Origin of the sequence: Tannerella forsythia, assembly GCF_003860135.1 — a bacterium.
In the GTDB taxonomy this organism is placed as follows: Bacteria; Bacteroidota; Bacteroidia; order Bacteroidales; family Tannerellaceae; genus Tannerella; species Tannerella forsythia_A.
This window is the reverse complement of the sequence record NZ_RQYN01000028.1, coordinates 1-41335: the sequence shown is the minus strand read 5'-3', so window position 1 is coordinate 41335 and position 41335 is coordinate 1. Positions and strand designations below refer to the sequence as shown.

The 41335-nt window shown below is 48.9% G+C and carries 31 protein-coding genes and 1 pseudogene; 14 read left to right on the top strand and 18 right to left on the bottom strand.

The window, feature by feature from the left end; all coding sequences use genetic code 11:
- Positions 1-245: 245 nt before the first annotated feature.
- A complete protein-coding gene (locus tag EII41_RS08260) occupies positions 246-1520 on the bottom strand; it encodes a 6-bladed beta-propeller (protein ID WP_124790200.1) in 1275 nt (424 codons plus the stop codon).
- 239 nt (positions 1521-1759) lie between these two features.
- Between EII41_RS08260 and EII41_RS08250 the strand changes: the two genes are divergently transcribed.
- Positions 1760-1990 carry a hypothetical protein gene (locus EII41_RS08250; RefSeq protein ID WP_260425527.1) on the top strand — a complete coding sequence of 77 codons (231 nt, stop codon included), beginning with the start codon at positions 1760-1762 and terminating at the stop codon, positions 1988-1990.
- 352 nt (positions 1991-2342) lie between these two features.
- On the opposite strand, the gene EII41_RS08245 is transcribed toward EII41_RS08250, so the two are convergent.
- The 6 genes from EII41_RS08245 to EII41_RS08220 all read right to left on the bottom strand — a co-directional run bounded on the left by EII41_RS08245 (position 2343) and on the right by EII41_RS08220 (position 8964).
- On the bottom strand, positions 2343-3623 hold the full coding sequence (locus EII41_RS08245) for an O-acetylhomoserine aminocarboxypropyltransferase/cysteine synthase family protein (RefSeq protein WP_124790199.1): 1281 nt from the start codon (positions 3621-3623) through the stop codon (positions 2343-2345).
- Positions 3624-3680: 57 nt separating this feature from the next.
- Positions 3681-4967, bottom strand: coding sequence for an ABC transporter permease (locus EII41_RS08240; protein WP_124790198.1), 1287 nt, complete (start codon positions 4965-4967; stop codon positions 3681-3683).
- Positions 4964-5887 (bottom strand): ABC transporter ATP-binding protein, encoded by a 924-nt coding sequence (locus EII41_RS08235; RefSeq protein WP_124752711.1) that lies wholly within the window; start codon positions 5885-5887, stop codon positions 4964-4966. The genes EII41_RS08240 and EII41_RS08235 overlap by 4 nt, the downstream gene beginning before the upstream one ends.
- Before the next feature lie 5 nt (positions 5888-5892).
- On the bottom strand, positions 5893-7992 hold the full coding sequence (gene dnaG, locus EII41_RS08230; protein ID WP_124790197.1) for a DNA primase: 2100 nt from the start codon (positions 7990-7992) through the stop codon (positions 5893-5895).
- A 343-nt stretch (positions 7993-8335) separates the two neighbouring features.
- Positions 8336-8662: a hypothetical protein gene (locus EII41_RS08225; RefSeq protein WP_124752707.1), complete on the bottom strand. Its 327-nt coding sequence runs from the start codon at positions 8660-8662 to the stop codon at positions 8336-8338.
- Positions 8662-8964 (bottom strand): FtsB family cell division protein, encoded by a 303-nt coding sequence (locus tag EII41_RS08220; protein WP_124752705.1) that lies wholly within the window; start codon positions 8962-8964, stop codon positions 8662-8664. The genes EII41_RS08225 and EII41_RS08220 overlap by 1 nt, the downstream gene beginning before the upstream one ends.
- A 141-nt stretch (positions 8965-9105) precedes the next feature.
- Between EII41_RS08220 and EII41_RS14750 the strand changes: the two are divergent.
- Positions 9106-10844: pseudogene (locus EII41_RS14750) on the top strand (DNA polymerase III subunit gamma/tau).
- A 48-nt stretch (positions 10845-10892) separates the two neighbouring features.
- Here the strand turns inward: EII41_RS14750 and lon are convergent.
- The 8 genes from lon to EII41_RS08170 all read right to left on the bottom strand — a co-directional run bounded on the left by lon (position 10893) and on the right by EII41_RS08170 (position 25269).
- Entirely contained in the window at positions 10893-13361 is a 2469-nt protein-coding gene (gene lon, locus EII41_RS08205; protein ID WP_124790194.1) for an endopeptidase La, read from the bottom strand.
- 421 nt (positions 13362-13782) lie between these two features.
- Complete coding sequence (nifJ, locus tag EII41_RS08200) at positions 13783-17325, bottom strand: pyruvate:ferredoxin (flavodoxin) oxidoreductase (protein ID WP_124790193.1); 3543 nt, start codon at positions 17323-17325, stop codon at positions 13783-13785.
- Between the two features lie 39 nt (positions 17326-17364).
- Entirely contained in the window at positions 17365-18543 is a 1179-nt protein-coding gene (locus EII41_RS08195) for an ATP-binding protein (protein WP_124790192.1), read from the bottom strand.
- Positions 18544-18716: 173 nt separating this feature from the next.
- Positions 18717-19220 carry a hypothetical protein gene (locus tag EII41_RS08190; protein ID WP_124790191.1) on the bottom strand — a complete coding sequence of 168 codons (504 nt, stop codon included), beginning with the start codon at positions 19218-19220 and terminating at the stop codon, positions 18717-18719.
- Positions 19221-19310: 90 nt separating this feature from the next.
- A complete protein-coding gene (locus EII41_RS08185; protein WP_124790190.1) occupies positions 19311-20330 on the bottom strand; it encodes a branched-chain amino acid aminotransferase in 1020 nt (339 codons plus the stop codon).
- A 204-nt stretch (positions 20331-20534) separates the two neighbouring features.
- Positions 20535-21998, bottom strand: coding sequence for a flotillin family protein (locus EII41_RS08180; protein ID WP_124751896.1), 1464 nt, complete (start codon positions 21996-21998; stop codon positions 20535-20537).
- 33 nt (positions 21999-22031) lie between these two features.
- Positions 22032-22613 carry a hypothetical protein gene (locus EII41_RS08175; protein ID WP_124790189.1) on the bottom strand — a complete coding sequence of 194 codons (582 nt, stop codon included), beginning with the start codon at positions 22611-22613 and terminating at the stop codon, positions 22032-22034.
- Positions 22614-22704: 91 nt separating this feature from the next.
- Positions 22705-25269, bottom strand: a complete 2565-nt coding sequence (locus tag EII41_RS08170; protein WP_185711870.1) for a DUF5686 and carboxypeptidase-like regulatory domain-containing protein — start codon at positions 25267-25269, stop codon at positions 22705-22707.
- Between the two features lie 172 nt (positions 25270-25441).
- On the opposite strand from EII41_RS08170, the gene EII41_RS08165 reads away from it, so the two are divergent.
- The 9 genes from EII41_RS08165 (at position 25442) to EII41_RS08125 (ending at position 36475) form a co-directional block, all read left to right on the top strand.
- Positions 25442-27106, top strand: a complete 1665-nt coding sequence (locus tag EII41_RS08165; protein WP_124790188.1) for a putative transporter — start codon at positions 25442-25444, stop codon at positions 27104-27106.
- Between the two features lie 54 nt (positions 27107-27160).
- Positions 27161-27856, top strand: coding sequence for a sugar phosphate nucleotidyltransferase (locus EII41_RS08160; RefSeq protein WP_124790187.1), 696 nt, complete (start codon positions 27161-27163; stop codon positions 27854-27856).
- 39 nt (positions 27857-27895) lie between these two features.
- Positions 27896-28753, top strand: coding sequence for a hypothetical protein (locus tag EII41_RS08155; protein WP_124790186.1), 858 nt, complete (start codon positions 27896-27898; stop codon positions 28751-28753).
- Positions 28753-29673 carry a CDP-alcohol phosphatidyltransferase family protein gene (locus EII41_RS08150; RefSeq protein ID WP_124790201.1) on the top strand — a complete coding sequence of 307 codons (921 nt, stop codon included), beginning with the start codon at positions 28753-28755 and terminating at the stop codon, positions 29671-29673. Before EII41_RS08155 ends, EII41_RS08150 begins: the two co-directional genes overlap by 1 nt.
- On the top strand, positions 29670-30401 hold the full coding sequence (locus EII41_RS08145; protein ID WP_124790185.1) for an HAD family hydrolase: 732 nt from the start codon (positions 29670-29672) through the stop codon (positions 30399-30401). Before EII41_RS08150 ends, EII41_RS08145 begins: the two co-directional genes overlap by 4 nt.
- Before the next feature lie 41 nt (positions 30402-30442).
- Positions 30443-30886 carry a DUF6769 family protein gene (locus tag EII41_RS08140; protein WP_124751890.1) on the top strand — a complete coding sequence of 148 codons (444 nt, stop codon included), beginning with the start codon at positions 30443-30445 and terminating at the stop codon, positions 30884-30886.
- A gap of 75 nt (positions 30887-30961) precedes the next feature.
- Positions 30962-32200 carry an efflux RND transporter periplasmic adaptor subunit gene (locus EII41_RS08135; protein WP_124790184.1) on the top strand — a complete coding sequence of 413 codons (1239 nt, stop codon included), beginning with the start codon at positions 30962-30964 and terminating at the stop codon, positions 32198-32200.
- Between the two features lie 13 nt (positions 32201-32213).
- Positions 32214-35297 carry an efflux RND transporter permease subunit gene (locus EII41_RS08130; RefSeq protein WP_124790183.1) on the top strand — a complete coding sequence of 1028 codons (3084 nt, stop codon included), beginning with the start codon at positions 32214-32216 and terminating at the stop codon, positions 35295-35297.
- On the top strand, positions 35294-36475 hold the full coding sequence (locus EII41_RS08125; RefSeq protein ID WP_124790182.1) for a TolC family protein: 1182 nt from the start codon (positions 35294-35296) through the stop codon (positions 36473-36475). Before EII41_RS08130 ends, EII41_RS08125 begins: the two co-directional genes overlap by 4 nt.
- 278 nt (positions 36476-36753) lie before the next feature.
- On the opposite strand, the gene EII41_RS08120 is transcribed toward EII41_RS08125, so the two are convergent.
- Together EII41_RS08120 and EII41_RS08115 are read right to left on the bottom strand one after the other, a co-directional pair.
- On the bottom strand, positions 36754-37614 hold the full coding sequence (locus EII41_RS08120) for a sugar phosphate isomerase/epimerase family protein (RefSeq protein ID WP_124790181.1): 861 nt from the start codon (positions 37612-37614) through the stop codon (positions 36754-36756).
- Positions 37615-37642: 28 nt separating this feature from the next.
- Positions 37643-38881, bottom strand: a complete 1239-nt coding sequence (locus EII41_RS08115; RefSeq protein ID WP_260425528.1) for a DUF1080 domain-containing protein — start codon at positions 38879-38881, stop codon at positions 37643-37645.
- A gap of 117 nt (positions 38882-38998) precedes the next feature.
- Here EII41_RS08115 and EII41_RS08110 point away from each other — a divergent pair, with 117 nt between their 5' ends.
- Genes EII41_RS08110 through EII41_RS08100 form a run of 3 tightly spaced genes read left to right on the top strand, consistent with a single transcriptional unit; the run spans position 38999 to position 40872 of the window.
- Positions 38999-39526, top strand: coding sequence for a thioredoxin family protein (locus tag EII41_RS08110; protein ID WP_124790179.1), 528 nt, complete (start codon positions 38999-39001; stop codon positions 39524-39526).
- Positions 39519-40142, top strand: coding sequence for a bifunctional nuclease family protein (locus EII41_RS08105; protein ID WP_124751883.1), 624 nt, complete (start codon positions 39519-39521; stop codon positions 40140-40142). Before EII41_RS08110 ends, EII41_RS08105 begins: the two co-directional genes overlap by 8 nt.
- A gap of 31 nt (positions 40143-40173) precedes the next feature.
- On the top strand, positions 40174-40872 hold the full coding sequence (locus tag EII41_RS08100) for a 16S rRNA (uracil(1498)-N(3))-methyltransferase (RefSeq protein ID WP_124790178.1): 699 nt from the start codon (positions 40174-40176) through the stop codon (positions 40870-40872).
- 142 nt (positions 40873-41014) lie between these two features.
- On the opposite strand, the gene EII41_RS14745 is transcribed toward EII41_RS08100, so the two are convergent.
- Entirely contained in the window at positions 41015-41173 is a 159-nt protein-coding gene (locus tag EII41_RS14745) for a cysteine peptidase family C39 domain-containing protein (RefSeq protein WP_124790177.1), read from the bottom strand.
- Positions 41174-41335 lie beyond the last annotated feature (162 nt).

The following is a 41335-nucleotide window of genomic DNA, read 5'->3' as shown; positions in this document are numbered from 1 at the left end:
GCAAGAATATCCAATAATTATTCCATTTATTTTATTGACAAACAGTTTAATGAATATATTTTAAGGAGCAACTAGCTATCAACGCTCCGCCGCAGATCAAAAAAAATGATTTTTGGCGGAGTGTTTATTTCATTACATTCTGAAAAAAATCAAAAAACCATCTCTTTTTCAAGAGTTTAAGCAAAGTTTTTCAAGAAGAATTAAGTTCTAATCGATTTAAAAAGACTAAGGCGGATTATTCCCAATCATTTTTGTTTTAAATGCGCTATAATCAGTATGGGGTTATCGTCTTCGTGAATCTTATTCATAAGGTCTATTAAGTTCTCCTCTACATCTTGTCCTTTTGCTTGTTCTTCTTGTATAAATTCCTTTATCTGATACGGCCAAATTATATTTATCAACTTCTCATTACAAGCTCCCCACAAAGGAATAAAGTTCTTCAAACCACCCAAATCATTCTCTATATATTTAACAACATTTATGCTGCCATCCTCTTTACTGTATATACCCACCATCGGTTCACGCTGAGGAATGCCACGAAGTTTCCGAAATGCAATTAATTCATCAATTAACAAGAAAATATATAAGTTTGTTTCATATACGCCCATTATTCGGTATTTATGATCTACAAGTTCTACCATTCTGCATTTATCAAGAGCTCCTTTCTCCCAATATTTAAAAGCATCACCCAATAAATCCGTATATTCGTATAAGAGTTTGCGAGAGACTTTAATTCCATCATCTAATTTTATTACATATCTACATGTAAGGCCATTAGAGTTTACTGTGAAAACGGTATCGGTATAAAAATTATAAAATAACGTAGTATCACGGTAATATGATATACATTTATCATAAACTCCGGTGGTTGTATGTGCAATTTTAGAACTATTCCAAGGCATAATAAAGCGCTTTGAAACAATTTTGAAGTCTGTATCCAAAAAATAAAGTGTGTCCGGATAATTAAATAAAATCAAATTCTCCTGAGCTGAAGAAAGACATATCTTATTTGTCAAATGATTACCAAAAGGAAGATTAGGATCTTCTTTCGGAAGATACCACGAACGTTCTTTACCTGTGCATTCTCCTTTCTTATTGTATTGAATTATTTTCGATGCATCCGCATAGAAAAATCCATTATGATACAGTATTTTTGCTACTTTTGCATAAACATCTTCACATGGACCTTGTCCCACTTTCCCTATTTGCCCGATAAATTTTCCATTCCAATCAAAACAATAATTGGAGTAAAAAATATATTGCGGCTGAAAACTCATCAATTGCATGTCTCCCAATAAATTCAGCGAATTCGTTTCTAAAGGAATATAAGTAATACTGTCAACAAGTTCTGAAAGTTTCAATGATTCTTTTGGGTTTTTAATCGCATCAGTAGAATCTAAAACAAACCGATTCGGAGTTTCTTCATCGTTCGTTGAAATTCTTCTATAACAACATGTTATTATCAGTATCAGCAGAAAGAAAAACGATATTAATTTCAAATCTTTAATTTTCAACTTCATGATTTATTTCACCACAACAACACCAATAAATGCTAAAATTATTTTTCGCAAATTTAAATAAAATCCCCCGATCTTTTACACCGGCAAGATAAAAACACAAGGCCGGCGCTCTGTTTTCTGTCCGCTCCTGCGTATTCTCAGGCACAATTTTACGAGCTTGGAGGAAAAATTTAAAAAATAAATATGAATAGGAATCGAGCTGTCGACGGCTTTAATGTACACAAAGATAGCATTTTCGTTTGTATTATGGCCATGACGAAGCCATTACTTTAGAAAAAAACTATGGTGTGCTTACTCCGGACTTGCCTCAGATGCAAAATGACATAACAGATCATGGTGTCACCGAAGCAGCCATGGAGAGCACGGCCGTCTATTGGGTTCCGGTATGGAACGAACTCTGCGAATCGATGGAACTCAGATTGGTGAATCCCTATTTCATCAAGCAGCTTCCCGACAGGAAAGTGACGTAAAAGATAAATTGATTTTAAACTAACATTGTCTTTATACATTCAGGAAAACCAAACATGGAACAAGGCCGAATTGTTGTTGGGATTAAAATCTAAAGCGGACGTTAGGCCCTCATGTTTTTACATCTAAAGATCGGATCGTTCGTTTGGGCTGTAAGCAAGGCCAGGAGAGTGCAACAAGCACTTTCACGGTTCCCGTTTTAATCTGTTCTATTACGGAATCTTCTGAATTGAAAACGATGAGAGAGCCTCTTTCCTTTCCCTGAAAATACAATAATCAAAAAGACGGTGTATAAAAACGTTTCGTTTTACCACACCGTCTTTGTTATGCAATCACATTCCCGAAGCAGAGGAACTACACCTTTTCCAGCGCTTGTTCCACATCGGATAGAATGTCGTCGATATCTTCGATTCCGACCGAGAAACGTATCAGATCAGGAGCTACCCCGGCAGCAACCAACTGCTCATCGCTCAGCTGACGATGCGTATGACTGGCGGGATGCAGCACACACGAACGCGCATCGGCCACATGCGTCACGATAGACACAAGCTGCAAAGAATCCATGAAACGGATCGCATGATCACGTCCCCCTTTGAGACCAAACGTAAGCATCCCGCATGATCCGTCAGGCAAATATTTCTGCGCCAGCGTATGATATTTATTATCGGGTAGTCCGCAGTAATTCACCCATGCCACTTTCGGATGTCTGGCAAGGTATTCGGCTACGGTTTGCGCATTAGAGCAATGGCGAGGTATACGCAAGTGAAGCGTTTCGAGGCCAATATTCAGCAGGAAAGCATTCATCGGCGAAGCGGTCGATCCGAGGTCGCGCATCAACTGTACCGTTGCCTTAACGAGGTAAGCCACTTTTCCGAACTTTTCCGTATAAACAAGCCCGTGATACGAAGGATCAGGCATCGTCAAGCCGGGAAATTTTTCTTTGTGCGCATTCCAATCGAAATTACCACTGTCGACGATGGCTCCCCCAACAGCTGTCGCATGACCATCCATATATTTTGTTGTCGAGTGAACAACGATATCGGCTCCCCATTCGATGGGCCGACAATTGATCGGCGTAGCCAATGTATTATCGACAACCAACGGTACTCCATGGTTATGCGCTATCCGTGCAAAACGCTCGATGTCGAGTACGGCACCGGCCGGATTAGCCAAAGTTTCGCCAAAGACGGCCTTCGTATTCGGACGAAACGCTTTTTCAATCGCTTCGTCTGTAGCGTCCTGATCGATAAAGGTCACATCTACCCCCATCTTTTTCATCGTCACACCGAGAAGATTGAATGTTCCTCCGTAAATTTTGGAAGTACAAATGAGATGGCCGCCCGTTTCACAGATATTGAACAGCGCATAGAATACGGCCGCCTGTCCGGACGAAGTAAGCATGACAGCCATACCGCCTTCAAGCGAAGCGATTTTAGCGGCTACACTTTCGTTCGTCGGGTTTTGCAAACGGGTATAAAAAAATCCGGAAGCTTCGAGATCGAACAGTTTGCCCATCTCATCGCTCGTTTCATATTTGAATGTCGTACTTTGATAGATCGGTACTACACGAGGTTCGCCGTTTTTAGGCTGCCAGCCTCCCTGTACACAAACAGTACCTTGTTTTTGTTTATTCATCTTTGCTTTTATCATTTGTTATTCGGGGGACAAAGATAGAAAATTTAGATACATCTACTATTTAAACGATATCCACCGAATAATTTCTTTCAGATTCGGTTTCTTTCCGTACATCAAAATACCGATACGATAAATCTTGGCCGAGAACCACGTGAGACCGACTGCCGAGGCAAACAACAGAAAAACAGAAAGCAGCGTTTGCCAGAGCGGAATTTCGTAAGGGATGCGCATCATCATAACCACCGGCGATGTGAACGGGATCATGGAACACCAGAAAGCCAATGGGCCGTCAGGATTTTCAATACTGTAAATACCGGCGTATAACGCAAAGACGAGAATCAGAATAACAGGGGTCATAAACTGCTGAGCATCTTCGGGATGATCGATTACGGAACCGATGGCCGCAAAAAGCGAAGCATACAGCAGATATCCTCCGAAGAAATAGACGACAAAGAAAAATAGAATTTCAGAGAAGTTAAACGATTGCAGTTTAGCCATCCATTCGCCCATTTCGCCGGCAGTTGCCGCCCCTCCCTGCTGCATCGCAACAGCAGCCTCGGCACCTGCGCCGAAGAAGAGTCCGATCACGGTGAAGCCGACCATGGTAAGAATGCCCCAAAGAAAGAGCTGGGTAAGTCCGACAAGACCGATACCGATGATTTTGCCCATCATAAGGTCGAACGGACGGACGGACGATACCATAATCTCCACGATGCGGTTCGTCTTCTCTTCCGAAACGCCCTGCATCACCATCGAACCGTACATAATGATAAACATATAGATCGTCATGGTAAAAAGAATGCCGATGGCATAAGCCAGCGAAACGGACGATTCGCGTTCGCTTCCATCTTCGCTCAGTTTAATGGTCTGCACCTGAAACCGTATCTGACTTTCACGAATAATTTCTTCCAGTCTCGGTATTTGATATGACGCGATCTTATCGCTTTCGATTTGTTTGCGCAACGTTTCGTTCACGATGCGCGACAAAGATTCCGGAATCTGCTTGTGCGAATAGAGAGTGGCTGCCTGAGGATGTTCCAAAAGATCGTCCGTAATTTTGAGCGTGGCAAACACGTCTTTCGCCTCCTCCTGCGAGGTTGGAGCAGATGCTTTTCCGTCGAAAAAGCGGTAATTGTCAACATCTTTGAACAACGACACGTATTTTCCCGTCTCGTCGACGACAGACACATGAAATATCTCACTGCTCTTGATGGACGACAGCCACAGCGGTACGAAAATCAGTGCGATCATCAGCAACGGCGTCAGAAACGTCAGCAAGACGAACGATTTTTTTCTGACACGACGGATATATTCCCGTTTGATAATTAACCCTATACTATTCATGATGGTTGCGATGTATTTTGTGTGACGGTACGAATAAAAATATCGTTCATCGATGGCAACACTTCGTTGAACGAGCGTATTTCATGCTGTTGTGCCAAGGCGTTCAGGAGCGATGAGTTAGCGACACCCTCGGCCTTTCGGATATGTGTCTCTGCATATCCGTGCATAGCCTTCTCGGAAAGCACGGTGAACAATTCCGGTACGGACGTAAGGGGCTGTCCTTCGGCGACGACCACGCGGAAAATATTCTCTTTGAAACGCTCGCGTACTTCATGAATATCGCCCGAAAGGACGACATGTGAGCGGTCAATCAGCGCAATCTCATCACATATCTCTTCGACCGACGGCATGTTATGCGTCGAGAAAATCAGCGTCCTCCCCTCCTCTTTCAGTTGCAACATCTCCTGCTTCAGCCGATCGGCATTGACGGGGTCAAAACCGCTGAACGGCTCGTCGAAGATCAGCAAAGTCGGTTCGTGCACGACCGTGATGATAAACTGCACTTTTTGTTGCATCCCTTTCGAAAGTTCTTCAAGTTTACGATTCCACCACGGCATGATGTCGAACTTTTCGAACCATTCGGTCAGTCGCTTGTTCGCGTCACGGCTGCTCAACCCTTTGAGACGGGCAAAGTAGACAGCCTGTTCGCCCACTTTCATTTTCTTATACAGTCCGCGCTCTTCGGGCAGGTACCCGATTCGATAAATGTCGTCGTGCGTCGAAGGTCTTCCGTCGAAACGCACCAGCCCGCTATCCGGAGCAGTGATGCGGTTAATGATCCGGATCAGTGTCGTTTTGCCGGCGCCGTTCGGGCCTAACAATCCGAAAATCTTCCCTTCGGGCACCCGGATGCTGACATCGTCGAGCGCACGATGATTCGCGTACTGTTTAACGATATGTTCCGCTTCTATGAAATACATATAAGTTACATTTTTAAAATAATTCGTTCTCCTAATTCTTTGCTAAGCGCCACCTTAATGGCATTCAACCGTTTCTGTTCCTTCATTTGCTCGATGGCTTCGTCGATGCGCCCTTCGGTCTGCAACTCCTTGATTTTTTTATTGATGCCCGCGATCTGCTGCAACAGGTGAGCGCCTTTGAGTGCGAATAAGTCGCGTACGATCGCTTTCTCCCACATTCTCATCTGCCGACGATTCATTTCTTCACGTTCTTCCTCGGTCGGTTCCGTGATTGCTTCTTCAGGCGTTTCGTTCCCGAAACCGATCTGATAGATGCCGCCCGCAAGATTCGTAGCCACAGACGAAACTGCCGGGTCGGGGTGAGACGAAAAATAGCTCTCTGCCTTGAATCCGGGATAACGACACTGATCGACCGCCTCTTCAAGAATCTTACCAAAGAGCGGTGTAGAAAAAGCAAGGTGATCTTTCTGCAATTCTTCGCTGATGTATTCGGCCACACGGACGACGACGTGCTCCCCACTCTCCTCGTCCGTATAATCATACAGCACCAAATCGCCTTGCGACACGACGTAGCGGAGCAGCGCCTCCTCGATGGCTTGGTAAGGCGTAGGAGTCGCGCGTTTTTGCGGTGTCGGAGCAACGGACTGTTGTACGGGAGCAGTCGTCGGAGCATGCTCGCCTTCCGAAGCCGGCGCGGGTGAAGGCTGCTCTTCCCCTTCCGATATGGCGGGACGATCCGATGACGAATCGACGGGCGATGGCGGCGCAGCCGGCTGTCGATAAAGTGACGGCGCCCGGCGTCGCTGGGCGCGTATTTTATTCAGTTCGGCCAGCAGCACCGGCTCTTTGATTTCCATCAGATTACTACACTCTTTGAGGTAAACGGAACGGACGATATTATCCGGAATCACGGCGATGGAGTGCAAGATATCCGAGATCAGAGAAGCGCGTTTAAGCGGATCATTCCCCGCCTCATCGAGCAGCAGTTGCGTCTTGAAGCGGATAAAATCGGTCTCATGTTCCTGAATATACACCGAAAATTCAAACGCATTGCGCGACCGCGCGAACGAGTCCGGATCTTCGCCGTCGGGCAGCAGCAACACTTTCACGTTCATCCCCTCTTCGAGCAGCAGGTCGATTCCACGAATGGCGGCCTTGATACCGGCCGCGTCGCCGTCGTAGAGCACCGTGATATTGTTCGTCATCCGGTGAATCAGATGAATCTGGCGTTGCGTGAGCGCCGTCCCCGACGAGGCGACGACATTCTCGATACCCGACTGATGCATGGAGATCACGTCGGTATACCCTTCGACAAGGAAGCATTTGTCGGCCTTTGCGATCGCCTGCTTCGCGAAATACAAGCCGTAGAGCTCGTTACTCTTATGATAAATCTCGCTCTCGGGCGAGTTGACGTATTTGGCCGTCTTCTTCGTCTGGTCGAGGATACGTCCGCCGAACGCCACGACCTTACCGCTGAGCGTATGAATGGGAAAGATCACGCGTCCGCGAAAACGATCGCTTCCGGCTCCGTCGTCGTAAAACGTAACAAGCCCCGTCTTTTCGAGGTATTCCTTGCGGTAGCCTTTGCTGATGGCCGACTGGTAGAGATCGTCGCGCTTCTCGAGGCTGTATCCGAGTTGGAACTTACGGATCGTCTCGTCGCGAAACCCGCGCTGCACGAAATAAGACAGTCCTACGGCGCGTCCCTCTTCATGGTCGAGCAGCCGCGAAGTAAAATGTTTCTGCGCCCAACTGTTGAGAATAAACATGCTCTCACGGTCGCTCTGCGAACGCTTTTCCTCGTCGGTCAACTCACGTTCCCGCACCTCGATGTGGTACTTCTTGGCCAGAAAACGCAACGCGTCCTGATAGCCCAGTTGTTCGTGCTTCATGATGAAATAGACGGGAGATCCGCCCTCGCCACAGGCAAAGCACTTGCAAATATTTTTGGCCGGCGAGACGTAGAACGAAGGCGTTTTATCGGTATGAAAAGGACACAGACCGACAAAGTTCACCCCGCGCTTGCGCAGCGTGACAAATTCAGACACCACATCCACGATGTTTGCCGCTTCCAAAATCCGTTCCCGTGTTATCGCATCAATCATCCGTCTTTTTTTTGCGGAACAAAGATATAAAAAATAGCGATGCGTATGAATGATTTTTACCTCTCTCTCGACACCGCTCCCAACGAAGGTCTAAACATCGATTTCGAACCAAAAAGGTTCGGTATCCGAGCAAAAAGGTCGGATGTCCGAGCAAAAAGGTCGGACATCCGAGCAAAAAGGTCAGATGTCCGAGCAAAAAGGTCAGACATCCGAGCAAAAAGGTCAGATGTCCGAGCAAAAAGGTCGGATGTCCGAGCAAAAAGGTCAGATATCCGAGCAAAAAGGTCGGACGTCGAACCTTTTTCTGACGAAATGACGGAAAAATGACAAAAAGACGTGTTGCCTATTTTCGGTCTTTCGCGACGAAAGAAGTATACAGTTGAATCAGCGCGGCAATCAAGAGGCAAGGCACCCATTCCATACGCTGTTTGAACATAAACACCGACGCGACGATCATCGCGATTCCGGCAAACATATTCAGCCGGTGCAACCGTCGCAGGCGAAAATCCGTTTCGTTCTGTGGCGCGGTCAAGTAGCTGACCGTGACGCCGGCCGCCCCCACCGCGAAAAGCCAGGGGGCATAAATCCATTGAGTGATATACAGCAATGCCCCGACGAGCACGAGCGCCCCCGAAAGCATATAAATCCATGTGCGTACGCGTAAATCCATCAGTCTCGGATAATAAAAATATCTTCGTTTTCCCGTTTCATGTAAAACTCTTCACGGGCATACCGTTCCAATCTCTCCTTGCTCGTATGAATATCTTCGAGCTTCCGGCGATTCATCTCGATTTCTTTCCGGTAATGCTTAATCTCACGTTCGAGGCTGCGGATTTTATCGTCGTACGTATAGCGTACGTAGAGGTTACTGTCTCCCACCACAAACGTAAGGATCATGAATACGGCAATCACGATCACGTACAGATTCAACTTGGAGAGATATTTCGTATAGAAATTTTCTTTTTCGGGCATACCTGTTGAGAAGTTTGTGCAAAAGTATGAAAAATATTCCATACCTTTGCAAGAAAACAAACCGGATTTCGCGGCAAATACAAAACACCGTTCGGGGTGTGCATACATACTCGCCCCATCGCTGTCCGGCAACACAAGAAAATGGAAAATTATATCGTTTCAGCCAGAAAGTACCGTCCGTCGACGTTCAACAGCGTAGTCGGGCAAAAATCTCTGACCACTACGCTCCGGAATGCTATCCTGAGTAATAAGTTGGCACATGCTTATCTGTTCTGCGGCCCTCGCGGGGTGGGAAAAACGTCGTGCGCGCGCATTTTCGCCAAGACGATCAACTGCATGAACCTGACACCCGCGGGCGAGGCATGTAACGAGTGCGAGTCGTGCCGGTCGTTTAACGAACAACGGTCGCTGAATATCCATGAATTGGACGCGGCCTCGAACAATTCGGTCGATGACATCCGCTCGCTGATCGAGCAGGTACGCATCCCGCCGCAAGTGGGGAAATACAAGGTCTATATCATCGACGAGGTACACATGCTCAGTCAGGCCGCTTTTAACGCTTTTCTCAAAACACTCGAAGAGCCGCCTCATTACGCGATTTTTATTCTGGCGACGACGGAGAAGCATAAAATTCTGCCGACGATTCTGTCGCGCTGTCAGGTGTATGATTTCTCACGCATCTCGGTCGTCGACGCCGTAGAACATTTGCAATATGTAGCCGGCGAGGAAGGGGTGAAAGCCGAACCCGAAGCGCTGAACGTCATCGCGCAAAAAGCCGACGGAGGGATGCGCGACGCCTTGTCGATCTTCGATCAGGTGGTCAGCTATACGGGCGGAAACGTCACCTACAAAGCCGTGATCGAGAATCTCAATGTACTGGACTACGAATATTATTTCCGCATTACGGACACCGTTCTGGAAGGAGACATACGGACAAGCCTTCTCATCCTGAACGAAATTCTGGAGAAAGGGTTCGACGGACAGCATATCATCACCGGACTGGCCTCGCACTTCCGCGACCTGCTGGTCTGCAAAGACGAAAGCACGATCGTGCTTTTCGAAATCGGCGCATCGATCCGCGACCGATACCGCGAAACAGCCCGGCAATGTCCCGACTGGCTGCTGTATCAAGCGATCGAACTGGCTAATGAGTGCGACCTGCACTACCGTGAAAGCCGAAACAAGCGGCTCTTGCTCGAACTGACGTTCGTTCAGCTCTGTCAACTCCGGGAAGCCGGCCCTGCTACGATCGCCGACGCTAAAAAAAAAAGCGACTGAGGCTGCGACTGCTTCGGGCTATTGAAGGTTTACCCGCATCCGATACGCCTCGTAACGCCAACTCCTCCATACCGCCTGCGAAACAGACGCCGACGCCTGCCGCGACAAATACGTCCGGCACTGTTCAAACGCCGCAGAAACCGATTAGCCGGCGTCCCACAAGCACCTCTCTGACCGATCTTTTACAAACGAACAACAAAAAACAAGTTACGTATCATATCGAAGAAGCTTCGCAGGAAACGAATCCGTTCACCGAAGAGGAACTGATTCGTTGCTGGAATGCGTATGCCGCAACGATAGAGAAAAAGGTACATCTGAAAAATACGATGATCAACTGTCAGCCCGTACTGAAAGAAGATTTTTTGTTCGAGGTCGTCGTACATAACCCCGGACAGCAGGAAGAACTGCTCCATCACAATGCTTCTATCCTGCAAACGCTCCGCACACAGTTGAAGAACGGGAAGATTCAGTTAACGATACGCATCGACGAAGCGAACGAAAAAAGGCTGGCCTACACGTCGAAAGAAAAGTTCGAGCTGCTGAATGAGATCAATCCGCTGCTGTCGAAATTAAAAGACGAATTCAATTTGATGTTCGACTGACGGCGTTCCGCGCTTCTGTTGTCGGAACGCCGTATTCCGAAAACCCGCTTACCCGAAGAGCGGGTTTTTCACTTTCTCGCGTAACAAAGCGAGGTCGAGTACCTGCGTGATGTCGTCGACATAATGGAACGTCAGCCCCGCCAGATACGTCGCGTTGATTTCTTCCACATCTTTCCGGTTCTCGGCACAAAGAATAATCTCTTTGATCCCCGCACGCTTAGCCGCGAGAATCTTCTCCTTGATGCCGCCCACGGGAAGCACCTTGCCGCGCAGCGTGATCTCGCCCGTCATGGCCAGATTACTTTTCACCTTGCGCTGCGTAAAGATGGAGACGAGCGATGTCACCATCGTAATGCCGGCGCTCGGACCGTCTTTGGGAATGGCTCCCTCAGGCACATGGATATGTACGTTCCAGTTTTCAAACAGTTCTTCGTCGATGCCAAACTGTCCGGCATGCGAATGCACATATTCGAGCGCAAGCATGGCAGACTCCTTCATCACATCGCCCAGATTGCCCGTGATAGTGAGCTTCGACCCTTTGCCGCGACTCAGGCTCGACTCTACAAAGAGAATCTCTCCGCCCACAGCCGTCCATGCCAGCCCCGTCACTACACCGGCGTACTCGTTGCCCTGATACTTGTCGCGCGTATATTCTACAGCGCCAAGATAATCTTTAAGGTCTTCCGCCTTGATCATCGGGCGTACTTCCTCGTCCGAAGCAATTTTGCGTGCGATGCGTCGCATGATCTTGGCGATTTTCTTCTCCAGCTCACGCACACCGCTCTCGCGTGTGTACGACTCGATTATCGCCCGCACGGCGTGACGATGAAATTTGACCGTTTGCTTCGGAATCCCATGCAGTTCCATCTGTTTCGGAATCAGGTGACGCACGGCAATCTCGATCTTTTCTTCCAGAATGTATCCGCTCACTTCGATCAGTTCCATACGGTCGAGCAACGGCTGCGAAATCGTATTCAGGTTATTGGCCGTCGCGACGAACAGAATCTTACTCAGGTCGTAGTCGATATCGAGATAGTTATCGTGGAACGTCGTGTTCTGCTCGGGGTCCAATACTTCGAGCAACGCCGAAGCGGGATCGCCTTTGAAGTCGTTACCTACCTTATCGATCTCGTCGAGCACAAACACCGGATTCGATGTCCCCGCCTTTTGCAGATTCTGAATGATTCGCCCCACCATCGCGCCGATATACGTACGACGATGTCCGCGAATTTCGGCTTCATCGTGCAGACCGCCTAACGAGATGCGGACATATTTCCGCCCCAGCGCTTCAGCCACCGACTTACCGAGCGACGTCTTACCGACTCCCGGAGGCCCGTAGAGGCACAGAATCGGCGAACGTAAATCTTTCTTGAGCTTCAGCACAGCCAGATGTTCGATAATACGCTCTTTGACTTTCTCCATGCCGTAATGATCACGGTCTAAGACCCTCTGTGCATGCGGCAAGTTAAAATTATCTTTGCTGTATTCCCCCCACGGCAGACTGATGATGGTCTGCACGTACTGCGACTGTATCGAATAATCGGGCGATTGCGGATGAACACGTTCGAGCTTGGCGACTTCTTTCTCGAAGATTTCGCCGACTTCCTTCGGCCACTTTTTACTTTTCGCCTTTTCACGCAGCTCTTTGATCTCGATATCATTCATATTTCCACCCAACTCTTCCTGAATGGCTTTGATCTGTTGCTGGAGGAAATATTCTTTTTGCTGTTTGTTGATGTCTTCGTGAGTCTTCATCTGAATCGATGCTTTCAGCTCGATCAATTGATACTCACGGTTGAGAATAAACAGCAGTCGGTACGCCCGGTCTTTCAGATCGTTGATCGCCAAGAGTTCCTGTTTTTCGGGCGAATGTGAAAGGATATTGCAGCATGCGAAACTGATCAGATACATCGCGTTCTGATTGTTGCGAATAGAATAGATCAAGTCGCGGGGAGGCTCGCCGGAGGCTGTCAGCATCTTTACCGTAAGGTCTTTGATGGTCGAAATGAGCGCCTCGAACTCGCGGTCGCTCTTTTTCGGATGCGTATCTTCCAACAGAGAGACGCGCCCGGTCAGGTAAGGCTCCGTTTCAGTCAGCTCATGCAACTGAAAACGTTTGCGGCCTTGCAAGATAGCCGTTGTCGAACCGTCCGGCATTTCCAGTACGCGCAGTATTTCAGCCACGACACCAATGGTGTACAAGTCATCGAAGCCGGGATCTTCCACTTCCGTCTCTTTCTGACACAGCACCCCGATCATTATCTTTTTATGCGAGGCTTCCCGAATCAGACGCATGGACTTGGCCCGCCCGACGATGACAGGCATAGCCACGCCCGGAAACAGTACCATGTTCCGCAACGAGAGAATCGGTAAACTTTCACCGACCTTATCGATCCCTTCTGAAAAATCTTCGTCCTTGTCGCATTCCATCAGGATGGGCATCACGATTCCCACCGAATCGTCTATCTCACTGAAAGCTTCCCGCAAATATAATGTCTCTTTATTCTTTTTATTCATTCCGGCTGCAATTAAACCGCGCAAAGGTACAATATTTATGGAACATACGGAAAATCCTTAGTCCGTACACATGGTCTGACTCCAACCGACACGATGTTTATTCGCGCTGTAAAACGCCTTGCGCACTTATATTCTTCTTTGAATTCAGCCGCCAAAATTCAGCTTATGCCGATGCCGGATAATATCGTCCCATCCACCCGTATCTCGCCCGAACTCTCCGCTCTGTTTTTTATGGAAATCTGCACCTTACACCTCCTGAGTTTATAACACGCCCCTTGTCGTTGTATTTGTTAATTGAATCTATACTTACACGAACTTCGCGAGGACCTCAATCTATTCAGTCTGAATGAACAGAACAAAAAAAAGCGGAACACTCCGCTAAGGAGATTCCGCTTTTTCAATCACATCTTATTCAGGATTCTTACTTGCTCCAGTCTTCGGCAGCCATACGCTGATAGCTGCGATAACGCCATTTCGCATTTTCTTCGGCTGCGGCAAACAACTCGGCAGCTTCTTTCGGATACTGCTTGGCTACCGACGAGAAGCGCACTTCACCTTTCAGGAAGTCTTGGAAATCTTCCCATTTCGGCTCTTTACTATCGAGCTGGAACGGATTCTTGCCTTCTTCCTCCAATTGCGGGTTGTAACGCCACAAGTGCCAGTAACCGCAAGCAACAGCTCTCTCTTCTTCTTCCTGGCTCTTACCCATACCCGCACGGAGACCGTGACTGATACACGGAGCATAGGCAATGATCAGCGACGGACCGGGATAAGCTTCCGCTTCACGGATCGCTTTCAACGTCTGCGCCTGATCGGCCCCCATGGCAATCTGAGCTACATAAACAAACCCATACGTCGTAGCCATCAGACCGAGGTCTTTCTTACGCACGCGTTTTCCGGAGGCGGCAAATTTGGCAATAGCCCCTACCGGCGTAGCTTTCGATGATTGACCACCCGTATTGGAGTATACCTCTGTATCGAGCACGAGGATATTCACATCCTTACCCGATGCGATCACGTGATCGAGACCGCCGTAACCGATATCGTACGATGCACCGTCGCCACCGATAATCCACTGGCTACGCTTGATCAGGTAATTCGAGAGGCCTTGCAGTTCTTTGCATACCGGACAACCGGCTTCCGCTCCTCCGTTGATCACGGCTTCCAACTGCGGAGCCAATTCTTTCGTCTTGTCGGCATCGTGCATGTGATCGATCCACTCCTGCATCAATCCCTTGGCATCGGCGGGCGTATGATCACTCTCAATGGCCTGAGTAAACAGACGGACAATGCGTGCACGCATCTGCTCGTTGGCTAATTCCATACCCAAACCAAACTCGCAGAAGTCTTCGAACAGCGAGTTTGCCCACGCAGGACCGTGTCCCTTCTCATTCGTCGTGTAAGGTGTCGACGGTACGGAACCGGAATAAATCGACGAACATCCCGTGGCATTGGCAACCATCTCGCGATCGCCAAAGAGCTGCGTAATCAATTTCACATACGGTGTCTCACCGCAACCGGCACATGCGCCCGAGAATTCAAAGAGCGGCGTAGCAAACTGCGAGTTCTTTACATTCGCCTTAACATCTACCAAATGCTGCTTGCTCTTTACCTTGTCAGCACAATACGTCCAGTTTTCAGCCTGTGGCAACTGGCTTTCAATCGGTTTCATCGTCAATGCTTTTTCACCTTTCTTGCCCGGACATACATCGGCACAGTTACCGCAACCCAGACAGTCGAGCACATCGACCTGTATGCGGAAGGTCATTCCGTCAAACATTTTACCGACAGCTTTCAACTGCTCAAAATTAGCCCCTTTCTGCTCCTCCTCATCGAGTACGAACGGACGTATTGAGGCATGCGGACAAACATACGCACATTTGTTACACTGAATACAGTTCTCCGAATTCCATTCGGGCACAAAAGGCGCCACACCACGCTTCTCGTAATAGGCCGTACCTTGATCCCACGTTCCGTCCTCACGTCCTTTGAAAGCCGATACGGGCAGCAAATCGCCATCCTGCGCATTGATGGGACGAACGACTTCGTTGATGAATGCCGGATCGTTGTTTTCCTCCTTTTCGTCATCGGGAAGATTCGCCCACGCCGGATCTACCGCCAGCTGATGATATTCCCCACCGCGATCGACGGCCGCATAGTTCTTGTTCACCACATCTTCGCCCTTATGACCGTATGACTTGACGATAAATTTCTTCATCTCGTCAACCGCTTGTTCTACCGGAATCACCTTGGTTATACGGAAGAAAGCCGATTGGAGAATCGTATTCGTACGGTTACGCAGCCCGATTTCTCTCGCAATCTGCGTAGCATTGATATAATAAACCGTAATATTATTCTTCGCAAAATATCTTTTCACCTTGTTCGGGAGATGTTTTACAAGTGCATCATCTTCCCAAATCGTATTTAGCAGGAACGAGCCGTTCTTCTGAAGTCCGCGCGTCACATCGTACATATTCAGATAAACCTGAACATGGCAAGCCACGAAGTTAGGCGTATTCACCAGATACGTCGAACGGATGGGATGATCGCCAAAACGCAAGTGCGAGCAGGTAAATCCTCCCGACTTCTTCGAGTCGTACGAGAAATACGCCTGACAGTATTTATTTGTATTGTCACCGATAATTTTGATCGAGTTCTTGTTGGCGCCCACCGTTCCGTCGGCTCCCAATCCGTAAAATTTAGCTTCGAACATTCCGTCTCCGCCCAACGCGATTTCTTCTTTCTGAGGAAGCGAAGTAAACGTCACATCGTCTACGATACCAATGGTGAAACGATTCTTCGGCATCGGCAAAGCGAGATTTTCGTATACGGCCAGAATCTGTGCCGGAGTCGTATCTTTCGAACTCAATCCGTAACGTCCTCCCACAATCACCGGAGCATCTTCCTGCCCGTAGAAACAATCTTTCACATCCAGGTACAAAGGTTCGCCATTCGCTCCCGGCTCTTTCGTACGGTCGAGCACGGCAATACGTTTAGCCGTCTTAGGTACGGCTGCCAGAAAATGCTTGGCCGAGAACGGACGATACAGATGTACGGATACCAAACCGACTTTTTCGCCGTTAGCCATCAGATAGTCGATCGCTTCGCGCGCAGCTTCCGTCACCGATCCCATGGCGATGATTACGCGATCTGCATCTTCAGCACCATAATAATTGAACAATCCGTAATGACGTCCGGTAATCTTATTGATTTCGTTCATATATTCTTCTACGATCGCCGGCACAGCATCATAGAAAGAATTAGACGACTCACGATGCTGGAAGAAATGGTCGGGGTTTTCGGCCATACCGCGTGCCACGGGCTTCATCGGGCTCAGTGCACGGGCACGGAAGTCGGCGAGCGCTTTCTGATCGATCAGAGGAGCCAGATCTTGCGCTTCAAGCATTTCGATCTTCTGGATTTCGTGAGACGTACGGAATCCGTCAAAGAAGTTGACAAAAGGAACACGTGACTTAAGTGTCGCGAGATGGGCTACGCCTGCCAAGTCCATCACTTCCTGTACGGAACCTTCGGCCAGCATGGCAAATCCTGTCTGACGAGCCGCCATTACGTCCTGATGATCGCCGAAAATAGAAAGCGCATGAGAAGCGATGGTACGCGCCGACACATGAAATACGCAAGGCAATAATTCGCCCGCAATCTTATACATATTCGGTATCATCAACAACAGACCTTGTGAAGCCGTATAAGTGGTCGTCAAGGCACCGGCCTGTAACGAGCCGTGCACCGCACCGGCAGCCCCGCCTTCCGATTGCATCTCCTGCACCAGAACCGGTTCGCCGAAAATATTCTTCCGTCCCGAGGCAGCCCACTCGTCTACGTATTCTGCCATGGTCGAAGAAGGAGTGATCGGATAGATTGCAGCTACTTCCGAAAACATATATGAAATATGCGCCGCAGCCTGATTTCCGTCACATGTCAAAAATTTCTTTTCTCTTGCCATAAATTTCTCAAATTAATATACATCTAAATTTTATTTATCTCAATATAAAAATCCGAACAGCCATAAAGGAATCAGGTTTTCTCCTCCTATTTCCATTTTATCGACCACATAGAAGATATCCGGATTGAATTTTCCTTTCGTGTCGGGAACAATCTGGAAATGACAATCCCCATTCACTAAAAAACGAGCGTTTTGATTGCTCTCACTTATGTTGTTATCTTTAATCAGTTGATTACAAAAGAATGTTTCGTTTACTGCCGGTTCATCGGGTATCTGCTGATTCATCACGTACATCAGATTGGGATTATACATATAGGCCCGCACAGGTTTTTTAGGATATTCCTCACCCGGTGCATAAAGCAGATTAATCATCCGTGCATCTTGCAGATATTTAATATAGTTCATCACCGTTGCCCGCGATGTCTCGATCAACTTACTTAACTGGCTCACGTTCGGCGTACAAGGCATGTGAAGCGAAAGCAAATAGAGCAATTTACGTAGCTTCGTCAAGTAACTCTGCTCGATCTGTTTAATGTATAAAACGTCGACCTCAAGCGTCATATTCATCGTTTTAAGTAAGTTCTCCGAATAGTTTCGCTTTTCGAGAAAGAACGGATAGAAACCGTGATGGAGATAATCGTGAAAGTAAGCACGAGGCTTTATCGATGCACATACCTCACGGGCTATATCGACATGATTTTTCATTACCTCGTCGAACGAATAGGCCGGAAAGTCGGTACCGGCCATCAAATTCAGAAATTCGCGAAACGAGAAGCCTCGCAAGTAATATGATGATACTTTCCCGGCCAGATCGGGATTCTCGTCTTTAAGACGCATGACAGACGAACCGGTAAACACAATCCGCAAATCGGTGAAATGATCGTAGCAATATCTCAACTCACGGGACCATTCAGGATATTTAAACACCTGATCGATAAGCAGTACTTTGCCTCCTTGTGCACGAAACTCACCGGCAAAGTCGATCAAGGTCCGATCCGTAAAAAAGAAATGATTCAGATTGATATACAGGCATTCTTTATTGTCGGGACCAAAAAACTCATTGGCATACAGCAGGAGAAACGTTGTTTTCCCTACTCCACGCGAGCCTTTGATGCCAATCAACCGTTGGTTCCAGTCGATTTCATCCATCAGTCCACGCCTAACGGTCGAGCCGAGATGTGCCAATAGATATTGATGTGTTCGGTAGAAAGCCTCCATGCCTTGTTAAAAATCGAAGGCAAAGATACGAAGATATTTGAAATTGTAATCTCGAGTTGGCAAAAAACTACAAAAATTGCCATTTGCTTCTGGCAATTCTCGTAAAAGGTCGAAGATTACATCGTGTGATCAAGAGAGTGACTGAGCTCCTTACAGCCACATTAAACGATATATCAAAAAGATACATCATTCTTCAGGGAAGGACCCAAAAAGATGATCGTATCGGTAGCTGCATGGTGAGTAAATGTATAAGCGACACCATCATTGATTCGTATCGTATAGGTTCCGTGTCTCAACGGTATTTCATATTTCAGATTGTACGGGCAGAGACATCGCACGCTATTTTTCGAAACGTCTTTTTCCTTCACCCACAGCTGATCTCCCTTTTGACTGACCCGAATCTCCATTTTTGCCGCACAATTATAAATCACACTATCGTGAGCTATCTGCAAACGACCGTCCTCAACGGCTTTCAGACGAAGCGTTTCATACAAGCCGGAAGAAGCGGACGACGCTTCTTCCGATCTGATATTCGATAAACAACCCGAATTGTAGATATTATAGATTTTCAAAGAGGTACCGGCAACCGTACTTTGCATGTCTTCTTCATTACATCCCCATGCCCAAAGCATGGTTGCCAATACCCCTATATACAGAAACATTCTCTTCATTTTCATTTTACTCCGTTTTTTTTTAGTCATTCTATATATAGATGACGCAAAACAGGAGCCAAATGTTGCACGTTTCTGTTATTTTTTTTACTTTTTTTATTCGATCACCTTCACCCAGCCGTATTCGTCCGGTTCGTCACCGTACTGAATGGCACGCAATTTATGATACAAACGGGTACAAACAGGGCCTACTTTTCCATCTTTCGCAATAACGTACTGCTTGTTCTCATCCAAGTCGTCGATCTGAGAAATCGGAGCGATAACGGCTGCCGTTCCGCATTCGGCCGCTTCGTCGAATGTCGCGATTTCTTCAAAAGGCACCGGACGACGCTCTACCGTCATGCCCATTTGCTCGGCAAGCTGCATCAGGCTCTTGTTCGTAATCGAGGGAAGGATAGATTCGGATGCCGGTGTGATATACGTATTGCCGCGTATGCCGAAAAAGTTGGCCGGGCCGCATTCGTCAATGTATTTTTTCTCTTTCGGATCAAGATAAAGTACGGCCGCATAGCCGCCTTGTCGTGCCTTTTCGCCGGCTAGAAGGCTGGCTGCGTAATTTCCTCCGACTTTCACCATTCCCGTACCATGAGGCGCCGCACGATCGTACCCGCGCATAATGCAGACTTTCGACGGTTGGAAACCATTCTTAAAATATGGACCTACGGGAGTAACAAAGATAAGGAACAAATACTCGACAGCCGGTTTAACACCCACCTGTGCACCGGTTCCGATCAGCAGCGGACGAAGATAGAGCGACGAGCCGCTTTCGTAGGGAGGAATGAAACGTTGGTTCAGCAGTACAACCTTGCGTACAGCTTCTTCAAATTTCTCGACTGGCAATTCCGGCATCAAGATAGCACGACTCGACGATTGGAGCCGCTTAGCGTTCTCATCCATCCGAAACACACGAATTTTACCGTCTTTGCCACGGAAAGCCTTCAGTCCTTCAAATGCTTCCTGACCATAGTGCAGACACGTAGCCGCCATGTGAATATTAACCATTTCGGACGAAGAAATTTCAATCTCGCCCCATTTGCCATCGCGATAGCAGCATCTTACGTTATAATCCGTCTTCATGTATCCGAACGGAATTTCCGACCAATTGATATTTTCCATTTTGTTAGAGTTTAAAATTTACATAAAAATTAAAATGCAAATGTACATGATAATTTCTCAATTTCCACGCAGACCCACAAAAGTTTTACCATAAACCTGCGTTTAACGGCCGTGCGCCTTGTCTTTTGTTCTCATAAATATAAAAACCCCTCCGAACGCTACAAACAACATTCGGGGGGATAAAAGACTTTTTCTTCTCACACTTTACCTTTTCGTAGGCGGTTCTTTTCTTTCGGGAGCAGGCTCGGATTCCACAGGCTTCAGCGGAATCGTCGTCTTGTCATCCTGTCCTTTGAGATACGACGGAAGATTCATTCCGGCCATGTTAAACAGATCGTTCAGCGGGGGAACGGATTTCATCAGCCCGGAAATAAAGTTGGCGGTCGAGGTCATTCCTTTGCCGTCTGCATTGTTGCCATCCCAAACGGTAATCTTGTCGATCTTGATATTCTTGACGGCTTCCACTTGCGTTTTGACAAGCTCCGGCAATTTGTCGGTGATCAACATCAGCACCGCCTTATCGGGATCGCTTCCCGCAGCACGGACAAGACGATCGTATCCTTCGGCCTGCTTCGTGAGTACCTCGTAGATACCACGCGCTTCGGCATCCATCTTCGCAAAGATAGCATCGGCCTCACCTCGTGCTTTGCGACGCAGCTTCTCGGCCTCGGCTTCGGCATCGATAATCGCCTTTTCCTTCTCGATCTCTGCCGGAACAACCACGTTTGCCGTCTGCGTAGCCTTTTCACGTTCGGCACGCGTCAACTCGGCTTCGCGTTCCGACTGATAAGCTTCCTGCAACGCTTTTGCAGTCTGCACCTTTTCGGCTGCTACGGCGCGGCGTGCCGCTTCGGCTTCTTTCTCGCGACGCGTAGCATCGGAGTTCGCAATGGCAATCTTCGCGTTATTCTCTCCTTCGACAGCCAGCGCATTAGCCTCGGACGTACGGATACGCGTATCACGGAGGGTCTCTGCAATCCGAATGTCTTTGTCACGATCGGCTTCAGCTTTACCGATTTCTCCGAAACGATTCTGCTCGGCCACGCTTTTCTTGGCTTCGTTGATCGCCTTGGCAGCGGCCTCTTTTCCGAGCGCTTCGATATAGCCCGATTCGTCACGGATATCAGTCACGTTCACGTTGATCAATTTCAGACCGATCTTGCGAAGTTCGGCCTCAACATTGGCGCTGACGTTGGCCAGGAATTTGTCACGGTCCGCATTGATCTCTTCGATATCCATCGTGGCGATAACCAGACGAAGCTGTCCGAAGAGAATATCGGTCGCAATATTCTGGATATTGTGCGTATTTTGTCCCAACAAACGTTCGGCTGCGTTCGTCATACTTTCCGGCTCGGTCGAAATACCGACGGTAAAACGGCAAGGAACGTCTACACGGATGTTTTGCTTACTCAGTGCGTTGGTCAGGTTACATTCGATGGAAATCGGAGTCAGGTCGAGGAATGCATAATTCTGAAAAACAGGCCATATAAAGGCTGCTCCTCCGTGAATACACCGAGCGGAGCTGACTCCCCCTTCCTTATTCTTTCCGGTCTTCCCATACACTACTAAGATTTTGTCCGAAGGACAGCGTTTATAACGCGAAAGAATCGAAGCAAACGTCACAAACAAGACGGCTACGATGGCTACAATTAAATATAAGCTTGACATAATTATAAAGATTAGAGTAATAACTTAGCTATTTCAAAGTCTTTCGACTAAAACCGTATGGCCGTTCAATACCTGTACGACCCGAATCGGCGTTTCGTTCATCAGCCGCTCGCCGTCGGTCAGTGCATCGTATTCGCGGATGGCTCCTCGAACGGTTATTTGTACTTTTCCCTCACCGCTCCGGTGTGCCGGAACCGTCAGATAAACGGAACCTTTCGATCCCACGGCTTCGTTCATGTCGATCGTGCCTGATTGCTGCATGCCGCTCATCCATTTGAACAGGAACATAACGGCAGCTACAAGCAACACCCCGACAATCACCGAAGCGATCAGAATCGTCGCCGTACTTTCCGTAGAGGCACGCACGGCAATGGCCGTCCAGCTGAATCCCAACAGAAAGTTAATCAAGTTACGAAACGTAAAAAGCTGAAACGGGGTTGATTCCCCTCCGCCATCGACAGACATATCGCCCTCGAAACTAGCATCGAAATCGGTATTCGAGTCCATGCCGACGAACGTCATGACACTTTGAATAATAAAGACCAATGAGGCAAAAATTGCGATGCCCCAAAGTGTTTGCATAAATGGATCGAGCGATCCCCACCATGTTTCCATAATTCTGTTGTGTTCTTTAGGTTGTTTGTACTTTTTTCCTGACAAATGTAAATACAAATCTTAAAATCGCCAAGCAATTCAATAAAAACATTCAAAAAGAAAATTGCATCTTCATCCTTAGTCCACTGTTGGGCGTATGCGGATGATTCCGATAAGAAAGTCGCCAGACATAATCGAGCCGGATAAGCTTGAAAATATTGTCAAGCCCGCAACTGATTTCCATATAAGGACGATTCTCCATCAAGTAACTGTTTTCCGGAAAGACATAAAGCCCTTCATTACCCGGTTCCCATGGATTATTCTTGTCGCTCAGATCACCATACCATCCGCGAAAAGCAAAAACCTCACGCAGTTGCAGACGTTTGATGAGTGGCAGACGGTTCAGCAAAGCTCCGTTCATAAAATACGTGACTTCCCATGACACATAACGGTCGTTGATAAACTCCATCGGATCCATCAGAGCGTATGTCTCCGGCTCGATGCTGTACGATAAGTTCGCGTTTGGAATGATAAGCAACGGATAGGGTACTTTATCCCACACTTTGCCGGCTTGCCCGTAAATATCTACATATCCGAACGGCGACATCCAGAAGCGTTTCCGAACACCGATCTCGGTACGGTTATAATGATGATCGGTACCCAGGATGCCTTTTCGGGCAAAAGTATGACTGAGCGTGATAATGGGTGCATCGAGCGTAATGGGATAACGATAATTACGCGACTGATAGAATTTCTCGTTCGGTGCCCAGCGTAACTTTACCTCCAGTTGTGCCGAGCGATAATGATCGACCGGAAAAGACGTGACACCGTCAGAACGGATTTGAGCGAACGGTACATAACGTGACGCCCATTCCGTCAGGTGACGAGCCGTAATGCCATACCCCAGTCCGTTGTAATGCTCATGATAATAGCTGAGCTCAGCCTTCTGCATATAGGTGATCAGGTTGTTTTTGCGTCGCTTAAGCATCATAAACACATTGTCCGCATTCGTATAGAGGTAATGCTGACCGATCTGATTGATATCGTAGCGATATTCGGCACGCAGATAATGAAACGGATATTCCTTGCGAAAACTTTGTTTGTTATTAAACGAATATTCGAGCAGCAAATCCCCTTTGAGCTTTTTGTCGCCGGCACCGTAAGCCAGATAACCATCCACGAAGAAACGTCGGCTAAGATTCGTCGTAGTCGTTCCGCCGAAGCGGTATCGTGCGCCTTCGAGCGCATTCCCGCTGATAAAGGTGTTCACCGGCCCAAATTCGACCGGGCTGTTCGTTTCCCAAGGCTGCACATACCCGTTAATCAGAGCACCCACAACCTTCTCCGTCCAGAAGAATGCAGGCACGGCGCGCAGTTGCGCCATCATCTTCTCGACCGAGGTCTGCGTAATCTCTTTCTCGTTCTCCCGATGTCCCTGCCAATATTCGTCCGAACGTTTCCGAGCATCTTCCGTCTCCATCACGGGATTATTCTCCCGAAAGACGGTCATATCTTCGGGAGGTTCGAACGAATGATCACGATAAAGACAAATGCGGCGGGCATAAGTGCCTTTACTTTTAGCGCTCAGTTTAAATTCGACGGTCATATCGTTTTTCGTCATCAGCCGTGTGCCGTCGTCCGTGCGCATAAAATCTTGTTCGATCCGCATAAAATCCACAAAATTCAGGTTAATGTGCCGCGGCACATTCAACTTCACCCGTTTCACAAAATAAGTCGAATCGAGCGATATATAAAGGTGTCCGGTAAAACCAAACGATTCCGAATTGAACGGCACGAACGCCAGATCAACACACGGATCACCCTCAATCAACACCGTATCAGACAAGTAATACTTATAGTAAAGTGGCCCAAATGAAGCGAGCGGACTGACGAAGCGATTCAAAAACAACGGAATATTATCCTGAAAAATATCCACTTCGCGAAAGACCTCTTCAATAAACTGTTTGACCCCGTCTTCCGAAAAGATCTCGATCAATCCGGCGCGTTTCACTCCCTGTACGACTTTACGTTCCGCAGTCGGTGACTTCCGATAATATACTTTCTCGATCAATTCTTCGTTGTAAAGCGGTAGAATCGGTTTACCCGATACCCGAGATGTATCGATATAGTTGAAAATAAAATCGATCTGTTTGTAGAGTTTTTTCTTACGTGCCTCCTCTTCGTTAAAGTCATTTTTGGCCAATATCTTCTGATCATACGTACTATAATGATAGTAATCATGTTGGCGAGGATCATTGCTTGTGCGCCGATCGATCACCTTCTCAACAAGTTCTACCGCCGGATTCTTTTTTCTGGAATATTTCTCTTTCCCGGGTTTAACGACAATATCGGACAGTTCGTAAGATGTAGGCTTCAACCAGATCGTCACATTATTTTTAGCACTTGTTTTCAGCGGGAGTTCAATCTCCTCATAGCCCAGAAACGAAACATGCAATACATTCCCGGGAGAGGTAGCCTGTAAGGAAAAATGGCCTCTGTTGTCCGTTACCGTGCCGATCGTCGTTCCTTTCAGCATTACCGATACGGCAGGCATAGCTTCATGAGTTAACGAATCTTTGATATATCCTTCTACATGGATCGTATATTGCGCAAACCCTTTTCCTGCCCCCAAAAACAAGCATAACAAAAAGGTACATAAAAGGCTCCTTAGTTTCATCTTACCGTTCTAAATGATATGATTCATGCAAAAGTCGCCTTTTTCTTTTAAAAACAAAAGTCTATTTTACCTATATTCTGTTCATTCTATATTTTTTTGTATCGCGGACTCCGCTTTCTCGCCATAACTGTTTTATCTTTTTTATCTTTGCGCCTCGTTTTAATAGGTGAAGATGGATTGGTTGAATGGTTTATTTGTAGAACACTCCGCCTTGCAGGCTGTGGTCGTGCTTTCGCTTATCGTCGCAATAGGGTTGGCATTGGGCAAAGTACATATAGGCGGAATATCTTTGGGGGTTACATTCGTTTTCTTTACAGGCATTTTAGCCGGTCATCTCGGGCTTTCCGTAGATGATAAGATGTTGGCTTATGCTGAAAGTTTCGGATTAGTCATCTTCATCTATTCTCTCGGTTTACAGGTCGGTCCGGGTTTTTTCAATTCATTTCGTAAAGAAGGGATTACACTTAATATGCTATCGATGGCGCTTATCCTGATCGGGACCGGGTTAACCGTTCTGCTTTCATATCTGACCGAAGTATCGTTACCGGACATGGTCGGTATTTTTTGCGGAGCCACCACAAACACTCCGGCCTTAGGAGCGGCACAGCAGACCTTGAAGCAGATCGGCCTGGATAGCAACATCCCTGCCTTAGGCTGCGCCGTAGCTTATCCTTTAGGGGTGGTCGGGGTAATTTTTGCCGTCTTACTTATTCGGAAAGTGCTCGTTCGTCAAGAATTACTGAACAAGGCCGAAAAAGAAGATTTTAAAAAAGTATATGTAGCCGCTTTTCAAGTACATAATCCGGCAGTCTTTGAAAAAAGCGTTCAGGATATCGTCCGGATGAGCGATCTGAAATTTATCATCTCGCGTTTATGGAGAGACGGGCATGTAAGCATTCCGACATCGGAGAAGATATTGAAAAAGAACGACAGGTTATTGGTCATCACATCGGAAAAAGATGTGCAAGCCTTAACGTTCCTGTTCGGTCAACAAGAAAATACGGACTGGAACAAGGACGATATCGACTGGAATGCTATTGATACGGAGTTAGTTTCGAAACGTATTGTTGTGACTCGTCCGGCGTTGAACGGTAAGAAGTTAGGTTCTCTCCGTCTACGTAACCATTATGGGATCAATATCAGCCGTGTGTTTCGCTCGGGTGTGGAGTTGCTCGCTACTCCCGAATTGGTGCTTCAGTTAGGAGACAGGTTGACGGTCGTAGGCGAAGCTGCAGCGATCCGAAACGTGGAGCAGGTCTTAGGGAATGCCGTCAAAGATTTGGAAGAGCCTAACCTCGTCGTAATTTTTATCGGTCTTGTTTTGGGATTGGCTTTAGGGTCCGTTCCTTTCTCGTTTCCGGGTATCACGACACCGGTGAAATTGGGTTTAGCGGCAGGCCCTATTATCGTCGGTATCTTATTGGGCACATTCGGTCCTCGCATCCACATGATTACGTACACAACGCGCAGCGCCAATCTGATGCTTCGCGCGATCGGTCTTTCCATGTACCTGGCATGTCTGGGGCTGGACGCGGGCACGCATTTCTTCGAAACGGTATTTCGCCCCGAAGGACTTTTGTGGATTGCGATCGGCGCAGGGCTCACTCTTATACCGACCATTATTGTAGGAGCAGTAGCCTTAAAGGTCATGAAAATCGACTTCGGGACGGTTTCGGGCATGTTGTGCGGAAGCATGGCTAATCCGATGGCGTTAAGCTACGTCAACGAAACGATACCCGGAGATAACCCTTCGATCGCTTACGCGACTGTTTATCCGTTGGGAATGTTTGCCCGGGTCATCATTGTGCAGGTTCTATTGATGTGCTTGCTGGGATAATTTCGTTATCTGGAGGAAAAACGATACCTTTGCCCGTCAAAAAATAAACATACTATGGATTATGCAATTATCGCTGCCGGTGAGGGTTCCCGTCTCGTTCAGGAAGGTATGAAAACACCTAAACCCCTGATCCGTTTACACGGAGTACCGTTGATTGACCGGCTGATTCATATTTTCTTGAAGCATCATGCCACGTCGATCAGTATCATCGTGAATGAAGAGATGACGGAAGTGCAGACGCATCTGAAGGCTCTTTCGTTGCCGGTACCGTTTCATTTGTTGGTACAATCCACCCTCAGCTCGATGCATAGCTTTCATGCGTTAAGCCGCTTTCTGACCGGCGATCGGTTTTGTCTGACCACGGTCGATACGATCTTTCAGGAAGATGAATTTACACGATATATCCGTACATTCAAGCAGGAATCGACTTTGGATGGCTTGATGGCCGTTACAAATTTCGTGGACGATGAGAAGCCGCTCTATGTAAAAACAGACAATGAGGGGAGAATCCACGCTTTCCTTGATACAGCAGATAGGACCTGTCATTTTGTGTCGGGAGGCATCTATTGTCTGAGAAAGACAGCGCTCCCGGTGTTGGAACAGGCGATGAAACAAGGTATCTCACGGATGCGAAACTATCAACGCCTGTTGGTGAGCGAAGGATTGCATTTGAAAGCCTATCCGTTCGATAAAATTATCGACGTCGATCACATCAGTGATTTGGCTAAGGCAGAAATGTTTTTATCGTGACACGGACTTATCGGGATATTATTTCAATGATCAATCAACATGAATACGCATAAGGTAGCCGGTATTCGCCGGGGAAACCGTTTTTCTCCGAATCATATAGGAAATGACGCCGCCATTTTTTCATTGACGGCTGATCATCTGCGTCGTATGGGATGCACGGTGAACGAATATATCGAATCAGACCTGCTGGTTCGAAACATCGAAGCCGATATCGTTTTTAACATGGCACGTGAACAACAGACGGTACGTAAACTACAACGTATGGAAGACGAAGGATGCCGGGTCATCAATTCGGGTTACGGCATTGAAAACTGTACCCGTGAGAAGATGACGCGTCTTTTAGTGTCTGCCGGGATAGCCCATCCGAAAAGCCTGATACTTCAAACGGACGACGATCCGACGGAGGCGCTCGAGGAGGCCGGCCTGCATCATTGCTGGATCAAACGCGGAGATTTCCACGCCATCCATCGGGAAGACGTGACATACGTTCGCCACTGCGAAGAGGCCAAAGGCATTTTTCATGAATTTGCCGTGCGAGGAATCGAATCGGCCGTTGTCAATGAACATCTGGTGGGCGATCTGGTCAAATTTTACGGTGTGTACGGAACGGACTTCTTCTATTGGTTTTATCCGTTCGAGGTGCATCACGGAAAGTTCGGGCTTGAACAAATCAACGGTGCAGCCAAGGGATACTCTTTCGATCTGAATCATTTACGAAGAATATGCGATCAGGCTGCCGAAGTGTTGAACGTCCATATTTATGGCGGCGACTGCATCGTATCGGAAGACGGCACGGTACGACTGATCGACTTCAACGACTGGCCGAGCTTTGCACCCTGCCGTGACGAAGCGGCGCCGCATATCGCCGAATGTATTTACCGTTTCATGAAACCATGATGGCACACAACACACAGAAAAAGGATTTGGAATCCACACTCAAATCACTGGATACGGAAGAGTTTATCGATATACATTTTTATCGTCCGCTGGGTTATCGATGGGCTCTGCTTTTCGAGCGGATGGGTATATCGCCGAATGCCGTCACCGTGGCGGGAATCTTTATCGGAATCGCCGCCGGTATCTGTTTTTACTACCCTTCGCTGACGATCAACGTAATCGGGATGTTACTCCTTATCTGGGCCAATATGTACGACAGCGCCGACGGTCAGCTGGCGCGTATGACCGGACAAAAATCACCGTTGGGACGGATTCTCGACGGCTTCTGCGGCGATGTCTGGTTCTTTGTCATCTACGTCGCCATTTGTTTGCGACTCATGCCTGTCTGGGGCGGATGGATTTGGCTCATAGCCATCATTACGGGATTCTTCCACGGTAAGCAGGCTGCCATGGCCGATTACTACCGGAATATCCATCTCCTTTTTCTGAAAGGAAAAGCCGGTAGCGAGCTGTCCCATTCACCGGCCGTAAAGGTGAATTTCGAGAAGATGACCTGGAAGCACGATTTTATCTACAAACTCTTCGAGATGTTTTACCTGCGCTACACACGCGGACAGGAACGATGGACGCCTCGCTTTCAGGAGATGATGGACGTCATCCGGAACGATTATCACGGCGAAGCGCCGGAATGGTTTCGCAAAGCTTTCCGTACGAAAAGTCTGCCGTTGATGAAATATACGAATATGCTGTCGTTCAACACACGTGTTATCGCGTTATTCGTAAGCCTTTTGATCGATCAACCGTGGCTTTATTTCGTCTTCGAACTAACGGTGCTCAATGTCATGCTCGTTTACATGGTGACGAAGCATGAACGTATTTGCACCGACTTTACTCACTCATTAAAGAACCAACAACAATGATCAATATAAAAGCTATTCAAGGGATCGTGTTCGACTACGGCGGTACGATCGACAGTAACGGGCTGCATTGGGCGGAAGTGATCTGGCAAGCTTATCAGGCGGAAGCTGTCCCCGTGACGAAAGACGTTTTCCGGCAGGCTTACGTATATGCCGAGCGGACGATGGGGCAACTTCCTTTGGTGAAACCGGAGCATACGTTTGCCGATATGATGCGTATTAAGACCGACTTGCAGATCGAGTGGCTTCGTGAGAACCGGCATTTGTCGGACATGGAAGCCTCGCGCGAATTAAAACGCAGCCTGGCCGGTCGCTGCTATACGTTCGCGGCACAGTCGACGGCTGCGGCGCGCCCCGTTATCGAGGCGCTGGCCGAGAGCTATCCGCTGGCCATGGTCTCCAATTTTTACGGAAACCTTCGGACGGTGTTGAAAGATTTCCGTCTTGATGTGTATTTCCCGCTCGTGATCGAGTCGGCGGTAGTAGGCGTTCGCAAACCCGATCCGCAAATCTTCCAATTGGGCGTCAATGCCCTGAACATGCCGGCTACGCATATCGCCGTGATCGGAGACTCGTACGATAAGGATATCGTTCCTGCCACCGCCATCGATTGCCGTACGGTCTGGCTCAAAAACATCGGCTGGAAAGAATATGCCGGCAACGAGACGGCCGACGTCGTGATTTCGGACTTTTCGGAGCTGAAAACGGTTTTTAATTTGTCATCATCTTAAAAAACATATACCTTTGTCCACCGGAAGAAAGTAAAAATCGGATGAAGCATAAACGACATATCATGCAATGGGTCGTATGGATAAGCAGCGTATTCTTCCTGTTTTCGGCCACGGCCCCCCATCATCATCACGATGGTGGGAAAGTTTGCTTTATGTCTTTCTGGGGAGATGGAGCCCAACACGCCTGCTGTCATACGTGCGGCGAAACTTCTCCGAACGACCATGCTCATCACCATCCTTTACAGACATGCGATGATTGCGGAGCGACCGTGTCCGTCACCCTGACACAGGATCACGATACCCACGCGGCTGTGACGCCTATACTCATTCCCATCTTCGTATTCCTGAATTATCTCTATCCGGCCGAGTTGGAACAAGCCGGTCTGTGTTTCTCCCGAAAACATCCTTCCTTTTATTACATCGAAGCGCTCCACGATACGTGGATTGCACGTGCTTCGGGACTGCGCGCCCCGCCTCTTTTTTAATGAACCGAGAATCATTTCAGGCTGATTGCAGACATACTGTACTCAGCGATTATTCATTCATTAAAAAAGTCAGTTATGAAACATCGAACCTTTATTTTATTGTGGGCGGCTTGCGCCTGCATACTTGCCGGGTGTGGGGGCTCATCCACACAAAAAGACGAACATCCACACGCTCATGATGAACATTCACATCATGAGCATGAGCATCAACACGACCATGACCATACACATGACCATGACGGAGAGGAGCATGATCACGACTGTGAAGAAGAGACCCATGAAGCAGTGGATAACGAGATTATCTTCACAGCCCAACAGGCCAAGGCCGTAGGTTTGGAAGTCAGCACCGTAGCGTCCGGCGCGTTTTGTCAGGTGATCAAAGCCGGCGGACAAATCTTGTCGGCACAAGGCGACGAGGTGACGATTGCCGCGACATCGAACGGTATCCTTTCTTTTTCCGGCTCTGTAGTCGAGGGTGTGGCGGTACGTGCCGGCGAAGCCATCGCATCGATTTCGGCCAAAGACATTGCCAACGGCGATCCGGTAGCACAGGCGCGGATTACGTACGAAACCGCCGAGAAAGAGTTTCGGCGTGCCGAAGAACTAGTCAAAGATCAAATCATCTCGACACAAGAATTCGAACAGACCCGCCTCCGTTACGAAACGGCGAAGACCTCCTATCAGGCGTTTGCCGGTAAAGCGGGAGCACACGGCGTAAGGCTCACGACCCCCATCGCCGGATACCTCAAAAACCGGTTTGTCAATCAGGGAGAGTTTGTAGCAGTCGGCCAGCCTGTCGCCACCGTTTCACAGAACCGGCGGTTACAATTGCGTGCTGAGGTTCCCGAAAAATACTTCAGAGACTTACAGTATATCGGCAGCGCGAATTTCAAGGTGTCTTACAGTGACCGGATATACAAACTGAGCGAACTGAAAGGGCGGCTGCTGTCGTTCGGGAAGTCGGCCGGACAAGCGTCGTTTTATGTCCCCGTCACTTTCGAGTTCGACAACATCGGCGATATCATGCCCGGCGCTTACGCCGAAGTGTACCTGCTTTCCACGCCGCGTCCCGATGTCATTACGTTGCCAATAAAGGCTGTAACCGAAGAGCAGGGGCTTCACTTCGTTTACGTTCAACTCGACGAAGAGGGCTATCTGAAAAGAGAAGTAACGTTAGGTGCCGACGACGGCGAACGCGTGCAGATTCTTTCCGGAATACATGCGGGAGACCGTGTCGTGACACAAGGCGTTTACCAGCTGAAGCTGGCAGCCAATGCCAACGTGATTCCGGAAGGTCATAGTCACAGTCATTAAAAACCGGACGGATATGCTGAATCACATTATACGATTTTCATTGAATAATCGGCTGATCGTGCTTGCCGCGGCCGTATTATTGCTTTTTGCCGGTACGTATACGGCCATGAACATGGACGTGGACGTCTTCCCCGACCTGAATGCGCCGACCGTAGTCGTGATGACCGAAGCGAAAGGAATGGCGCCCGAAGAAGTAGAGCGGTTAGTCACGTTTCCGATAGAGACGGCCGTCAACGGAGCGACGGATGTGCGCCGCGTACGTTCATCGTCGACCACCGGCTTCTCGGTCGTATGGGTCGAGTTTAACTGGGGAACGGATATCTACCGTGCGCGCCAGATCGTATCGGAAAAGCTGGCGATGATCGGAGAATCTTTACCGTCGAACGCAGGAAGGCCGACGCTGGGACCGCAATCGTCTATTCTCGGCGAGATGATGATTATCGGACTGACGGCCGATACGACCTCGATGGAGGAACTGCGAACGATCGCCGACTGGAGCATTCGCCCGCGCCTGCTGTCGACGGGCGGAGTAGCGCAGGTGGCCGTATTGGGAGGCGATATCAGGGAATATCAGGTGTTGCTGAATCCCGAAAAGATGAAACATTACGGGATCGGTCTGGACGAGGTGATGAAAGTAGTTCGCGACATGAATCAAAACGCGTCGGGCGGGGTCTTATACGAATACGGAAACGAGTACATCATCCGTGGCGTGATCTCCACCAACGACGTCGATGCCCTGTCGAAAGCCGTATTGAAACGCGTGGGCGAGGTACCGCTGTTGCTGGGCGACGTGGCCGACGTACGTACCGGCGCGAAGATGCCGAAACTCGGCGTAGCCTCGCACCGCGCCAAGCCGGCCGTATTGCTGACGGTAACGAAACAGCCGCATACGAGTACGCTCGATCTGACGCGGAAGCTCGACGCCTCCATCGCCGAATTGCAAAAAACGATGCCCCGCGATGTACAAGTGGCAACCGACATCTTCCGGCAGTCGCGATTTATCGAAAGTTCGATCGGCAACATTCAACGCTCGCTGATCGAAGGAGCTGTTTTCGTCGTGATCATCCTGTTTATCTTCCTGATGAACGCACGGACGACGCTGATCTCGCTCGTCACCATTCCCCTGTCGCTGCTCGTCGCCATCGTTGTTCTGCGATTGATGGGACTGACGATTAACACGATGAGTATCGGAGGGATGGCCATTGCGATCGGCTCACTCGTCGACGATGCAATCGTCGACGTCGAGAACGTCTACAAACGTTTGCGCGAGAACCGGATGAAGCCCGAGGCCGAGCGGCGCGGAGTGATTGCCGTTGTGTTCGACGCCTCGCAGGAGGTGCGGATGCCGATCCTGAACTCTACCTTTATTATTGTAGTCAGCTTCGTGCCGTTGTTCTTCTTGTCGGGTATGGAGGGACGGATGTTGGCGCCGTTGGGCGTTGCCTTCATTGTGGCGCTGTTTGCCTCAACTCTCGTAGCGCTGACGGTGACCCCCGTGTTATGCAGTTTTCTGCTCACGGCAGACCGCCAGACAAAGAAAAACAAAGAGCCGTTCGTGGTGCGTCATCTCAAGGCAGCTTACGAACGCGCTTTAGACCGGACGCTGACCCATCGGAAAGCTTCGTTCGGCATTACAGGCGGAATCGCACTCATGGCACTTGTCGCTTTTTTCATGTTGGGAAACAGTTTTCTGCCGTCGTTCAACGAAGGTTCGTTTACGATCAACGTAAGCACGCTGCCGGGCATCTCGCTCGAAGAGTCGGACAAGGTAGGCCGCCGGGCGGAAGAATTACTGCTTTCGATTCCGGAGATACGGACGGTGGCGCGTAAGACCGGACGCGCCGAGTTAGACGAGCATGCGTTGGGAGTCAATGTCTCTGAAATCGAAGCGCCGTTCGAACTTTCCGGACGGTCAAAAGAAGAGGTCGTTGAAGAAGTGCGCGAAAAGCTGAAAACACTTTCGGGCGTAAATATTGAGATCGGGCAACCCATTTCGCACCGTATCGACGCGATGCTGTCGGGCACACAAGCCAATATTGCCATCAAGCTGTTCGGTACGGATCTGAACCGTATGTTCGCGCTCGGCAACCGGATTAAGACGAGCATCGCCGATATCGAGGGGATCGCCGACCTGAACGTAGAGCAGCAAATCGAACGTCCCCAGATCAAAATCGAGCCGAAGCGTGAGATGCTCGCCAAATACGGTATCACCCCTGCCGAATTCGGAGAGTATGTATCGGTCATGCTCGGTGGAGAAGTCGTTTCGCAGGTATATGAAGGCAATCGCTCCTTCGATCTGACGGTAAGAGTCAATGACGAAAGCCGGAGCGGCATCGGCCGGATCAGCGACCTGATCATCGATGCCGACGGACGGAAAATACCGCTGAGTTACGTGGCCGACATTGTTTCGTCCGGCGGGCCGAATACGATCAGCCGCGAGAACGTCAGCCGCAAAATTGTCGTTTCGGCCAATGTATCGGGGGGCGACCTGCGGGGGATCGTCAACCGGATACGCGAGCGCATCGATGAGCAGATCGTGCTTCCCGAAGGGTATCACATCGAATACGGCGGACAGTTCGAGAGTGAACAGGCCGCATCGCGCACGCTACTCGTCACTTCCATACTGTCTATCTTCGTTATTTTCCTGCTGCTTTACAACCAGTTCAGGAGCATGAAGCAGTCGGCCGTCGTGCTGCTGAATCTTCCGTTGGCGCTAATCGGCGGCATCTTTGCCATCTTCTTCGCCGACCGAATCATCAGCATCCCCGCCATCATCGGATTCATTTCGCTCTTCGGCATTGCCACACGCAACGGCATGCTCCTGATCGATCGATACAACGACCTGAAACGTAGCGGACTGACACTGCTTGAAAGTGTACGGCAAGGCTCATCAGACCGGCTCAATCCTATTCTGATGACAGCGCTTACCTCGGCACTGGCACTCGTTCCGCTGGCCTTGGGAGGCGATCTGCCGGGTAATGAAATTCAGAGTCCGATGGCCGTCGTGATTCTGGGCGGATTGCTGACTTCTACGCTGTTGAACGGCTTTATCATCCCGATTATGTATCTGTTAATTCATAAAAAGCAAGACGTATGAAAAAATATATGATGACAGGAATCGCCGTGCTGCTGACCATCGCGGCACAGGCGCAGACGACAATGGACGACGTACTGCGTCAGGTAGAAACGAATAACCTCGAGTTGCAGGCTGCCCGCCAATATTACGAGGTGCAATTGCTCGAATCGAAAAGCGAGAACAACCTGCCCGATCCATCGGTGAGTTATTCGCATCAATACGGTAATCGTGCGGAAATGGGCGCACAAGGTGAACTGGTCGCGTCGCAGTCGTTCGAGTTCCCGACGGTTTACGGGCAACACAGCAAGCTGACGACCGTTCGCCAACAACTCTTCGCGTCGCAATACACCGGTGAGCGTCGTCAGGTATTGCTCAATGCCAAAGAGGTCTGCCTCGATTTGGTGTGGCTCAACCGGCGGCGACAGCTCCTTCGCAAGCGGCGACGCGACGCCGAGCGGCTGGCCGAACTGTACGACGAGCGTTTGAAGAAAGGAAATGCCAATATATTGGAGACGAATAAAATCAAGCTCGAACTCTTAAACGTAAAGACGGAGGAACGGCTGAACGAAACGGAACGAGAAGGCAAACTGCGCGAACTGGCCACGTTGAACGGCGGGCACCCGGTCGCATTCGCCGATACGGTTTATCCCTCGCCCGACGAGCCGCTCTCGTGGGACGCGCTACGTGACGAAGCGTTGGCTTCCGATGCCACATTACAGGCATTGCAATACCGGCAGACCGAAGCGCAGCGGCAGATCGGCGTAAGCCGCGCTCAGGGACTGCCCGGACTGGAGCTGGGCTATCGGCTGAACACGGCTACCGGCGGCGATCGATACAACGGCTTCGTCGTGGGAATGAGCATCCCGCTCTTTTCAAACCGCCATCAGGTGAAGAAAGCGCACCGTCAGAGTCATTATGTAGCGTTGCAACGCGAAAGCGCTACGGTACAAGCCGAGAACCGCCTCATGCAACTCTATGACCGGTTGCAGGTGCTCCGCGCTTCGATGGACGAATTCGATACCGTGCTCAAGAGTCAGGACAACCTGACCCTGCTGAATAAAGCGTTGCAAGCGGGACAAATCTCCATGATCGAGTATTTTGTCAGCATCGGTACGCTCTATCAAAGCACCGACTATCATCTGCAATTGCAAAACGAATACTACAAAGTGCTGGCCGCGATTTACAGCTATAAGCTTTGATAACAACAAAGTAGAACACAATACTCGGAGAAAGAGAAGAAGTGTCATTCATATCGACCGGATCGATAAGCACGTATCGACTGCATCGATAAGCACGTATCGACTGTATCGATAAGCACGTATCGGCTGTATCGATAAGCACGTATGCGATGCCCTCATAAGCACGTATGCGACGCCCTCATAAGCACGTATCGAACGGGTGGATAAGAAAAGGCGGTTTGTCAAAACATTGCGTTATGACACACCGCCTTCTGTTTGTGAATCCGAAAGAAAAAAACTCAGGGAAACAGTTCTTCGACCGTCTGATGGAAATATTCGATACACTTCCGGATATCCGGCACCGAATTCTCCCAGTTGGCTTCGTACTCGATCGAGAAAATGCCTTCAAACTGCTGACGTTTCAACTCTTCGAGCATGCCTTTCATATCCAGACTGCCGGTGCCCCAGATCACATCGTCCTGCCAGGTCGCGCCTTCCTTTTTCGGTGCGACATCTTTGAAGTGTAACGACCGCACACGTCCCTGCAACATTTTCAAGCACTCGACCGGATCAAGCCCTTCGCGACGCCAATGACCGACATCGGCACAGGAACCGATGCGCACATCGCGTGTCGAGATGTGTTTCAACACGTTTTCGGGTGTCCAATAGTCCGACGGCTGCGGATGATTATGGACAGACACTTTCAGATCGTACTGTTTGGCCAGACGTTCTATCAGGTCCCAGTCTTTCGTCGCCGGTTCGCACGTGATGAATTCCATCTCCATATCCTTGGCCAGTCGGAACATCTTCTCCCATGTCGAGGCATCGTCGGTCATGTACACCCCCGTACCCACGAAACGGATCTGCTTCGAGGCGGCAAGCGCTTTCAGCTCTTCGCGCGTTTGTGCGTCGAGGTCGTAGCCGAACACCCGATCGCCCCACCGTCCGCCCAGCTTATGGCCGGGATAGACTTCGATGTGATGAATCCCCAGCTCCGCTACTTTGTCGAGCGCTTCTACGAGCGTAAACTTATGGAACGTATACGATTGCACAGACAACCGCCAACCGTTTTTCTCCGCCTTGCTCTGTGCCGGACAAACAGTCGGTAAAAAGCTGCATAGAAGGGTAACGACCGCTCCCAGCCATATCGTTCTTTTCATCTTCTGGATCGTTATCGTGAGGGAATGATTACAATGTTTTCACCCGGATGTTACGCCAAAGCACTTTAATACCGCCTCCGTCATGTATTTGCAGAGCGATACGGCCTTGACCGGCACCGATCTTCTCGTCCTGAATGTCGACCATCTGTTCGCCGTTCAACCAAGTCGTTACCTGATTGCCGACTACCCGGATACGCATCGTGTTCCATTCTCTTTCTTTGAGGAAGTTCTCGCGATCGTCCGGAATCTGGATCAGCCATCCACGGCCGTACGACTCGTAGATACCGCCCGTATCGAATCCTTTCGGAGCCACTTCCACCTGCCAGCCGTTCACTTTCGCTCCTTCTTCTACGAACGAACGGATGAAGATACCCGAGTTGCCATCGGCTTCCTGCTTGAAGTCGGCCGTCAATTCGAAATCGTTATAATATTTGGGTGTGGCCAGATAACCGTACTGCTTATCGGGACCGCTCTCGCAAACGAGCAAGCTGTCTTGTACATACCATTGCTCCGTTCCGTAAGCATCCCAGCCCGTGAGGTCTTTGCCGTTGAATAATTCTTCTTCTTCCGTCTTGCGCGGCAATTCACGGATTTTGATATTGCGGAACCATGCCGGATAACCATGATCCTGCAAGCAAATCAGCCCTTTGCGTGCCAGACCGTACTCGGGCGCATTCTCCCACTTGCCGCTGTTCTTACGTCCGAACCAATCGTCCGACCATGCTTCGAATTCGATCGTTTTCTGTCCGTTCATATAGTACTCCACATGTCCGTTGTCGAAGACGATTTTCGAGGTATTCCATTCGCCGGCGGGACGTACGTTCATCGTCGCGAAATCAGGCAGATACATCGCATAATCCACGCCGCAACGCTGCCAGTCTTCCAACGGTTCGGCAAACCCTTTGTCGTCGATCAACTGGTATTCGGGACCGGTCACATACGGCACCTTGTACTGCGGGCGCTCCACCACGTGATAAAGCAATCCGCTGTTACCCCCCTTCGAGATTTTCCAATCCCATTGCAACTCGAAATTTTCGTAGATACGATCATACACGATGTATCCGTTTTCATCGCTGCCGCCGCCATCGGCCTGAATAACTCCGTCGACCACCTCCCACGGACCGGTCAGGGTCTGACCATTGTAATCACGCCAGCCTTCGAGCGTCTGACCGTCGAACAACAACTGCCATCCCGCGGCTTTTTCTTCCTCGGTCAACACATTTTGCGGTTTCTCGGAACATGCTGTGAATGCTCCGAATAAAACCATCACACATAAATAGTTCATGCACTTCATCATAAAAACAATTTTAAAATTTTCAAAAAACTCCACAAAGATAGTCATTCTTTGTAAAATGATTATCTTTGTCCGGTGAAAACAAAAAGAATGAAAGGTAAACGGATTATGCTGAGCGTTGTCTTATTCTTCTCCGCTTTGTGCGGAGCGAAAGCCGAACATCAGACATGCGCCCCTCCGGTTAAAGCGGGCAATTTCACCTACACATTGAGTTCAGGACAGAAGGATTCGCTTTACGCGCTCACATCGGAATGGATCTTGCTCTATTTTTACGAGCCGACCTGCGAAGATTGCCGCTTACTCACCGAACAAATCGCCGGATCGGAAATCCTGCGTCACCTCTTTGCCGAGAAGAAATTGCAGGTGCTGGCCATCTATCCGGACAATGACCGGGAGCTTTGGAAAAGCCATGCTTCGCATCTGCCGCAGCAGTGGATCAACGGGTATGATGAACACTTGTCGATTATCCCCGAAAGCAACTATCTGTTCCGGTCGCTACCGGCGCTTTATTTGCTGGATAAAGAGAAATATATTCGTTTGCACGAAACAACACTCGAAGCCATCGAAAAAGAAATAAGTAAAGTAAGAGGAATAAAGGAGGAATCAAACAATGGATAAGAAAATCAGATTAATTGTGCAGGGACTGACGAACAGTCAGGTCCAATCAGGGGCTTATGCGTTGATTTTGTCGGAGAACGGGCCGCGCCGTCTGCCCGTCATCGTCGGTGTTTCGGAAGCGCAGTCGATCGCGATCGCGTTGGAAGAGCTAACCCCTCCCCGCCCCTTGACACACGACTTGTTCGTCGGCTTGATACAATCGTTTAAGCTCTTTCTTTCGGAAATATTCATTTATAAATTCGAGGAAGGAGTGTTCTATTCGGAACTTATCTTCTCGGACGGAACGAACGAGGTGCGTATCGACTCGCGCACGTCGGATGCCGTAGCGATCGCCTTGCGGATAGGATGCCCGATATATACGCTCGAATCGATTATGCAGCAATGCGGAGTGGTGATTGATGAAGGAGCGGTCGAAAACGAAACGCCGGTGTTATCGAAAGACCTCAATCCCGAAGAGATTCACGACCCGGAGAAACTGCGCGAATGGCTCAATATGCTACAACGTGCAGAACTCGAAGAGCGGATGCAGAAGGCCATCGGCGAAGAAAAATACGAATCGGCCAAGATTTACCGGGACGAGCTGAACCGCCGCGATCAGTTCGGCGATATACAATAAACGACACCTTATATAAAGAGGTATTTCACGCATGCAGCTTTTCTACGCTCCCGACATTGCAACGAATCCGCTCTTGCCCGAAGAAGAATCGAGACATTGCACAAAGGTACTGCGTCTGACAGTGGACGATACCTTGATGCTGACCGACGGCAAAGGATCGTTTTACCGGGCTGTGATTGCCGAACCCCATCCGAAACATTGCCGGGTAACGGTTGTAGAACACCTACCGCAGGCGTCGTTATGGCCGTTCCGGATCCATCTGGCCGTAGCGCCGACGAAGAATATCGACCGCATGGAATGGTTTCTCGAAAAAGCGACCGAAGTAGGCATCAATACCGTGACATGCCTCAACTGCCGTTTCTCGGAGCGTCGAGAGGTAAAGACCGAACGGTTAGAGAGAATCCTCGTTTCGGCCATGAAGCAATCGCAGAAAGCACACCTGCCTCGGCTTATCGGAATGAGCGACTTCGGCGATTTCGTCGCCCGCCCGTTTGAAGGACGGAAAATGATTGCGCATTGCCACACTCCGGACTTGCCTTTGATTCGTTCGGCCTACCGTCCGGGCGAAGACGCGCTGATACTGATCGGCCCCGAAGGAGATTTCAGCAAGGAAGAAGTGGAGCTGGCCGAAGCGCATGGCTTCACAAGTATTTCGCTGGGGAAAAGTCGCCTGCGCACCGAAACAGCCGCCTTCACGGCCTGCCATACCCTCCATGTCCTGAATCAATAAGAGGCAACCTCCCGCACCGACAAACACCGTATATTCAAGTATTAAATGCAACAACGTTTTACAAAGATGAGAAAAATATCTTTTTAGGAGATTTGAAGTTTAATTTTTTCGGAGTGTATACTCAAGAAGAGGGACAATACCCTCAGCTTACTGACGCCCAGTCCCTCCCTTCTTTACTTAGAGCACAATACTCACAGATTTTCTCATGATTAGGATTACGACTATAGAGCTTGATTATCATAGCTAGGTATGCTGAACCACAATCCATAGCATCTTTTCGTTTTACAAATTTCAATCTCATTGTTTACTTCAAAATCGCAGATGGTATCCCATACTGCTGCCCAATCTCATTATTTTGTCGCACCTTCTTCCCATACCCAAAGGTATAAATAGTTGCTCCTTAAAATATATTCATTAAACTGTTTGTCAATAAAATAAATGGAATAATTATTGGATATTCTTG

Coding starts and splice junctions, on each gene's coding strand:
- EII41_RS08260 (WP_124790200.1), bottom strand. CDS start 1,520: ATGAAGTTGAAAATTAAAGATTTGAAATTAATATCGTTTTTCTTTCTG.
- EII41_RS08245 (WP_124790199.1), bottom strand. CDS start 3,623: ATGAATAAACAAAAACAAGGTACTGTTTGTGTACAGGGAGGCTGGCAG.
- EII41_RS08240 (WP_124790198.1), bottom strand. CDS start 4,967: ATGAATAGTATAGGGTTAATTATCAAACGGGAATATATCCGTCGTGTC.
- EII41_RS08235 (WP_124752711.1), bottom strand. CDS start 5,887: ATGTATTTCATAGAAGCGGAACATATCGTTAAACAGTACGCGAATCAT.
- dnaG (WP_124790197.1), bottom strand. CDS start 7,992: ATGATTGATGCGATAACACGGGAACGGATTTTGGAAGCGGCAAACATC.
- EII41_RS08225 (WP_124752707.1), bottom strand. CDS start 8,662: ATGGATTTACGCGTACGCACATGGATTTATATGCTTTCGGGGGCGCTC.
- EII41_RS08220 (WP_124752705.1), bottom strand. CDS start 8,964: ATGCCCGAAAAAGAAAATTTCTATACGAAATATCTCTCCAAGTTGAAT.
- lon (WP_124790194.1), bottom strand. CDS start 13,361: ATGAATAAAAAGAATAAAGAGACATTATATTTGCGGGAAGCTTTCAGT.
- nifJ (WP_124790193.1), bottom strand. CDS start 17,325: ATGGCAAGAGAAAAGAAATTTTTGACATGTGACGGAAATCAGGCTGCG.
- EII41_RS08195 (WP_124790192.1), bottom strand. CDS start 18,543: ATGGAGGCTTTCTACCGAACACATCAATATCTATTGGCACATCTCGGC.
- EII41_RS08190 (WP_124790191.1), bottom strand. CDS start 19,220: ATGAAAATGAAGAGAATGTTTCTGTATATAGGGGTATTGGCAACCATG.
- EII41_RS08185 (WP_124790190.1), bottom strand. CDS start 20,330: ATGGAAAATATCAATTGGTCGGAAATTCCGTTCGGATACATGAAGACG.
- EII41_RS08180 (WP_124751896.1), bottom strand. CDS start 21,998: ATGTCAAGCTTATATTTAATTGTAGCCATCGTAGCCGTCTTGTTTGTG.
- EII41_RS08175 (WP_124790189.1), bottom strand. CDS start 22,613: ATGGAAACATGGTGGGGATCGCTCGATCCATTTATGCAAACACTTTGG.
- EII41_RS08170 (WP_185711870.1), bottom strand. CDS start 25,269: ATGAAACTAAGGAGCCTTTTATGTACCTTTTTGTTATGCTTGTTTTTG.
- EII41_RS08165 (WP_124790188.1), top strand. CDS start 25,442: ATGGATTGGTTGAATGGTTTATTTGTAGAACACTCCGCCTTGCAGGCT.
- EII41_RS08160 (WP_124790187.1), top strand. CDS start 27,161: ATGGATTATGCAATTATCGCTGCCGGTGAGGGTTCCCGTCTCGTTCAG.
- EII41_RS08155 (WP_124790186.1), top strand. CDS start 27,896: ATGAATACGCATAAGGTAGCCGGTATTCGCCGGGGAAACCGTTTTTCT.
- EII41_RS08150 (WP_124790201.1), top strand. CDS start 28,753: ATGGCACACAACACACAGAAAAAGGATTTGGAATCCACACTCAAATCA.
- EII41_RS08145 (WP_124790185.1), top strand. CDS start 29,670: ATGATCAATATAAAAGCTATTCAAGGGATCGTGTTCGACTACGGCGGT.
- EII41_RS08140 (WP_124751890.1), top strand. CDS start 30,443: ATGAAGCATAAACGACATATCATGCAATGGGTCGTATGGATAAGCAGC.
- EII41_RS08135 (WP_124790184.1), top strand. CDS start 30,962: ATGAAACATCGAACCTTTATTTTATTGTGGGCGGCTTGCGCCTGCATA.
- EII41_RS08130 (WP_124790183.1), top strand. CDS start 32,214: ATGCTGAATCACATTATACGATTTTCATTGAATAATCGGCTGATCGTG.
- EII41_RS08125 (WP_124790182.1), top strand. CDS start 35,294: ATGAAAAAATATATGATGACAGGAATCGCCGTGCTGCTGACCATCGCG.
- EII41_RS08120 (WP_124790181.1), bottom strand. CDS start 37,614: ATGAAAAGAACGATATGGCTGGGAGCGGTCGTTACCCTTCTATGCAGC.
- EII41_RS08115 (WP_260425528.1), bottom strand. CDS start 38,881: ATGGTTTTATTCGGAGCATTCACAGCATGTTCCGAGAAACCGCAAAAT.
- EII41_RS08110 (WP_124790179.1), top strand. CDS start 38,999: ATGAAAGGTAAACGGATTATGCTGAGCGTTGTCTTATTCTTCTCCGCT.
- EII41_RS08105 (WP_124751883.1), top strand. CDS start 39,519: ATGGATAAGAAAATCAGATTAATTGTGCAGGGACTGACGAACAGTCAG.
- EII41_RS08100 (WP_124790178.1), top strand. CDS start 40,174: ATGCAGCTTTTCTACGCTCCCGACATTGCAACGAATCCGCTCTTGCCC.
- EII41_RS14745 (WP_124790177.1), bottom strand. CDS start 41,173: ATGAGATTGAAATTTGTAAAACGAAAAGATGCTATGGATTGTGGTTCA.